Genomic DNA, 57,671 nt, shown 5'->3' with positions numbered 1-57,671 from the left:
TGGACGGCGTGATCGCCTCCTCGATGGCCTCCGACGCCCTCACCGCGATCCGCGGCGACGACCTGCCGCTCGTCATGCTCGACAGCGACCCGGCGGGCGGCACGGGCACCGCGACCGTCAACCTCGACATCCGCGACGGCGTACGACAGGTCGCGGAGCACCTGCTGGGTCTGGGACACCGCCGCTTCCTCCACCTGGCGGCGGACATCCCGTCCTGGACCTTCGAGGTACGCGCCCGTGAACTCGCCGAACGCGTGGCCGAGGTCCCCGGCACGGACCTGCGCACGACCCGGGCCCCGATCTCCATCGAGGACGCCCTGGCCGCCGCGGAGACCGCCCTCGCCGCCCCAGGGCCCCGGCCCACCGCACTCGTCTGCGACGACGACAAACTGGCGGCCGGCGCCTACAAGGCGGCCCGCCGGCTGGGCCTGCGCATCCCCGAGGACCTCTCCGTCACCGGCCTCGACGACCTGGCCCTCGCCACAGCCCTCGACCCGGAACTGACGACCGTACGCCTCGACGCCGAACTCTTCGGCGAACGCGGCATGGAAGCCCTCCTGGCCGTCATGGACGGCCGCGCACCCCTGCAGGGGGACATCCCGGTGGAACTGGTGGTCCGGGGCTCCACAGCGCCGCCGGGAGCCCTCTGAGCGCTCCGCTGACAGCAATGTGCCGAACCCGTGGGCCGGTGGGGGCTAATCGCGCAGTTCCCCGCGCCCCTTACAGGGCGCGACACCGCACGCGGGGCTGTGACGTCCTGCGGCTCCGCCGCGTGGGCGCGCTCAGCCCGCATCAACCCGCACCCTGCCCAGCTGGCTACACCCCCTCAGGGGCGCGGGGAACTGCGCGACCAGCCCCCACGACCCGCACACTCGCAACCGGCCCCAGCCACCCCAACGCCGAGCGCCCTGGCCAACGAACGGCCAGGGCGCTCAATAAACGGTGAGGCGAGGAGAACGAGGAGGTCACTCCTCGTCTTCGGGGCCTTCGGCCTCCGCGGCGGTCTCCGCACCGTCCGCCTCCAGCAGACGGCCGAGCTGACGACCGACGATGCGCTTGAACTTACGCTGCTGCGGCCGCGTACGGTCCAGGACCGCGACCTCCAGCCGCTCGGCGGGGATCTCCCGCTCACTGCCGTTCGTGTCGCGGGACAGGGCCTGAACGGCCAGCTTCAGCGCGCCGGCCAGCGACATGCCGTCCTCGTGGCGCTGGTCGAGGTACGTGCTGATCGTCTCGGCGTTGCCGCCGACCGCGACCGAGCCGTGCTCGTCCACGATCGACCCGTCGTGCGGCAGCCGGTAGATCTGATCGCCCTCGGGCGTCTCCCCCACCTCGGCGACGACCAACTCCACCTCGTACGGCTTCTCGGCCGCGCTGGAGAAGATCGTGCCCAGCGTCTGGGCGTAGACGTTGGCGAGACCGCGGGCGGTCACGTCGTCCCGGTCGTAGGTATAACCCCGGAGGTCGGCATAACGGACGCCGCCGATACGGAGATTCTCGTACTCGTTGTATTTGCCGGCGGCCGCGAAGCCGATCCGGTCATAGATCTCGCTGAACTTGTGCAGCGCACGGGACGGATTCTCGCCGACGAACACGATGCCGTCGGCAAACTGCAGCACAACCAGGCTGCGACCACGGGCAATGCCCTTGCGGGCATATTCCGCCCGGTCGGCCATCGCCTGCTGGGGTGAGACATAGAACGGCGTCGACACCGGCTATCCGTCCCTTTCTGTGGAAGTCACTGTGGTCACCTGTCAAGAAACCGCTGTCAGAGCAGCGCGGCCCGCGGGCCGTCGGGCTGCTCGAGGCGCCGCTCCAGGATCGCGCGGGCGATCTCGGAGGACTCCTCGTCGGTGAGACGGCGGAATCCGTCTTCGGTGATCACGGTGACGATCGGGTAGATCCGGCGGGCGACATCGGGACCACCGGTCGCCGAGTCGTCGTCTGCCGCGTCGTACAGCGCCTGTACGACAAGCGTCGTGGCCTGGTCTTCGGTCAGGTCCTTGCTGTAGAGCTTCTTCATGGCACCGCGGGCGAACAGCGAACCGGAGCCCGTGGCCGCGAAGCCGTGCTCCTCGGAACGGCCGCCCGTCACGTCGTACGAGAAGATGCGCCCCTTGCCGCGGTCCACGTCGAACCCCGCGAAGAGCGGCACCACGGCCAGGCCCTGCATGGCCATGCCGAGGTTGGACCGGATCATCGTGGAGAGCCGGTTGGCCTTGCCCTCCAGGGAGAGCGTGTCGCCCTCCACCTTCTCGAAGTGCTCCAACTCCAGCTGGAACAGCTTCACCATCTCGACGGCAAGACCCGCCGTACCCGCGATGCCCACCGCCGAGTACTCGTCGGCCGGGAAAACCTTCTCGATGTCACGCTGCGCGATGACGTTACCCATGGTGGCTCGCCGGTCACCGGCGAGCACGACCCCACCGGGGAACGCGACGGCCACGATCGTGGTGCCGTGCGGCGCCTCGATCACGCCCTTCATGGGCGGCAGCTGCCGGTTGCCCGGGAGGATCTCCGGCTGATGCTCGGACAGGAAGTCCATGAAGGAGGACGAGCCGGGCGTCAGGAAGGCAGCCGGCAGACGCCCGGTGCTACGAGGGTTGGCTTCCACGCGATTCCTTCCACGTAGGCGGCGGCCCGCCGGGGACGGCCGAGCCGATCATCAAATCTGTGCACGGACCATACCCGTACCTACGCCAGTCATCCGTCCCGGCGCCGACCCGCTGAAACAGGCCGACTCCGGGGCGGACAACCGGGGTTACTCTCCGCCCTTTTGGACGAAGGACCGCACGAAGTCCTCGGCGTTCTCCTCGAGGACGTCGTCGATCTCGTCCAGTACGGAGTCGACGTCGTCCGACAGCTTCTCCTGGCGCTCCTTGAGGTCTTCGGTCGACTGCGCGTCCTGCGCGGTCTCCTCGACCTCCTCGGTGTTGCGCGTCGCCTTCTGCTGTCCGCCGCCGGTGTCCTTGGTCGCCATAACCCTCACCCCGCTCGGTTCGACGTTCTTGATCAGACCCTACAAGCAGGGTCCGACATCGGCCCCGCACTTGCTACAACGTCCGGGGACCATCTCGATGATTCCCGGACGCCGCCCTTTTCCACCTCGTCCGGCCACTTCGGCCCGAAGGCCGCCGCGGCCAGGTCAACCGCCCGACAGGACCCTGACCAGGTCTTCCGCGGTGCGGCAGCGGTCGAGGAGTTCCTTGACGTGATTACGCGTTCCGCGAAGCGGCTCCAGGGTTGGAACCCGCTGGAGCGAGTCCCGGCCCGGCAGATCGAAGATCACCGAGTCCCAGGAGGCCGCCGCCACGTCGTCCGCGTACTGCTCCAGACAACGCCCACGGAAGTACGCGCGGGTGTCCTCGGGCGGCTTCGTGCGGGCCCGCTCCACGTCCGTCTCGTCCAGCAGCCGCTTGATCCTGCCTCGCTGTACGAGGCGGTTGTAGAGGCCCTTGTCGGGCCGTACGTCGGCGTACTGGAGGTCGACGAGGTGCAGTCGGGCCGCGTCCCATTCGAGGCTGTCACGGCGCCTGTAGCCCTCCATGAGCTCCCGTTTGGCAACCCAGTCCAGCTCCCCGGCCAGGCTCATCGGGTCGCTCTCCAGGCGGCCGAGGACGTCCTCCCAGCGGGCCAGCACGTCCTTGGTCTGGTCGTCCGCGTCCGCGCCGTACCGCTCCTCGACGTACTTGCGCGCCAGCTCGAAGTACTCCATCTGCAACTGGACAGCCGTGAGTGTCCGGCCGCTGCGGAGCGTGATCAGGCGCTTGAGGGTCGGGTCGTGCGAGACCTGGTGCAGGGTCCGCACCGGCTGGTCGACGGCGAGGTCCACGGCGATGAAGCCGTCCTCGATCATCGACAGGACGAGGGCTGTCGTGCCGAGCTTTAGGTAGGTGGAGATCTCCGAGAGGTTCGCGTCGCCGATGATCACGTGCAGGCGGCGGTACTTCTCGGCGTCCGCGTGCGGCTCGTCACGCGTGTTGATGATCGGGCGCTTCAGGGTGGTCTCCAGGCCCACCTCGACCTCGAAGTAGTCGGCGCGCTGGCTGAGCTGGAAGCCGTGCTCGTGTCCGTCCTGACCGATTCCGACGCGGCCCGCTCCGGTGACGACCTGGCGTGAGACGAAGAACGGCGTGAGGTGGCGCACGATGTCCGAGAAGGGGGTTTCCCGCTTCATCAGGTAGTTCTCGTGCGTGCCGTAGGAGGCGCCCTTGTTGTCGGTGTTGTTCTTGTAGAGGTGGATCGGCTGAGCGCCGGGGAGCTGGGCCGCCCGCTCGGCGGCCTCGGCCATGATGCGCTCGCCGGCCTTGTCCCAGAGGACGGCGTCCCACGGATTGGTGACCTCCGGGGAGCTGTACTCGGGGTGTGCGTGGTCGACATACAACCGCGCACCGTTGGTGAGGATGACATTGGCCAGGCCGATGTCCTCGTCGGTGAGCTGACTGGAGTCCGCGGCCTCGCGGGCGAGGTCGAAGCCCCGGGCGTCCCGCAGCGGGTTCTCCTCCTCGAAGTCCCATCGGGCCCGGCGGGCCCGGTGCATCGCCGCCGCGTAGGCGTTGACGATCTGGGACGAGGTGAGCATGGCATTGGCGTTCGGGTGGCCGGGGACGGAGATCCCGTACTCCGTCTCGATGCCCATTACTCGCCGTACGGTCATGCGGCCCTCCTTGCCCGGCGGCGCCCTCGGTCGGGGGCGCCGCTCAAGTACCGCTGGCGCTCCGGTGCGTGTGCGGTGCCCGTCCCCGCACTGCGCGACTCGGCGGTACCGAAGAGCCTAGAGCGCCTTTGCGCTGGTGGGGAGATCATTTGCGTCATTGCTCTGCTCCAGCTGTGCCCCGAAAAACAGTTGGCTGCGGGTACCCACTGAGGGGACCCGCAGCCACCCTGTCTTTTACAGGTACTGACCGGTGTTCGCCACCGTGTCGATGGAGCGTCCGGTGTCCGCGCCCTGCTTTCCGGTGATGAGCGTACGGATGTAAACGATCCGTTCGCCCTTCTTTCCGGAGATCCGGGCCCAGTCGTCCGGGTTCGTGGTGTTCGGCAGGTCCTCGTTCTCCTTGAACTCGTCCACGCAGGCCTGGAGCAGGTGGGAGACCCGCAGGCCCTTCTGCTTGTGCTCCAGGAAGTCCTTGATGGCCATCTTCTTGGCGCGGCCGACGATGTTCTCGATCATGGCGCCGGAGTTGAAGTCCTTGAAGTAGAGGACTTCCTTGTCGCCGTTGGCGTACGTGACCTCGAGGAAGCGGTTCTCCTCGGACTCGGTGTACATGTGCTCGACGGCGGTCTGGATCATGCTCTGGACGGTGGTCGACCTGCTGCCGCCGTGCTCGCCGAGGTCGTCGGAGTGCAGCGGGAGGCGCTCGGTGAGGTACTTGCCGAAGATGTCCTTCGCCGCTTCGGCGTCGGGGCGCTCGATCTTGATCTTCACGTCGAGGCGTCCGGGGCGCAGGATCGCGGGGTCGATCATGTCCTCGCGGTTCGAGGCGCCGATCACCACCACGTTCTGCAGGCCTTCCACGCCGTCGATCTCGGCGAGCAGCTGCGGGACGATGGTGTTCTCCACGTCCGAGCTGACGCCTGATCCACGGGTGCGGAAGAGGGATTCCATCTCGTCGAAGAAGACGATGACGGGGGTGCCCTCGCTGGCCTTCTCACGCGCACGCTGGAAGACCAGGCGGATCTGCCGCTCGGTCTCGCCGACGTACTTGTTGAGGAGCTCGGGGCCCTTGATGTTGAGGAAGAAGCTCTTGCCCGTGGCCTGTCCGGTCACCTCGGCGACCTTCTTGGCCAGCGAGTTGGCGACGGCCTTGGCGATGAGTGTCTTGCCGCATCCGGGGGGCCCGTACAGCAGCACGCCCTTGGGCGGCCGCAGTTCGTGCTCCTTGAACAGGTCGGGGTAGAGGTACGGAAGCTCGACCGCGTCGCGGATCGCCTCGATCTGGCCGCCCAGACCGCCGATCTGCTCGTAGCCGATGTCCGGGACCTCTTCGAGGACGAGTTCCTCGACCTCGCTCTTGGGGACGACCTCGTAGACGTAGCCGGAACGGGGTTCGAGGAGCAGGGCGTCCCCGGGACGGATGACTACGTCCAGCAGTGGCTCGGCGAGCCGTACCACCCGTTCCTCGTCGGTGTGCCCCTGCACGAGGGCGCGCTCGCCGTCCTCGAGGATCTCCTTGAGGGTGACGATGTCGCCGACGCTCTCGTACTCCATGGCCTCGACCACGTTGAGGGCTTCGTTGAGCATCAGCTCCTGGCCGCGCCTGAGCTCTTCGAGCTCCACACTCGGGCTGACGTTCACCCGGAGCTTGCGGCCCCCGGTGAAGATGTCCGCCGTGCCGTCCTCGTTCGCTTCGAGGAAGACGCCGAAGCCGGCCGGCGGCTGCGCGAGCCGGTCGACTTCCTCCTTGAGGGCCACGATCTGGTCGCGAGCCTCACGGAGTGTGTTGGCGAGCCGCTCGTTCTGGGCGGACACGCCTGCCAGGTTGGTCTGCAACTCGACGATCCGCTCTTCGAGAATCCTCGTGTGTCGCGGAGAGTCGGCGAGCTTGCGTCGCAGGACGGCGATCTCCTGCTCAAGGTATGCAACCTGCCCGGCAGGGTCCTCGGACCCTCGTCCCGGGCGGATGCCGCGGTTCATGTCGTCGTCGTGGGCTGCCACGGTCCTCACCTCCTCCAAGGGGAGCTGGACGCTTCCAGACCCTACCTGGGTGGGTGTCGATTGAAACCCCTAGATCACAAAGACTGTCGGGGTGTGTCCGATCTTCACCCTTGCGCTCTCCCTCACGTCAGAGGGATACCCACCCAACAAGATTGGGAAGCGGGCGGAGGTAGGGTCGAAGTGTTCAACACCCGTCAGAGCTGGCCCGACTTGCGGATGGATAGGGTCACCCGGCGTAGGAAACGGCAGGAGAAATGACCGTGGAGCAGCAGACCGGAGTCGACGGCGAAGCACTCGAGGTCTGGATCGACCAGGACCTTTGCACCGGCGACGGAATCTGCGCCCAGTACGCCCCTGAGGTCTTTGAGCTGGACATCGACGGTCTGGCCTATGTGAAGAGCTCCGAGGACGAACTCCTGCAGGCCCCGGGTGCCACAACGCCCGTGCCGCTGACGCTTCTGCGTGATGTCACCGACTCCGCGAAGGAGTGTCCGGGCGACTGCATCCACGTACGGCGGGTTTCGGACAGGGTCGAGGTGTACGGGCCCGACGCGGGCTGATCCGGCGGTCTCGCCCCGTCACTCCGCGTCTGTTTTCTCACGCCTGTCTGATTTCTCACACGCTCTGGGCGCCTGCGGGCGTCGAGCGGACGAATGTGCCGTTCTTCCACTGCCACTTGGCGCGCTCGTTCACGTCCGGGCAGCAACTGGGTACGTCGGGCGAGGAGTAGCCGAGCACTGTCGCGGTGATCGCCGCGTCGCGCAGAGTGAGGGTCTTGACGCTCAGGCGGTCCTTCGGGTCGACGAGGGTGGCGACCACTCGGGGCTTGGTGGCGCCCTCTGCCTGGGTCAGGACGTAGACGCCGTTGGGCGGGGTGCCGGAGCCGGCGTCGCAGCGGACCACGGCGACTGTTTCGGGGCGGCCGTCGCCGTCCAGGTCGCCGGAGGCCTGCTTCTGGATCTTGACCTTGATGGGGCCGCACTCGATCGGGAGGTCGGCTCGGGCGGGGTCGGGGGGTGCCGTGGCGGCCGGGACGGTCTTCGCCTCGGGGCCGTGCTGGGCGGCGGTGGCCTCGTCCGGCTGGAGGAAGGCGGAGGCCGCGACGACTCCGGCGAGGGCGGTGGCCGTGGCGACCCAGTGGATCGGACGGGTGTGCGTGTGTGCCAGTTCCGGGACGGCGGAGTGCTGCACTAGGAAGTGTCTCCCGTGGGGGCTGTGCCGGTGGGGTGGCCAGCATGGTGCCACACGTCACAGTCCGAGGGAACGGTGGGGTACGCGGTACTGGCGCGGCGTCAAGAGAAAAGCGCCGTGGCCGAGTTCCCGGAGGGTCCCGGGAACTCGGCCACGGCGCTTGCGCGTTGTATGCGGCACGGGGCCGCCTCAGCGGCCGGCGGCGCCTGCCTCGGCGTTCGGACCGGAGTAGTCCTCGCCGTAGGAGCCCTTGGACGGGCGGCGGCGGCGCATGGGCGGCTCGACGCCGTCCGCCAGGCGGCGGGCGGTGAGCAGGAAGCCGGTGTGGCCGATCATCCGGTGGTCGGGGCGGACGGCCAGGCCTTCGATGTGCCAGTTGCGGACCATCGACTCCCAGGCGGACGGCTCGTTGAAGCAGCCGATCTCGCGGATGGACTCGACGGTCCGCGCGAGCTGGGTGGTGGTCGCCACGTAGCAGCAGACGATGCCGCCGGGGACGAGTGCCTTGGAGACGGCCTCCAGGCACTCCCAGGGGGCGAGCATGTCGAGGATGACGCGGTCGACCTCGGTGTCGCTCAGGTTGTCCTGGAGGTCGCCGACGGTGAGCTGCCAGGCGGGGTGCGGGCCACCGAAGTAGCGCTCCACGTTCGCCTGGGCGATCTCGGCGAAGTCCTCGCGGCGCTCGTAGGAGTGCAGCATGCCCTGGTCGCCGATGGCGCGCAGCAGGAAGCTGCTGAGCGAGCCGGAGCCCACGCCGGCCTCCACGACGCGTGCGCCGGGGAAGATGTCTGCGAAGGCCAGGATCTGCCCCGCGTCCTTCGGGTAGACCACGGCGGCGCCGCGGGGCATGGACAGGACGTAGTCGGGGAGCAGGGGGCGCAGTGCCAGATAGGCGACGTTCCCCGTGGTGCGGACAACGCTGCCTTCGGGTGCGCCGATCAGCTCGTCGTGCGGGAAGGAACCCTTGTGGGTGTGGAAGTTCTTCCCCGCTTCGAGCGTGAACGTGTAGTGGCGGCCCTTGGGGTCGGTCAGCTGTACCTGGTCCCCGACCTTGAAGGGCCCGCGTCGGCGGGCGGCACCGGTCGGTTCGGACATGTGACCCAGCCTACCGGCGATTGTGGGGGCCGCCGACCAAGGTCTCGGGGTGCTCGGGAGCGTGGTGAACCGCGGGTCCGTCGTGGCTGGTCGCGCAGTTCCCCGCGCCCCTTTCGGGGGCGCCGTACACGGGCGCAGTTCTCAGTTGGGCCGGGCCATCGCCTTCACGAAGGCTCGTTCCACGTCTGCTGCCGAGAGGACTCCGTAGATCTCGCCGGAGTCCTCCACCACCAGGTACTCGGTCGCCGGGGTCGCGCGGAGGGTGTCGAGGAGGTCCTCGCCGGCCAGTTCGGCGGAGACCCGCATGCCGTCGGTCAGGTCCTGGGCGAGGCCGCTGACGGCGACCCAGGGCCGGCGGTGTTCCGGTACGCCGACGATGGCGGCCTCGCGGACCAGGGAGAGAGGCTCGCCGTCGGCGTCGACGACGACCAGGGCACGGGCGCCGGCGTCGTTGGCGCGGCGCAGGGCCTCCGAGAGCGGGGTGTCGGTCTCGACGGGGACCGCACGGCGGGTGAGGTTGCGGGCCCGCAGCTCGGGCAGGTGCTCGCGCAGTCGGGCCATGCGCAGGCTGTTTCCGGCGCCGGTCCAGATGATCGCGGCGAGGATCGCGGCGAGCAGGGCGTCCATGACGGTGTCCATGCCGCCGATGTCCTCGGCGTCCGCGCCGAGCGCGCCGGACTGGGTGAGCAGGGGCAGTCCGATCAGTACGGAGATCGCGAGGGCGCGGCCCACCCAGGCGGCGGCGACGGTGCCGGCCATCGGCCTGCCGGTGATCTTCCAGACGACGGCGCGGAGCATGCGGCCGCCGTCGAGCGGCAGGCCGGGGAGCAGGTTGAAGGCGGCGACGATCAGGTTGGAGATCATCAGGCCGGCCAGCAGGACGCCCGGGACGGTGCCCGGTTCGACGGTCTGCATGGCGAGGTAGAAGAGGCCGGAGAGGATGAGCGAGAGCAGCGGGCCGACGAAGGCGAGGACGAACTCCCGGCCGGGGGTCTCGGATTCCTTCTCGATCTCCGAGACGCCGCCGAAGAACTGCAGCTGGATGCGGCGTACGGGCAGCCCGAAGCGTAGGGCCGCGACCGTGTGGGCCAGCTCGTGGACGAGTACGGAGGCGTAGAAGGCGACCGCGAAGAAGAGCGAGACGAGATAGCGGGCCATGCCGAGTTCGGGCAGGACGCGGTCGAGCTGGCCGCCGAAGACCCAGGTGATGAGTGCGGCGACGAGGAACCAGCTGGGTGCGACGTACACGGGCACGCCGAAGGGGCGTCCCATGAGCAGGCCGCCGCCTGGTTCCTTGCCGCGCCGCGGGGCGGGGCCCTTCCTGAGGCGGGACTGCCTGCCGGTGGCGGGCTCGGGCCGGGATTCCGCCGGCGGCCGGGCGGTGTGGGCTTCGGACCGGTGGGAGTCGTGCGGAGGCTGGGCCACGGGGGCGTCGGATTCGGCGGCCGGGGTGGGCGGTGCGGTGGCGTCCTTGCTCGTGTCGACGCTCGTGCCGGACCGGGGCGCGACCGCCGGCTCCTCCTGGGCCGGGCCGTCCGCCGAACTCCCCGAGGGGTCAGCGCTCTTGTCGAGGCGGCCCGCTCCCGTGCCCGCTGCCTGCTGGGGTTCGGCCTGTTCGGGTTCGGCCGACTCCGCGGCTTGCGCCCGGGCGCCGACGGCGTGCGGTTCCTCGTCGGAGGGCGGCCGGGGCGTCGCGGTGGCCGGGTCGCCGGGGCGCGGCTGACCGGTGCGGCGCTCTTCCGCCTCGTCCGTGCCGGATCGCGGCTGCCCGCTCCCGCCGCTCTCGTCCACGATGTCCCCTCGTTCGACGCGTCTCCCGCTCGCGATCATGCACGGCGAGAGGTCCTGGGGTCGATGGTATGCGTCCGTCTCGGCGTGTTCGGCCCCGGCACCCCCTCTGTATCCGGTGCCGCGGGGTGTGGAGCGCAGGTCACCGTGTGTCGCGCTGTCAGTGGCGGGCCGTAAGGTCTGTCGTCATGGAAACCAGCACCGACGGCGTCGCGCAGGCCGGTCCCGAAGCCGGGTCGGCCGGGGTCGCGGCGGAGCCCGCCGGCACCGTGGCCGAGTCCGCCGACGCCGTGACCGCCCAGCCCGTGGGCGCCCCGGCTGAGCCCACCGGCATCGGGGCACAGCCGGTCGGCACCGCGGCCGAGTCGGCCCAGCCGGCCCGGTCGGCGAATGAGGTGGTCGCCGTCGCTCCGACGTCGTTGTCGCCCTCGCGTGCCGGGGACTTCATGCAGTGCCCGCTGCTGTACCGCTTCCGGGTGATCGACAAGCTCCCCGAGAAGCCGAGTGAGGCGGCCACCCGCGGCACGCTGGTGCACGCGGTCCTGGAGCGGCTCTTCGACGCACCGGCCGCCGAGCGGACCGCGCCGCGCGCGAAGTCGCTGATCCCGGGCCAGTGGGACCGGCTGCGCGAGGCGAAGCCGGAGCTGACCGAGCTGTTCGCGGACTCGGACGAGCAGGCCGCGGGCGAGCGGCTGGCCCGCTGGCTCACCGAGGCGGAGCAGTTGGTCGAGCGCTGGTTCACGCTGGAGGACCCGACCCGTCTCGAACCGGCCGAGCGCGAGCTGTTCGTGGAGGCCCGGCTCGACTCGGGTCTGAAGCTGCGCGGCATCATCGACCGGGTCGACGTGGCTCCGACCGGCGAGGTGCGGATCGTCGACTACAAGACGGGCAAGGCCCCGCGTCCGGAGTACGCGGAGGGCGCCCTGTTCCAGATGAAGTTCTACGCCCTCGTGGTGTGGCGGCTGAAGCAGGTCGTCCCGCGCCGGCTCCAGCTCGTCTATCTGGGCAGCGGCGACGTGCTCACGTACGACCCGGTCGTGGCCGATCTGGAGCGCGTCGAGCGCAAGCTGCACTCGCTGTGGGACGCGATCCGCCTCGCGACCGAGACCGGCGACTGGCGGCCGCGGCCCACGAAGCTCTGTGGCTGGTGCGACCACCAGGCGGTGTGTCCGGAATTCGGTGGGACTCCCCCGCCGTATCCGCTCCCGGTGAGGCCGCCCGAGTCCGGCGGCGGTGAGCAGGGCAGAATGGGGCCGGACTAGCGAAGGAGACTTACGTGGCCATCCGCGTCCTACTGGTCGACGACCAGCCGCTGCTGCGCACCGGCTTCCGGATGATCCTGGAGGCCGAGCAGGACATCGCGGTCGTCGGCGAGGCCGGCGACGGTCTCCAGGCACTCGATCAGGTACGTGCCCTGCAGCCCGATGTGGTTCTGATGGACATCCGTATGCCGCGGATGGACGGAGTCGAGGCGACCCGGCAGATCACCGGTCCGGGCCGGGACGGTCCGGCGAAGGTGCTGGTCCTGACCACCTTCGACCTCGACGAGTACGTGGTGGAGGCGTTGCGCGCCGGTGCCAGCGGCTTCCTCCTCAAGGACGCCCCGGCCAACGAGCTGGTGCAGGCCATCCGCGTGGTGGCGTCCGGTGAGGCGATGCTCGCACCCAGCATCACCCGCCGGCTTCTCGACAAGTACGCGAGCCATCTGCCGTCGGGCGACGAGCCCGTGCCTGACACCCTGCACACGCTCACCGAGCGCGAGGTGGAGGTGCTGAAGCTGGTGGCACGCGGTCTGTCGAACGCGGAGATCGCCGCCGACCTGTTCGTCAGCGAGACCACGGTCAAGACGCACGTGGGCCATGTCCTGACCAAGCTGGGTCTGCGCGACCGTGTACAGGCCGCGGTCTACGCGTACGAGAGCGGTCTGGTGCGCCCCGGCGCGCAGTGACCGGGCTGCAGGCACGAAGGGCCGCCCCCTCCAGCGAGGGGGCGGCCCTTCGTAGTCCGTACGAGAAATCGCACGGCCAGGCGGTCCGACGGTCAGTTCTTGCTGATCTCCCAGAACCGGAACACGGTCGAGGCGTCGAGGCAGTTCTCCAGCCCGTACACGCTCTCGCGGACGACCGCGTACTGCTTGGCCTGCCAGATCGGGATGACCGGGACCTGTTCGGCGACGATGTCCTGGAGTTCGCCGTACTGCTGGTCGGTCGTCGAGCGGTCGCTGCGGGCCGCGGTCTCGGGGATGAGCTCTCCGGTGACCGTGGTGTTCGCGTAGTTGTTGCCCAGCACGTTGCCCTCGCCGAAGAACGGGGCCGTGAAGTTGTCGGGGTCCGGGTAGTCCGGCACCCAGCCCTTCACGTACACGCCGTACTTGCCCGCCTCGATGTCCTTCTCGTACTGGTCGTAGGCGACGGACTCGACGGTCGCGTCGAACAGCCCGCTGGAGTTGAGCTGTTCGGCTATCGCCTTGAACTCCTGGTCGGTGGACGGGCCGTAGCGCGTCGGCGTCGACCAGAGGGTCAGCTTCACCTTGTCGGTGATGCCGTCGGCGAGCAGCGCGGCTTCGGCCTTGGCGCGTGAGGGGCGGGCTCCGTAGGTGTTGAAGAACGCCGTGTTGTGGCCCGTGATTCCGGCCGGGATGATCGAGTACAGCGGGGTCGCCGTGTTCTCGTAGACCTCGTTGACCAGGGAGTCGCGGTCGAGGAGGTAGGCGATGGCCTGGCGGACGCCCAGCTTGCCGGCCACCGGGTCCGTCATGTTGAAGACCAGGTGCTGGACCTCGGCGCTGGTGCCCTCGACGATGTCGATGTTCTGGCTGCCGGAGGCGTCCTTCTCGATCTCCGCGATGTCCTCGGCCGCGAGGCCTCGGTACGCGACGTCGACCTCGTCGGCGAGGACGGCCTTCTTCAGGCCTGACTGGTCGCCGTGGAAGAACTTGACGGTCACGCCGGAGTTCTGCGTCTCGGCGTTGCCCCGGTAGTTCTCGTTGACCGAGAAGACGGCCTCGTCCTTGCTGAACGAGTCCAGCTTGTACGGGCCGGAGCCGACGGCCTCGCCGTCCTCGCGCAGCGCGTCCGCCTCGTACTCCCGGTGGTTCACGATCGAGCCGGCGCCGGAGGCGATCTTGCTCGGGAACGTGGCGTCGGAGACCTTCAGCTTGAAGACGACCGTCCGCTCGTCCGGGGTCTCCACCTCGTCGAGCATCGGCAGCATGATCGCGGGCCCGGCCGCGTCGTCGATCTTCATCGTGCGGTCGAAGGAGTACTTGACGTCCTTCGAGGTCAGGTCGTCACCGTTGCTGAACGTCAGTCCGTCGCGCAGGGTGCACCGGTAGACCTTGGTCCGCGTGTCCGTGAAGGAGCACTTCTCGGCGGCTTCCGGCACCGGCTCGGTGCCGCCCTTGGGGAAGCTGAGCAGCGACTGGAAGACGTTGTTGAACAGGAGCCAGGAGCCCGGGTCGTAGCCGGAGGCGGGATCGGTGGCCAGAACGTCGTCGGTCATCCCTATGACGACGTCGGAGCCGTTCCCGCCGGAGCCACCGGTGTCGGAGCCGCATCCGGTCAGCAGGCCCGCTGACAGTCCCGCCACAACGGGCAGGACCGGCCACTTGCTGCACATGTTCACGTGGGTGTGCCTTGTCGTTGGTCTCGGGTCCGGTCGGTCGCGTCCAGCGTGGCGGTGAGCTCACACGCCGCGGCCGAGCTCCCACAGCTGGAGGGTGGCGGACGAGTTGAGCGCGTACTCGGCGCCGGTGATGTCGTCCCGTGCGGCGATGTACTGCTTGCCCTGCCACAACGGAAGGATCGGGACGTCCTCGGCGACGATGCTCTGGATCTGTTCGATGCTCCTGGACGCGGTGAGCCGGTCGGCCTCGCGGCGGGACTCCGGGATCAGGACGCTGCGGATCTCGGTGTTCGCGTAGGGCAGGTTGAGGGTGTTGTCCTTGTCGAGGAAGGGCGCGATGTAGTTGTCGGCGTCGGGGAAGTCCGGGAACCAGCCCATTCCGTAGACCTCGTAGTCGCCCTTCTGCTCGTTCGGGCGGAACGTGACCCACTTCTCGCCCTTGATGGCGACCTTGAACAGCCCGCTGGCGTTCAGCTGCTTCTGCAGCAGCTCGAACTCCTCCTTGGTGGCCGGGCCGTAGTGGTCGTCCGTGTAGTGCAGCGTCAGCTTCACCGGCGTGGTGATGTTCGCGTCGTTCAGCAGCGATTCGGCCTTGGCCTTGTCCGGGTCGCCGTACTTGTTGAAGAACGAGTTGGCGTGTCCCGTGAGGGTGGCCGGCACCACGGAGTACAGCGGGTCGGCGCCGGAGCCGTACACCTTGGAGGTGAGCTCGCCGCGGTTGATGACCTGCGCCATCGCCTGGCGGATCGCCTTGGACTTCACCGACGGGTCGTTGGTGTTGAAGCCGAGGTAGCGGATCTCCAGGCCGGGCTGCTCGATCAGGTTGATCTCGGTGGACGGTTTGTCCTGGAGCTTCTTGATCTGCCCGGGCGACATGGTGCGGCTCATCATGTCGATGTTGCCCTTGTCGAGCGCGGTGCCCATGGCGTCGGCGTCGGCGTAGGCGCGGAGCTCGACCTTGTCGTTCTTCACCTCCGAAGTCCCCTTGTAATTGGGGTTCTTGGTGAAGACGATCTTGGTCATCGCGTCTTTCTTGACCTCGGCCTTGAGGCTGTACGGGCCGGAGCCGTCCACCGAGTAGCCGTCGCGCAGCTTGTTCTTGTCGTAGTCGTCGGGGTTCACGATGCCCGCGACCGGCGTCGACAGCTTGAACGGGAAGGTGGCGTCGGCGGTGTTGAGGTGGAAGATCACCTCGCGGTCGCCCTGCGTCTCGACGGTGTCGATGGTGGACAGCAGCGCGAAGACGCCACTGTCGGCCTTGATCCGCAGCGCGCGCTCGATGGAGAACTTGACGTCCTCGGCGGTGACCGGGTCGCCGTTCGCGAACTTGAGGTCCTTGCGCAGGGTGCACGCGTACCGCTCGTTGCCCGAGTCGGTGAAGCCGCACTCCTCGGCGGCCTCGGGCCGGGGGTCGCCGCCGCCGTTGGGCATGGTCATCAGCGTCTGGACGGTCTGGCGCAGGATGTTCCAGGTGCCGACGTCGTACGCGTACGCCGGGTCCAGCGGAGCCGGCGCGTCTTTCGAGACGGTGAACCCGTCGGTGGTGCCGACGACGATGGCGTCGCCACTGTTGCCCTCGGCGTCGGCACCGCCGCAGGCGGCGAGAACCGGAGCGAGCAGACCGATTACGGCCGGCAGCACCAAAGTCTTACGGTTCATGCTCGAAGGTCTCCAGAGCTGTCGATCCCGCGAACCCGGCAAGCATGGGGGTGTTGCGGGCGGGTGGCGGGGGTTACGGCGATGTTCTCGCAATGAGATTAGTCCGCACCAGCAGGACGGCTTGCAGGAGCCGGAGTTGAGTTCCCATCACGCTGCGAAACCGGGTGTGGACGCACCGAAAACCCGACAGTGGAAGGATTGGCGCAGCGCTCCATGAAACGGGACAGAAGGGCACGCCGACCACCCCCGAACAGGGGTCCGACGCACACGTGAGCCCTCTTGTCGATCCCCGCCTGGGTGGTGAACGTCACAGATTCAACTCGGTTGAGGGGTACCGGAATTCAGCCATCCGGCACGATCGAATTACTCCGGTGCTGATGCCACGGAGTTTTTCAGCATTCGGTCATTCACCCTGGGTGAATGACTGGAGCTTTTCCGTCATCAGACCGCGCAGAAAAGACAGGTCGACTTGTTCCAGCGAGGTCACCACGGTGCGCCGGGCGGCCGGGGCGATCGGCGAGACGGAGGGTACGACGACCACATGGCAGCCCGCCGCCTCGGCGGCCGCTACGCCCGTGGCGGTGTCCTCGACGACCGCGCACCGGGCCGGATCCGCGCCGAGGCCGGCGGCGGCCAGCAGATACGGGTCGGGGTGCGGCTTGGTGCGTTCGACCTCGTCGCCCGCGACGGTCAGGGCGAAGTGCTGGGGGCCGAGCGACGTCAGGACGCGGTCGATGATGCGCCGGTGCGAGGCGGACACCAGGGCCGTGGGAATGCGGTGTGCGGCGAGCTCGGCGAGGAGTCTCGCGGCGCCCGGCATCAGCGGCAGGCTGCGCCCGATACGGTCCTCGAACCCGTCGTTCAGCAGCACCATGAGCTCGGCGAGCGGGATGTCCGCGCCGGTCGCCTCGATGAGGAAGCCCGCACTGCGGGTCATGGGACCGCCGACCACCACATGACGCCAGGAGTCGTCGAGCGTGTGCCCGAGGCGCGCGAACACCTCGACCTCGGCGTCCCACCAGAAGCCCTCGGTGTCCACCAGGGTGCCGTCCATGTCGAGGAGCACGGCCTGCAAGGCGGAGCCTTCGGCCGTACGGGTACCGAGTGCGGGGACCGTACTGGTCATCTAGGCACACCTCCGTGAGGGACGAGAAGGCCGGTTCCCAGTAGGGAACCGGCCTGCGCTGGACCGACCAGTGTACGACTCCCGCCGACGAAGTGCCTTGTTTAATCGGCGTGCGTGAGGGCACTCTCACATCCCGACGCCTGGGCGCCCTGGCCTGCACCGAATGCGTCGAGGCACGCCGGAATCGGTCCCGCGCCGAGCGTCGTCAGCGCGCGTTGAAGTACTTCGCCTCCGGGTGGTGGATGACGATGGCATCGGTGGACTGCTCCGGGTGGAGCTGGAACTCCTCGGAGAGGTGGACGCCGATCCGCTCCGGCTCCAGGAGCCGGGCGATCTTGGCGCGGTCCTCCAGGTCCGGGCAGGCCCCGTAGCCGAGCGAGAAGCGGGCACCGCGGTACTTCAGCGCGAACATGTCCTCGACTTCGGCCGGGTCCTCACCGGCGAAGCCGAGTTCCGAACGGACGCGTGCGTGCCAGTACTCCGCCAGCGCCTCGGCCAACTGCACGGACAGGCCGTGCAGTTCGAGGTAGTCGCGGTAGGAGTTGGACTCGAAGAGCTTGGCCGTCTCCTCGCCGATCCGGGAGCCGACGGTGACGACCTGGAGGCCCACCACGTCCGTCTCGCCGGACTCCTCGGGCCGGAAGAAGTCGGCCAGGCAGAGCCGGCGGCCGCGGCGCTGACGCGGGAAGGTGAAGCGGGTGCGCTCGTTGCCCTGGTCGTCCAGGAGGATCAGGTCGTCGTCCTTGGAGACGCAGGGGAAGTAGCCGTAGACGACGGCCGCTTCGAGCAGGTTCCCGGTCTGCAGCTGGTCCAGCAGGCCGCGCAGCCGGGGCCGGCCCTCGGTCTCCACCAGCTCCTCGTAGGTCGGCCCGTCGCCGGTGCGCGCCTGCTTGAGGCCCCACTGGCCCTTGAACAGCGCGCCCTCGTCCAGCCAGGAGGCGTACTCCTTGAGCTGGATGCCCTTGATGACGCGGGTGCCCCAGAACGGCGGGGTGGGCACGGGGTTGTCGACGGCGACGTCGGAGCGGACCGCACCCTCCTCCGGCGCGGGCTCCTCGACCTGTACGGCGGACGCCCGCACCCGGCGCTGCTTGAGTTCCGGGAGCACGGCGCCCGGCACTCCGCGCTTGACCCCGATCAGCGCGTCCATCAGGCGCAAGCCCTCGAACGCGTCGCGGGCGTAGCGGACTTCGCCGTCGTAGATCTCGTGCAGGTCCTGTTCGACGTACGCCCGGGTGAGGGCCGCGCCGCCGAGGATCACCGGATAGTCGGCGGCCATCTTGCGCTGGTTGAGCTCCTGCAGGTTCTCCTTCATGATCACCGTGGACTTGACCAGCAGGCCGGACATGCCGATGACGTCGGCCCGGTGCTCCTCGGCCGCCTCCAGGATCGCCGAGACGGGCTGCTTGATGCCGAGGTTGACGACGGTGTAGCCGTTGTTGGACAGGATGATGTCGACGAGGTTCTTGCCGATGTCGTGGACGTCGCCGCGGACGGTGGCCAGCACGATGGTGCCCTTGCCCTCGTCGTCGGTCTTCTCCATGTGCGGCTCCAGGTGGGCCACCGCGGTCTTCATGACCTCGGCGGACTGGAGCACGAACGGCAGCTGCATCTGGCCGGAGCCGAACAGTTCGCCGACGACCTTCATGCCGTCGAGGAGGGTGTCGTTGACGATGTCGAGGGCTGGACGGGTCTGGAGCGCCTCGGTCAGATCCTGTTCGAGGCCGTTCTTCTCGCCGTCGATGATGCGCCGCTTGAGCCGCTCGTCCAGCGGCAGCGCGGCCAGTTCCTCGGCCCGGCCGGCCTTCAGCGACTTGGTGGTGGCGCCCTCGAACAGCGCCATCAGCTTCTGCAGCGGGTCGTAACCTTCGGCCCGCCGGTCGTAGATCAGGTCGAGGGCGGTGGTGACCTGTTCGTCGTCGAAGCGGGCGATCGGCAGGATCTTGGACGCGTGCACGATCGCCGAGTCGAGGCCCGCCTTGACGCACTCGTCGAGGAAGACCGAGTTGAGCAGGACGCGGGCGGCCGGGTTGAGGCCGAAGGAGATGTTGGAGAGGCCCAGCGTGGTCTGCACGTCCGGGCGGCGGCGCTTGAGCTCGCGGATCGCGTCGATGGTGGCGATGCCGTCCTTGCGGGACTCCTCCTGGCCGGTGCAGATGGTGAAGGTCAGACAGTCGATGAGGATGTCCGACTCGTGGATGCCCCAGTTCCCCGTCAGGTCCTCGATCAGCCGCTCGGCGATGGCCACCTTGTGCTCGACGCTGCGGGCCTGGCCCTCCTCGTCGATGGTCAGGGCGATCAGCGCGGCGCCGTGCTCCTGAGCCAGCTTGGTGACCTTCGCGAAGCGGGACTCGGGGCCGTCGCCGTCCTCGTAGTTGACCGAGTTGATGACCGCGCGGCCGCCGAGCTTCTCAAGACCGGCCCGGATCACCTCGACCTCGGTGGAGTCCAGGACGATCGGCAGCGTGGAGGCGGTCGCGAAGCGTCCTGCCAGCTTCTCCATGTCGGCGACGCCGTCGCGGCCCACGTAGTCGACGCACAGGTCGAGCATGTGCGCGCCCTCGCGGATCTGGTCGCGGGCCATCTCCACACAGTCGTCCCAGCGGCCGTCCAGCATGGCCTCGCGGAACTTCTTCGAACCGTTGGCGTTCGTCCGCTCGCCGATCGCCATGTACGCGGTGTCCTGGCGGAACGGCACGGTCTGGTAGAGCGAGGCGGCGCCCGGCTCGGGCCGCGGGTGGCGCTCGGCCGGGGTCAGGTCCCGTACGCGCTCGACGACCTGGCGCAGGTGCTCGGGCGTCGTACCGCAGCAGCCGCCGACCAGGGACAGGCCGTACTCGCGTACGAAGGTCTCCTGGGCGTCGGCCAGCTCGGGAGCCGTCAGCGGGTAGTGGGCGCCGTTCTTGCCGAGGACGGGCAGGCCGGCGTTGGGCATGCAGGACAGCGGGATGCGCGAGTGGCGGGCCAGATAGCGCAGGTGCTCGCTCATCTCGGCGGGTCCGGTGGCGCAGTTCAGGCCGATCATGTCGATGCCGAGCGGCTCCAGCGCGGTGAGCGCGGCACCGATCTCCGAGCCCAGCAGCATGGTGCCGGTGGTCTCGACGGTCACCGAGACGATCAGCGGCAGATCGGCGCCGGTGGCCTCCAGGGCCCGGCGGGCGCCCAGCACCGACGCCTTGGTCTGCAGCAGGTCCTGGGTGGTCTCCACGAGCAGCGCGTCGGCGCCGCCGGCGATCATGCCCTCGGCGTTCTGCTGGTAGGCGTCGCGCAGCGTGGTGTACGGGGCGTGGCCGAGGGTGGGCAGCTTGGTGCCGGGGCCCATGGAGCCGAGGACCCAGCGCTGCTGCCCGGTCGACGCGGTGAACCGGTCGGCGACCTCGCGGGCGATGCGGGCGCCGGACTCGGAGAGCTCGTGGACGCGGTCCGCGATGTCGTACTCGGCGAGGGCCGCGAAGTTCGCGCCGAAGGTGTTGGTCTCGACGCAGTCGACCCCGACGGAGAAGTACTCCTCGTGCACCGAGCGCACGATGTCGGGCCGGGTCACGTTCAGGATCTCGTTGCAGCCCTCCAGCTGCTCGAAGTCCTCCAGCGTCGGGTCCTGCGCCTGCAGCATCGTGCCCATCGCGCCGTCGGCCACCACCACGCGGGTGGCGAGGGCTTCTCGCAGTGCGTCGGTTCGCGTCCGGCTCTCGGCGAGCTCGGAGGAAGGGGACGGATTCGGCAACGAGGCCATGAAGGTGCTCCCTGGAGTGCGACGGCTGTCGGCTTTGCGCTTCCCATGGAAGGCGCACGCCGTCAGGGTAGCCCGGAGCACGCCCGTACGGTCAGGGGCGTCCACGGGACGGACGGGCGTGGCGTACGTGACGGCGGTGCCGGCGGCGGTGCCCGGTCGGCCGGAACATGGGGCGACCACCCATTAGCGGGACCTCGCCAACGAACGGTACTGTTCGACAATGCCGAACGGCGGCAGTGAGTCGCCCGCCGACGGTCGAAGGGGACGGAGGCAGCACGGCGATGGCACGGAACATCCAGTCGCTCGAACGGGCGGCCGCGATGCTGCGCCTGCTCGCGGGCGGCGAGCGGCAGCTCGGCCTGTCCGACATCGCCTCCTCCCTTGGCCTGGCCAAGGGTACGGCCCACGGCATTCTGCGCACCCTCCAGCAGGAGGGTTTCGTCGAGCAGGAGCCGGTCTCCGGTCGGTACCAGCTGGGCGCCGAGCTGCTGCGCCTCGGGACCACGTATCTCGATGTGCACGAGCTGCGGGCGCGCGCCCTGGTGTGGACGGACGACCTGGCCCGCTCCAGCGGCGAGAGCGTCTACCTGGGCGTGCTGCACCAGCAGGGCGTGCTGATCGTGCACCACGTCTTCCGGCCGGACGACAGCCGTCAGGTGCTGGAGGTCGGGGCCATGCAGCCGCTGCACTCCACAGCGCTGGGCAAGGTCCTGTCGGCGTACGACCCGGTGGCGCACAGCGAGGTCCTGGAGGCCGAGCGCAAGCCGTTCACGGGCCGGACGATAAGCGAGCTGGACGAGTTCGAAGGCGTGCTCGACATGACCCGCGCGCGCGGGTACGCCGACGACGTCGAGGAGACCTGGACGGGTGTCGCGTCGGTCGCCGCCCCCATCCACAACCGGCGGCGCATGCCGGTCGGCGCGGTGGGCATCACCGGGGCCGTGGAGCGGGTCTGCAAGGACGGGGAGCTGCGTCCCGACCTGATCGCGGCGGTACGCGACTGCGCCCGCGCGGTGTCGCGGGACCTGGGCGCCGGGCGGTTCTGAGCGCACGCGTCGGATGGCCGGTTCGCGATCCGCGTACCGGCCGTCCGCATACCCGGCCCCGCCACGGGAAGTACCCGCTCACACGCGCTGCGCACCCGCCCCAAGATCCACAGCCCATGGCCGTCAGTAACGATCGTGTTTTGGACAACAGAACCCTTGACGAGCTGGTAACACCGGAGCAAGACTCCCGTCCATCGGTCGACATTGTCGAACACCTACCGGCAATACGCGTTAGAGTGTGACAACGCCAGGCCGAGACAGCTCTCATCGTTGAGAGCGCGGACCACCGGAGGGACCCGGGGTTCGGCTTCCCCTGGACGAAGGACAAAGGAGTCGCGGGTGTCCAGCTCCGACATCTTCATCGGCGAGACCATCGGTACCGCCGTGCTCATCCTGCTCGGCGGTGGCGTGTGTGCCGCCGTCACGCTGAAGGCCTCCAAGGCGCGTAACGCCGGGTGGCTCGCCATCAGCTTCGGCTGGGGCTTCGCGGTACTGACCGCGGTCTACATCTCGGCGCCTCTTTCCGGTGCCCACCTCAACCCGGCCGTGACGCTCGCGCTCGCGATCAAGGACGACGCCTGGGGCGACGTCCCCACCTACTGGGCGGGACAGCTGCTCGGCGCCATGATCGGTGCCGCTCTGGTCTGGCTCGCGTACTACGGGCAGTTCCTGGCGCACCTCACCGACCGCGAGATCGTCGGCGGTCCGGGCGCGCAGGACACCAAGTCCAAGTCCGTCGAGGCGCAGGAGTCCGGGGCCGGCCCCGTGCTCGGCATCTTCTCCACCGGCCCCGAGATCCGGAACGTGGTGCAGAACCTCGCCACCGAGATCATCGGCACCGTGGTGCTCGTGCTCGCGATCCTCACGCAGGGTCTCAACAACAACGGTGACGGCCTCGGCCCCGTCGGCGCCCTGATCACCGCCCTCGTGGTCGTCAGCATCGGTCTCTCCCTCGGTGGTCCGACCGGCTACGCGATCAACCCGGCCCGTGACCTCGGTCCGCGCATCGTGCACGCCCTGCTCCCCCTGCCCAACAAGGGCGGTTCCGACTGGAGCTACGCCTGGATCCCGGTCGCCGGTCCGCTCATCGGCGGCGCGATCGCCGCAGGCATATACGAGCTCGCCTTCGCGTAGAGCACCGCTCGGAGCAGCCGGCCGCTGAGCCGCACGCTTGCGAGCGGCCCGCTTCGAGGCCATCCGCCTCACAGCACCGCGCCGTAGCCAGAGCCCCTTTCATACGGAACTTTCAGGAGCAGACCGTGACCGACGCACACACCGCCGGCCCCTTCATCGCCGCGATCGACCAGGGCACCACGTCCAGCCGCTGCATCGTCTTCGACCGGGACGGCCGCATCGTCTCCGTCGACCAGAAGGAGCACGAGCAGATCTTCCCGAAGCCGGGCTGGGTCGAGCACAACGCCACCGAGATCTGGACCAACGTCGAGGAGGTCGTCGCGAGCGCCATCGCGAAGGCCGGCATCACCCGCGACGACATCAAGGCCATCGGCATCACCAACCAGCGCGAGACCACGCTGCTCTGGGACAAGAACACCGGCGAGCCCGTCCACAACGCCCTCGTCTGGCAGGACACCCGCACCGACGCCCTGTGCAAGGAGCTCGGCCGCAACGTCGGGCAGGATCGTTTCCGCCGCGAGACCGGCCTGCCGCTGGCCTCCTACTTCGCCGGGCCCAAGGCCCGCTGGCTCCTTGACAACGTCGAGGGCCTGCGCGAGCGCGCCGAGGCCGGCGACATCCTCTTCGGCACCATGGACTCCTGGGTCATCTGGAACCTGACGGGCGGTGTCAACGGCGGCCGGCACGTCACCGACGTCACCAACGCCTCCCGCACGATGCTGATGAACCTGCACACCATGCAGTGGGACGAGAAGATCGCCGAGTCCATCGGTGTCCCGCTGGCGATGCTGCCGGAGATCCGCTCCTCCGCCGAGGTGTACGGCGAGATCACCGGCGGCAAGCTCGGCGACCTGCTCGGCGGCATCCCCGTCGCCTCCGCGCTCGGCGACCAGCAGGCGGCCCTGTTCGGCCAGACCTGTTTCTCCGAGGGCGAGGCCAAGTCCACCTACGGCACCGGCACGTTCATGCTGATGAACACCGGTGACAAGGTCATCAACTCGTACAGCGGGCTACTGACCACCGTCGGCTACCAGATCGGCGACCAGAAGCCGGTCTACGCGCTCGAGGGTTCCATCGCCGTCACCGGCTCGCTCGTCCAGTGGATGCGCGACCAGATGGGCCTGATCAAGTCCGCCGCGGAGATCGAGACCCTGGCCCTGTCGGTGGAGGACAACGGCGGCGCGTACTTCGTCCCGGCGTTCTCCGGCCTGTTCGCCCCGTACTGGCGCCCGGACGCCCGCGGTGTGATCACCGGTCTGACCCGGTACGTCACCAAGGCGCACATCGCACGCGCCGTCCTGGAGGCCACCGCCTGGCAGACCCGTGAGATCAGCGACGCCATGACCAAGGACTCCGGCGTCGAGCTCGCGGCCCTCAAGGTCGACGGCGGCATGACCTCCAACAACCTGCTGATGCAGACCCTGGCCGACGTCCTGGACGCCCCCGTGGTGCGCCCGATGGTCGCCGAGACCACCTGCCTCGGCGCCGCCTACGCCGCCGGTCTCGCCGTCGGCTTCTGGACCAACACGGAGGACCTGCGCGCCAACTGGCGCCGGGCCGCCGAATGGACCCCGAACATGGACGCGGAGATCCGCGACCGTGAGTACAAGAGCTGGCTCAAGGCCGTCGAGCGGACCATGGGCTGGATCGAAGACGAGGAGTAAGACGCAATGACCACCCTGCAGAGTGTCCCGGCTCTTGGGACGCACCCGGCCAACGGCTCCGCCGCCTTCAACCTCAGGGCAGTGAGCCGCGCCGAAACCCGGGAGCAGCTGTCCAAGGCGACATACGACCTCCTGGTGATCGGTGGCGGGATTCTGGGCATCTCCACGGCCTGGCATGCCGCACAGTCGGGTCTGCGGGTGGCCCTGGTCGACGCCGGCGACTTCGCCGGCGCGACCTCCTCCGCCTCCTCCAAGCTGCTCCACGGCGGTCTGCGCTACCTGCAGACCGGCGCGGTGAAGCTGGTGGCGGAGAACCACTTCGAGCGCCGTGCGGTCTCCCGTCAGGTGGCCCCCCACCTGGCGAATCCGCTCACGTTCTACCTCCCCGTGTACAAGGGCGGGCCGCACGGCGCGGCGAAGCTGGGCGCGGGTGTCTTCGCGTACTCGGCCCTGTCGGCCTTCGGTGACGGCGTCGGGCATCTGCTCTCGCCTTCGAAGGCCGCGCAGGACGTTCCCGAGCTGCGTACGGAGAACCTGAAGGCCGTGGCCGTGTACGGCGACGACCAGATGAACGACTCCCGGATGGCGCTGATGACGGTCCGCGCGGCCGTCGAGTCGGGCGCCGCCGTACTGAACCACGCCGAGGTCACCGGTCTGCGCTTCACCAACGGCCGGGTGACCGGCGCGGACCTCAAGGACCGTACGGACGGCGAGGAGTTCGGCGTGAACGCGCGCCTCGTCCTCAACGCCACCGGTCCCTGGGTCGACCACCTGCGCAAGCTGGAGAACCCCGACGCGGCCCCGTCGATCCGCCTGTCGAAGGGCGCGCACCTGGTCCTCAAGCGCACCTCCCCCTGGAAGGCCGCGCTGGCGACCCCGATCGACAAGTACCGGATCACCTTCGCCCTCCCCTGGGAGGACATGCTGCTGCTCGGCACGACCGACGAGGCGTACGAGGGTGACCCGGCGGACGTCGCTGTCAACGAGAAGGACATAGCGCAGATCCTGGACGAGGCCGCGTTCTCGATCCGCGACCAGCAGCTGTCGCGTGACCTGATCACGTACTCCTTCGCGGGGCTGCGGGTGCTGCCCGGCGGACCTGGCGACACGTCAAAAGCCAAGCGGGAGACGGTCGTTACCGAGGGCCGGGGCGGCATGCTGTCCGTCGCGGGCGGCAAGTGGACCACTTTCCGGCACATCGGCCGTACGGTCATGAAGAAGCTGGAGGCGCTGCCGGGCCATCCGCTCGGCGAGGACTTCGAGCCCGTCTCCGCGCTGCCGAAGAAGCTGCCGCTGCCGGGTGTCGCCAACCCGCGCGCCGTCGCCCACCGCCTGCTGGTCGACGGTTCCGCGTCCGGCCCGAGTATGGGGGCCGACACCGCCCGGCACCTGGCCACGCACTACGGTTCGCTGGCCTTCGACATCGCTCGACTGGCCAACGACAACCCGGAGTTGGCCGAGCGCGTCCACCCGGACGCCCCGGAGATCTGGGCGCAGGTCGTCTACGCCCGGGACAACGAGTGGGCCGAGACGGCGGACGACGTCCTGCGCCGCCGTACGACCCTGACGATCCGCGGGCTCGCGACGGACGAGGTGCGGGGCAAGGTGCAGGACCTGCTCGACAAGAAGTAGGCGTCCGAGGTGAGTTGAGGGGCGGCCGCCATGGGGCGGCCGCCCTTTTGCGTACGATCTTCGGCGTGACACAGGACCTGTTGCCCCTCACCCGAATACCCCGCACGGGGCTCCCGCCGTACGCGCTGGTCGTCGGGGACCCGCTGCGTGCGGCACTCGTGGCCGCACGGCTGGACGGCGCCCAGGAGGTGTCGTACCACCGCGAATACCGTGTGTTCAGCGGGAGTTGGAAGGGCCTGCCGGTCACCGTGGCCTCGCACGGCGTCGGGGCGCCCGGCGCGATCCTGCTGTTCCAGGAGCTGGCGGACGCGGGGGTCCGCACGTTCCTGCGGTTCGGCACGGCGGGCGCGATGCGGCCCGGGATCGGCGACGGCGATCTCGTCATCGCGGAGGCGGCCGTACGGGACGACGGCGTGACCCAACAGCTGTTGCCGCCGGAGTACCCGGCGGTGGCGTCCCCCGAGGCGGTGTTCGCGCTCCAGCGCGCGGCCCGCGAGGCGGGCGCCCCGCACCACCGGGGGATCGTGTGGACGCGGGCCGCCTTCCAGCCCGGGCTCATCCCCCTCGACGCCTATGCCGGGGCCGGGCTCGCCGCCATCGAGATGGAACTCGCCGCACTGCTGGTGACGGCCTCGCTGCGCGGGCTCGTCGCGGGCGGGGTGCTCGTGGTCGACGGGGTGAACGCGGACGAACTCCGCGACCCGGACGTGCCGTTGTCGACCGGTGGGTACGACCCGCACCGGGAGGTCGTGGCGGCGGGTGTCGAGCGCGGCGCGCTGGTGTCCCTCGAAGCCCTGCGTCTGCTGGCGCTTGCCTGAGCTGAGCGTTTGTCTCCACGTTCAGCCTGCTGAACCCCCATAATGACCGAGACATCGGATGTCTGAGCACACAGGGAGGCGCCCATGGCAGTCACCGATGAGGCGATCGAAAAGATCAAGGGAATGATCGTCTCCGGCGCACTGCGCCCCGGCGACCGGCTTCCCAAGGAGAGCGAGCTGGCCGCCGACCTGGGCCTGTCCCGCAACTCCCTGCGGGAGGCCGTGCGGGCCCTGTCGCTCATCCGCATCCTGGACGTCCGGCAGGGCGACGGCACGTACGTCACGAGCCTGGACCCGCAGCTCCTCCTGGAGGCGCTGAGTTTCGTCGTCGACTTCCACCGCGACGACACCGTCCTGGAGTTCCTCGCGGTGCGCCGCATCCTGGAGCCGGCCGCGACGGCGATGGCCGCCCTGCGCATCAGCGAGCAGCAACTCGACGCGCTGACCGCCCAGTTGGACGCCCTCGGCGCGGCTCCCTCAGTGGAGGAACTCGTCGCCTGCGACCTGGAGTTCCACCGCGGCATCGTGCAGAGCTCCGGCAACTCGGTGCTCTGCTCCCTCCTCGACGGCCTCTCCGGGCCCACCACCCGGGCCCGCATCTGGCGCGGTCTGACCCAGGAGGACGCGGTCAGCCGCACCCTGCACGAGCACCGCGCGATCCTCAGCGCGCTGCGCGACCGGGACGCGGAGGCGGCCCGCTCGTGGGCGACGGTGCACATCGCGAGCGTGGAGCAGTGGCTGCGGTCGACACTGTGAACTGCCGTTCCGTGTCGGCTCCGGGGTGTTCCGGCGCGGCGAACGGGGCAGTCATCCGGTCACTCCCCCACCCGAGGGGGCTGCGGGCGCCCCCCCGCGGGGGCCGTAAGGTTGGGGCGTACGTGAGGGCACATCGGAAGGAGGCACTGGGTGATCGAGCTCGAGGGGGTTCCCGAGCTGGTCGACCCGGTCATGGTGGCCGCGTTCGAGGGCTGGAACGACGCCGGCGACGCCGCCTCCACCGCGGTCGCGCATCTGGACAAGGAGTGGAAGGGCGAGGTGTTCGCGGCGCTCGACGCCGAGGACTACTACGACTTCCAGGTCAACCGCCCCACCGTGTGGCTGGACGGCGGCGTACGCAAGATCACCTGGCCGACGACCCGCCTGTCGGTGGTCCGCGTCGGCGGGGAGAAGCCGCGGGACCTGGTGCTGGTCCGGGGCATCGAGCCGTCCATGCGGTGGCGCTCGTTCTGCAACGAGCTGCTGGGCTTCGCCCATGAGCTGGGCGTGGAGCTGGTGGTGATCCTGGGTGCCCTGCTGGGCGACACCCCGCACACCCGTCCGGTCCCGGTCAGCGGAGTCACCTCGGACGCGGACCTGGCCCGCACGATGGACCTGGAGGAGACCAAGTACGAGGGCCCCACGGGCATCGTCGGCATCCTCCAGGAGGCGTGCACGCACGCGGGCGTACCCGCGGTGTCACTGTGGGCGGCCGTACCGCACTACGTCTCCCAGCCGCCGAATCCGAAGGCGACGCTGGCCCTCCTGAACCGCCTGGAGGACCTCATCGACCTGCGGATCCCGCTGGGCGAGCTGCCCGAGGACGCGCGGGCCTGGCAGCTGGGCGTGGACCAGCTGGCGGCCGAGGACAGCGAGGTCGCCGAGTACGTGCAGTCGCTGGAGGAGGCCCGGGACACCGCCGAGCTGCCCGAGGCGTCCGGCGAGGCGATCGCCCGCGAGTTCGAGCGCTATCTGCGCAGACGGGACGGCGGCGGTCCGCCGACTCCGCCCGGCGGCCACGCCACGGAGAGCGGCGACCCGGCCACATACCTCCGGGACAACCCGGGCGGCCGCACCCGGCCGCCGAAGCCGTCGCTGCCGGATCCCGCCGACGCCGACACTGAAGCCGACGCCGATCCGACTCGGGACGACCCGTCGGAGGACTGAACCACGGCGTAGGACCGGCTACGTCGGAGGGCTGAGCCACCAGGGGCGGTGCGCACGCGGCGCACCGCCCCTCGCGGGTCACACCTGGCGTACCGCCACCGCGTCGTACTCCGTGTCGGGCGTCGGCTCGACATCGAAGCGCGCGTTCGGCAGATACAGCCGGTCGCCCCACGCCGCGGCCGTCGTCGGGATGCGGAAGCGCGGGTCGGTGATCCGGGCGATCGCGGTGCCCTTGGTGCCGGCCGCGTTCAGCCGGAACACGTCGATCGCGTTCTGCTGCTGCTGGACTACGTAGAGGATCCTGCCGAGGAGCAACATCCCGTCACCGTTGGGGAGTCGGGCCGCGCCGAGGTCGACGGTGGTGGCGACGCCGGTGCCCGGGTCGACGCGCAGCAGAGAGCCGCCGTCGGCAAATCCGTTCACCACCAGGAGCGCGCTGCCGTCGGGTGTGCGCTCGATGCCGTTGGCGGTGAAGTCCGGGCCCTGCTCCCACTCGCCGGTCAACGGCACGGTCCTGACGGCTCCGGGCTTCCCGTGCCGGTCGAGTGCGAGCCGGTAGAGCTGCGGCGCGAACGAGTCGGTGAACCAGGCGGCGCCCGGAGTGAGGATCACGTCGTTCACGAACGTGCCGCCGACGGCGTACTGCTTCTCGATCTTCCCCGTACGGGCGTCGACCGTACGCAGATCGCCGCCGCCCCCGCCGCTGACGAAGAGCCGGCCGTGCCGGTCGATCTTCAGGCCCACGCAGGGGTGTCCGGCGCCGGGGCCTTTGCTGATGACGGAGCCGCGCCCGGTGGCGAGGCTCGCCCGGTAGATGTCGCCGTTGGCCAGCGATCCGAAGTACGCGAACGGGGCCGAGCCGATGGCGATGCCCTCCGGCTGGAAGCCGTTGGGCAACGGGAACTGGGCGGGCCAGTTCTTCTTCGGCACTTCGGCCGCGTGCGCCGTACCACCCAGTAGTGCCGCGCCACCCAGGGTGGCTGCCGTGGTGAGAAGTCTTCGACGTGCGAAGGAACGATCCGCGAGTGCCACTGTGCGTCCTTCCGCGATGGGCCGGCGCGAGGCCGGCCGAACGGTCAACAGGCGCCTGTCATCTCATCACATGACAACCGTCTCCACAGCCTTTGGCCGGATTGTGCCGTGACATCGTTTTCCGGACGGATTGCACAGGGTTCCCAATTCAACTTGTTTTCAAACGCAGTTGACCAACTCGGGGGTGGACGAGTCGGCCCGGGAGTAGCAGGGTGTGCCCCGAGGGGACGACCGGGGGAAGACGAAACAGAGCAGAAACAGATCGGAAACAGTTAGAAACAGATCGGCACAACGCGACAGGCGGACAGCGGAGTTCGACAACTCCGGACCTTCACGGATCCAGATCTGCACGGACCGAAGGGAGCGGCACGCGATGACCGACCAGGTACAGCCGGCGCAAGGCCCGGGAGCGTCCGGGCCAGGGCCCGACGGAGCGGGATTCACCTACCGAGGAGCCGAGCAGGAGCTGATCGTCGTCGCACGGCCCGAGGCCCGGCTGCGCGCCGGGACCGAGGGGGTCCGTTCGGCGGCCGGCGCCGACGTGTCGGCACTCAACATGTTCCTCAGCGACGAACAGCTCGCCCTGGAACCCCTCTTCGGCAGTGAGGAGCGGCTGCAGTCCGCGGTGCAGTCCCAGGCCCCGGGCGCCGAGACGCTCCCGGACCTCGAACTCTTCTACCGGGTCCGCGGGACCGACACCCGGGCCCAGGAGCTGCGTTCGCGGATCGCCGCGCTGCCGGAGATCGACACCGCGTATGTGAAGCCGGGGGCCGTGCCGGCCTCGGTGGGGTCCGTCGGCCGGCGCACCGAGGACGACAAGAAGCGCAAGGAAGGTGCCCCCGTCACACCCGACTTCACCAGCCGCCAGGGCTACTTGCGGCCCGCGCCGGAGGGGGTCGACGCCCACTGGGCCTGGCAGCGGCCCGGCGGGTCCGGCCACGGCGTCACCGTGATCGACGTGGAGGGGGCCTGGCAGCTGGGGCACGAGGACCTGGCCGCGAAACTCGCGGGTGTCGTGGTCGGCACCCCGATCCAGGACCTGGCCTGGCGCAACCACGGCACCGCCGTCATCGGCGTGATCGGCGGCGACCGCAACGAGTACGGGATCACCGGCATCGTGCCGGACACCGTGACCGCGGCCGCGTCGTTCCAGGGCATCGGCACGGCGGCCGCGATCCACGCGGCGGCCGACCGGCTGAACGCTGGCGACATCATCCTGATCGAACTGCACCGTCCAGGACCGCGGTTCGACTACGAGCAGCGCGACGACCAGAAGGGGTACATCGCGATCGAGTGGTGGCCGGACGACTTCGCGGCCATCCGGTACGCGACCGCCAAGGGCGTCCTCGTGGTGGAGGCGGCGGGCAACGGCGCCGAGTCGCTCGACGACGCGGTGTACGAGCGCCGTCCGGACGAGTTCCCGGAGTGGTGGCGCAACCCCTTCAACCCGTCCAACCGGCCCTCCGGCGCGATCCTGGTCGGCGCGGGCGCTCCGCCGCCCGGCACCCACGGCCGCGACCACGGCCCGGACCGCTCCCGTCTCGCGTTCTCCAACTACGGGGCGCGCCTGGACGCGCAGGGCTGGGGCCGGGAGGTCACCACGACCGGCGGCTTCTGGGACAAGCCCGGTGATCTGCAGGGCGGCGCCGAGGAGATCGCCTGGTTCACGGACACGTTCTCCGGGACCTCCTCCGCCTCCCCGGTGGTGGTCGGCGCCCTGGCCGCGCTGCAGGGCATGCTCAAGGCGGCCGCCCAGGAGCCGATGTACCCGGAGCGGGCGCGCAAGGTGCTGCGGGCCACCGGTTCCCCGCAGCAGGACGCGCCGGGCAGGCCCGCGTCGCAGCGGATCGGCAACCGGCCCGACATCAAAGCGGCGATCGCCCATCTGCTGCCGGAGGCGGTCGGCTCGGGCCAGGCCGAACGGTACTGGGACGAGCTGCTGCCGTATCCGCGTGAACTTCCGCCGAGGCTCCGGCTGTTCGTGGCCGGCGACTGGCGGAGTCTGAACCACCCGTCGCCCGAGATCCGCCAGGCCGTGCACGCCGCCTTCGCGGGCGGACGGCCCGACGTTCGCGTCTGGTTCTCGGACGACGAGATCGTCGGCCTGGTCGTCACAGGCTGACGCGACCCATCACTGCTCAACCATTGAGGGAAGGTGGCACCCGCATGAGCACCACCCCGCAGATGAGCCAACTGGGACAGCAAGGACAGCAGGGCCAGCAAGGCCAGCAGTTCCCGGGCACTTCGCCGTACCAGCAGCAGCCCTTCGGGCAGCAGATGCAGCAGCCGTTCGGACAGCAGGGCCAGGGCCAGCAGCAGCAGCCGTTCGGACAGCAGATGCAGCAGCCCTTCGGCCAGCAACAGCAGCCGTTCGGTCAGCAGGGCATGTCCGGTTCGCTCGAACAGCTTCAGCAGCTCGGCCAGCAACAGCCCTATCAGCAGCTGCTCCAGCAGCTCGGCGGCCAGCAGCAACAGCAGTACGGCCAGCAACAGCAGCAGGACCAGCAGGCGCAGCAGGCCGAGCAGCAGGCTCAGCAGCAGCTGGCGCAGACCTCGACGGCCGCGCTCCAGCAGGTGATCCAGCAGGTCTCGGCGCAGGCGCTCGCCTCCGGTGTGGCGAACGGCTTCATCGACATCGTCCACCCGATCCAGGGGCAGCCGCGTCAGATCTTCCTGCGCATCAACAACCAGTTCCGGGTCCTCAACAACCCGACCCCGCAGGCCCACGACGAGATCCAGGAGGCCTTCGCGTTCGGCCACCAGGTGGTGGGCGTCTGGGACACCCAGTCCCCGAACGTACTGCGGAGCGTCCGGGTCCAGAAGCTCTGACCCGCAAGTGAACGGCCGCGAGTGAACGGCCGCAGGTGAACGCGAGGGGCGCTTCCTCCACCCGGAGGAAGCGCCCCGTGCTGTGTGTTCCGGGTGTTCCGTTCTGTGCGGTCCCGCTAGCCCACACGGCTCACAGGGCCACGCCCAACAGGGCGTCCACGGCACGCGACACGACGCCGGGCGCGCCCTCGTCCGTACCGCCCTCGGTGTGCTGCCGCGCGGCCCAGCGGTCGACCGCGACGAGCGCGGCCGGGGCGTCCAGGTCGTTCGCGAGTGCCTCTCGGACCTCGTCGACGAGCGCGTCGGCGGACGGGCCGTCGGGCCGCGACACGGCGGCCCGCCAGCGCTCCAGCCGGGCGAGCGCGTCCTGGAGCACCTGGTCGGTCCACTCCCAGTCGGCCCGGTAGTGGTGCGAGAGCAGAGCGAGCCGGATGGCCGCCGGGTCGACTCCGTCGTGCCGCAGCTTCGACACGAAGACCAGGTTGCCCTTGGACTTGGACATCTTCTCGCCGTCGAGGGCGACCATGCCGGCGTGCACGTACGCCTTGGCCATGGGGAACTCGCCGGTCAGCGCCTGCGCGTGGGAGGCACCCATCTCATGGTGCGGGAAGGCGAGGTCCGAGCCGCCGCCCTGCACGTCGAAACCCATACCCAGGTGGTCGAGCGCGATCGCGACGCACTCGATGTGCCAGCCGGGCCGGCCGCGCCCGAGCGAGGCACCGTCCCAGCTCGGCTCGCCCTCGCGGGCGGCCATCCACAGCATCGGGTCGAGCGGGTTCTTCTTGCCCGGCCGCTCCGGGTCGCCGCCGCGCTCGGCGGACAGCAGCCGCATCGCGGCGGCGTCCAGATGGGACACCTGACCGAAGTGCGGGTCCGCCTCCACGGAGAAGTAGACGTCGCCCTCGAGTTCGTACGCGGCCCCGGCGTCCCGCAGCCGCTCGACCAGCGGGACGATCCCGGGTATCGCCTCGACGGCGCCGATGTACTGCTGCGGGGGCAGCATCCGCAGGGCGGTCATGTCCTCGCGGAAGAGGGCGGTCTCCTTCTCGGCGAGGGCGACCCAGTCGATGTTGTCCCGGGCGGCCCGCTCCAGGAGCGGGTCGTCGACGTCCGTCACGTTCTGGACGTAATGAACCTGCCGCTTGGTGTCGAGCCACACGCGCTGCACGAGGTCGAACGCGTTGTAGGTCGCCGCGTGACCGATGTGGGTCGCGTCGTACGGAGTGATACCGCAGACGTAGATACGGGCGACGGGACCGGGGTCGAGGGAGACAAGACCCCTGGTCGCGGTGGAGTGGATCCGGAGGTCGCGGCCCTCACCGGGCAGGGCGGGGACCTCAGAAGCGGGCCAGGCATACATGTCTTGAGCCTAACCGGACGGACCTTCCGTATACGAACCGGACCAGGCCCGATGACCGGGAAGGCGCTCTTGCGTACAGGACCAGAATGTGCGTGGCCGACTTCGGGAGAGTATCTCGCCGGTCATACGGGCGGCCAGGGGATGGCGGGCCAGTCCCCCGAGGGCTCCGGGTGCCGTCCGGAGGTGAGCAGGACGGCCACACGCGCGCGCGTGGCGTCCAGTTCGGCCTCGGTGATGAGCTCCGCCAGCCGCAGGCCCAGCGTCCCGTCCAGGGCGTCTCTGAGGCCCTCCAGGACCCCGATGGCCTCAGCGGTGAGCTTCTCCCCCGCCCAGCCCCACAGCAGCGTCCGCAACTTGTTCTCGGCGTTGAAGGAGACCCCGTGGTCGACGCCGTACAGCCGGCCCTCGGGCGCGGGCAGCAGATGGCCGCCCTTGCGGTCCGCGTTGTTGATCACCGCGTCGAGCACCGCGAGCCTGCGCAGCCGCTCGTCGTCGGCGTGCACCAACAGCGCCGTACGCCCCTCACCGACCTCGGCGAACGCGACGGCCTTCCAGCCGTCGCCCGGCTCCTCGCCGTCGACCAGCGCGAGCAGCTCCGTGCCCTCGGTCATCGGCTCGATCCACAGCTGGCACATGCCCTCGCCGTGCGGCCCGTCGCGCAGGACCGTCGTCGGGACGAGCCCCCAGCCGGTGGCCTCGGACACCTCGTACGCCGCGACCTCCCGCTGGGCCAGCGTGCCGTCGGGGAAGTCCCACAGCGGGCGCTCGCCGATGACCGGCTTGTAGACACAGGACGCCTGCCGACCCTGGTACGACACGTCGCACAGCAGCACCGCGTTGGAGGCCTCACGAATGCGGCCGCGCACCGTCAGCTCGCCCTCGGCGAGCAGCTCGGCCGTGGTCACGCTTCGCGGCGGTATCCGTTCTGGCGCGGACATACGTGTCCTTCCGGGTCTAGCGGGAGACTGCACAGCGGGCAGGGCGGTCGGCCGGCGTTGACGACGTCGAGGGCGCGCTTGGTGAAGGCGCGGGCCTGCGCGCCGGTGAGGCGGACCCGCAGCATCGGCGGACCGTTCTCCTCGTCCTGCAGGAGCCTTTCCTCGGCTTCCGCGAGGTCTTCCTCGGAGTCGGCGTCCAGCTCGACGAGCGCCTGCGCCTCGACGATCATGCGCTGCTCGTCACCGTCCCAGGCGAGCGCCATGGTGCCGACCCGGAACTCCTCCTCGACGGGAGTGTCGAGCGGGGCGGTGTCGGAGACCTCGGTCGGGGCCACCGCCGGGACGGGGGCGCTGCCCCCGGTACGCCGGACGACCTCGTCGAGCAGCTCTTCCATCCGCTCGGCGAGCGCCGCCACCTGGGTCTTCTCCAGGGCCACGCTGGTCACCCGGGGTCCGGCGGTGGCCTGCAGGAAGAAGGTCCGGCGCCCGGGCAGCCCGACCGTACCGGCCACGAAACGGTCCGGTGGGTCGTAGAGGTACACCTGACGGGACACGTCCTGTCTCCATTGGATCGATTGCATCCGCCATGACGTGCGTCTGCTGCTGACAACTACTGCGCTTCTTCGACCGCTTCACCCTACTGCGGCCGACGATCACGGTGCGCCCGCACCGCCCCCGACCGCGGCGTCGCCGCCCGGAGGTTCCTCGCGCGGCGCGAGAGACGTGAAATCGCCGGTGTCCCCGAGGCGGACGAGGAACGGCCGCAGCCGGGTGTAACGGATCGCGGTGATGGAACACGGTTCTACGGAAATCCGCTGGAAGAGGTCCAGATGAAGTCCGAGTGCGTCCGCGACAAGGGACTTGATGATGTCGCCGTGCGAGCACATGAGGTACACGGCGTCGCCGCCGTGATCGCGCTCCACGCGCGCGTTCCACTCGCGTACCGCCTCGGCCGCCCGCGTCTGCATGGACCGCATCGACTCGCCACCCGGGAACGCGGCGGCGGACGGATGCGTCTGTACGACCTCCATCAGCGGCTCGTCCATCAGCTCGGCGAGCTTGCGGCCGGACCAGTCGCCGTAGTGGCACTCCCCGATGCGCTCCTCGGTGTGCGCCCGCAGCTCGGGCCGGGCGTCGAGGAGCGGCTGAATCGTTTCCTGACAGCGCTGGAGGGGGCTGGTGACGACTTCGGAGATCGGCAGCTCCGCGAGGCGCCCGGGCAGCGCTGCGGCCTGCGCGGCGCCGCGCTCGTCGAGGGCGACACCGGGCGTCCACCCGGCGAGCAGTCCCGCGGTATTGGCGGTGGAACGTCCGTGCCGGACGAGGATCAAGGTGGGCATGCGGCCCAGCCTAGGGCCCTTCTGATGGATCTCCGTGGGAGAAGGAGCGACGTTCGGTGCGTGCGAGCGGTGTGCGGCGTGGAGGGTCATGTGGCGGAGCCACCTGTCCCTTCGCGCCGTGCGGCGATCGGGCGTGCCGGGCGTCGCGACGCCGCGGAGATCCATCAGAAGGGCCCTGAGCTGAGCCAGGAGTGCGCTACGGATCGAGCGGCGGGAGAATACGCTCCGTGATCGTCGACTGTGCCATCTACCGTGACGGGCACCGGACGGAGGGGCCGACCGACCTCTCCGACGCCCTGGACGAAGCGCGCGCCTCGGGGGACGCGTTCCTGTGGATCGGGCTGCACGAACCGACCGAGCAGGAGTTCGACCTCGTCACCGAGGAGTTCGGGCTGCATCCGCTGGCGGTCGAGGACGCCCTGAAGGCGCACCAGCGGCCCAAGCTGGAGGTGTACGACGACTCGCTGTTCATGGTCCTCAAGCCGGTGACGTACGAGCCGGACAGCGACGTCGTCTCCTCCGGGGAGCTCATGATCTTTCTCGGGGACTCCTTCGTGGTGACCGTGCGGCACGGCGAGGGCTCGCCCCTCAAGGCCGTTCGGCGGCGCCTGGAGGAGGACCCGCAGATGCTGCGGCTCGGCCCGACGGCGGTGCTCCACTCGATCGCCGACACCACCGTCGACCACTACCTGGACGTGGCGACCGAGCTGCAGACCGACCTGGAGGAGCTGGAGGCGGAGGTGTTCTCGCCGAGCGACGGCGGTTCCCGGCACACGGCGTCCCGGATCTACACCTTCAAGCGGCAGGTCCTGGAGTTCCGCCGGGCCACGGGCCCGCTCGCCCCGCCGCTGACACGGCTCGCGGGCAGCGGCCGGTTCAGCACGGACGTGCCGTTCGTCCACGACAGGGCGCAGCCCTTCTTCCGTGACGTGAACGACCACCTGAGCCGGGTGAACGAGTCCGTGGAGGGCCTGGACCGGCTGGTGTCGGACATCCTGTCGGCGCATCTCGCGCAGATGAGCGTGCGGCAGAACGACGACATGCGGAAGATCTCCGCATGGGCGGCCATGGCCGCGGTGCCCACGATGATCGCCGGAATCTACGGCATGAACTTCGACCACATGCCGGAGCTGCACTGGGTCTGGGCCTACCCGGCGGTCATCCTGCTGATGGCCGCGCTCGAGGTGTTCCTGTTCCGCCTCTTCAAGCGGCGCGGCTGGCTGTAGCCCGTTCCCTCCTCCCCTTCTCCGGGCTCCACGCGCGCGTGCCTCGTACGAAGCAGCACGCGCGCGTGGGCCACGGTCACGCGAACTCGGGTGCAGCCGCTGACGGTCCGCCCAGCGCGTCGCGCCGCTCCGGCATCGTCAGCGAGACCATCCGCCGCCAGCCGAAGGAACGCTCGTAGGCGTACATGGCGCGGATGCCCGCGGCGAGCACCGCCGACTTGGCCTTTGGCCAGTGGAGGATGCGCCCCATGTGGTCCATCACCGCGAGGCTGACGTCCCGGTAGATCCCGATCTCGGCGAGTGCGCACTCGCGCAGCGTCCGCTGGATGGCCCGGCCGTGTCCCGCGTACGCGAAGCGCAGCAGTTCCTCGTGGCAGTAGGCGAGGTGGTTGTCCTCGTCGTTGGAGATCATCCGCACGGCCTTGCCGATCTCCGGGTGGTCCCCGAAGTCCTTGCGCAGCATGACCATCTGGTCCGCGGCACGCTGCTCCGTGACCCTGCTGTGCGAGAGGTACGTGACGATGTCCTGCACGGTGAGCGGCTCGTCGCCCTTGAGCTTGTCGTGCGCGAGACCGATGCCGTGCCGCTCCAGGAGCAACGTGTAGTCGGTCTCGGGCGGGACCTCGACGGGTTCAAGGCCGCGCTTCCTGAGCAGCGCGTTGAAGATCCGCCCGTGCTTGTCCTCGTCCGCGCCGTGCCGGGTGATCTTGGGTGCGAGCGCGCGTTCGCTCGCCGGGACGAGAGCCGCGATCCGCGCGTTCTCCCAGCCCCCTTGCGACTCCCCGCTCGCAGCGATGGAACAGAAGAGACGGAACGACTCGTCGTTGTCGACGATCTCCTGGAAAAGACTCTTGGCCGAAAGCATGACTGCCACCCTCCTGCGTGACTCCGCAAAGAACGAGTCAAATGCGGTATCAGGGGTGCGGCAACATCTGTGTCGGACAAATCCGCCGAACGGCGGATGCGAAGGCAATGACGGGCGCGTAACCAAGCGGGGTCGTGGCGCGTTGTTCCCCGTGACGGCCGTGGCGGGGAGACCCCCCGAGCCCCCACCACGGCCGCAGAACTCCTCGGTCCACCGAACCGGCCCCGTCGGCGGTGCTACGCGAGTCCGGCCCGCTCCAGGGCGTCGGAACCGGCCCGGAGCGAGGCGATCCGCTCGTCCAGCGTGAAGCCCGCGGGGGCCAGCGTGAGCGTGGTGACCCCGGCGGACGCGTAGGCCGTCATCCGGTCCGCGATGCGGTCGACGGAGCCGAGCAGCGTGGTCTGGTCGATGAGCTGCTGTGGAATGGCGGCTGCCGCACCCGTCTTGTCGCCTGCCAGGTACTTGTCCTGGATCTCGGCGGCCTCTTTCTCGTATCCCATGCGCTGGGCCAGCTGGTTGTAGAAGTTCTGCTTGCGGCTGCCCATGCCGCCCACGTAGAGCGCGGTGTACGGGCGGAACGTGTCGGCCAGGGTCGCCACGTCCTTGTCCTCACCGAGCGCCAACGGCACCGTCGGGCAGACGTCGAAGCCGTCCATCGTCTTGCCGGCCTTCTCGCGGCCCGCCCGCAGGTACTTGATCGCGGTGTCCTCCAGGTGGTCGGCCGAGGGGAAGATCAGCAGGGCGCCGTCGGCGATCTCGCCGGTCTGCTCCAGGTTCTTCGGGCCGATCGCGGCGACGTAGAGCGGGATGTGCTCGCGTTCCGGGTGCACGGTCAGCTTGAGCGGCTTGCCCGGGCCGCCGGGCAGGGGCAGCGTCCAGTGCTCGCCCTCGTACGACAGGCGCTCGCGGGTCATCGCCTTGCGGACGATCTCGACGTACTCGCGGGTGCGGGCCAGCGGCTTGTCGAACTTGACGCCGTACCAGCCCTCCGAGACCTGCGGCCCGGAGACACCGAGACCGAGGCGGAAACGGCCGCCGGAGAGCGAGTCGAGCGTCGCGGCGGTCATCGCGGTCATCGCGGGCTGCCGGGCCGGGATCTGGAAGATCGCCGAGCCGACATCGATCCGCTCGGTCTTGGCGGCGACCCAGCTGAGCACGGTGGCCGCGTCCGAGCCGTACGCCTCGGCGGCCCAGCAGACCGCGTAGCCCAGCCGGTCCGCCTCCTTGGCCACGGCCAGATTGTCCGCGTCCATTCCGGCACCCCAGTAACCGAGGTTGATCCCGAGCTGCATGGCCCATTCCCCTTACCGATCAGTAACGTCCCTTGTCCGGCACCCTAGCGCGCTGATGGGCGCCGCGGCAGGGACGGGTTGGGGCTCACGTGATCCCGGTTGTCCACAGGGCCCCCACGCACCGACTTCCGGCCAGTAATCTCAGCCCACATGGAGCAGAGGCATCTCGGCCGTACCGGCCTGCGTGTGTCCCGCATCGGACTCGGCACCCTCACATGGGGGCGGGACACCGACGAGCACGACGCCGCGGACCTGTTGAAGGCGTTCTGGGAGGCGGGCGGCACGCTCGTCGACACGGCCGATGTGTACGGGGACGGGGAGGCCGAGTATCTGCTCGGGCAGCTCATGGAGGGGCTGGTGCCGCGCCGGGATCTGGTGATCTCGACCAAGGCGGGGAGCGTGCCGGATCCGTACCGGCGCTTCGACGGTTCGCGCGGGCATCTGCTGTCCGCGCTCGACGCCTCGCTGGCACGGCTCGGCACGGACTACGTGGACCTGTGGCAGATCCACGCCTTCGATCCCGACGCGCCGCTGGAGGAGACCCTCCAGGCCCTCGACATCGCTGTCAGCAGCGGCCGCGCGCGGTATGCGGGGGTCTCCAACTTCTGCGGCTGGCAGCTCGCCAAGGCGGCCACCTGGCAGCTCGCGGCGCCTGGGATACGCACCCGGCTGTCGAGTACGCAGATGGAGTACTCGCTGCTGCAGCGCGGTGTCGAACGCGAGGTGCTGCCCGCGGCGCTGGACCTGGGCATCGGTCTGCTCCCGTCCTCTCCCCTGGGCCGCGGTGTGCTGACGGGCAAGTACCGGCATGCGACGCCTTCGGACTCCCGTGGCGCGTCGGAACACCTGGCGCCGTTCGTCGAGCCGTACCTGGACGACGCGGCGAGCCGCATCGTGGACGCGGTGGCGACGGCGGCGGACGGGCTCGCGGTGACCCCGCTGCAGATCGCCCTCGCCTGGGTCCGCGACCGGCCCGGAGTGGCCGCCCCCATCATCGGCGCGCGCAACGCGCTGCAGCTCACGGCCGCGTTGTCAGTGGAGACCCTTAGTCTTCCTGAGGAGATCTGCCGAGCGCTCGACGATGTGTCAGCGCCCGTGCACCGCTATCCCGATCACGACTGGAGCACGCTGTGACCACGGAGCCCGCTGCCGCGGAGGAAGCCGAGCCGGGGACGCCGGGTACCGGCCCCGCATCCGGAGAGCCCGGGCCCGGGGTCCGGCCCGGAGCCGAGCGCGAGAAGGCCGGCCCTGGCGACGGGGACGAGGGACGGGCCGAGGACGAGACCGAGGGACCGGCCGAGGGCTCCACCGCGACGGGTGACGTGGCCTCCCGGGACGAGGCCGACCACGAGCCTCGGTCCGGTGAGGACGGAGACACGGCAGGCGGCGGCGAGGACACGCGCGCCTCCGGTCCGGCTGGAGGAGACCCGGACAGCGAGGACGGCCGGGCCGAGGACGTCTCCGTCGTGGGCGAGGTGCATGCGGACGGCGGGGAAGCCCCGGCACCGGACACCGACAGCACCGACAGCACCGACAGCACCGGGGACAGCGACGCGGCGGACGATGGAGTCGTTGCCGAGGGCTCGGACACGGGAGAGGCGGCCGAAGGGGTCAAAGGCGTCGGTGAGTTGTCCGAGGCCGAAGCCGAGTTGGCCGCGCAGCGTGAGTTGCGGGAGCGGATCGAGCGGCGGAAGGCCGAGAAGGCGGGGCCGGTCCAGGCCGGGACGCGGCTGAGCGGAAAGGCGGCCGATCTGCTCGCGGCCGTCCGGGCGGTGGAGAGCGGGGAGAAGCCCCCGGCGAGCGTCTTCAGCGAGCCGGAGCCCGCGCCGCGCAGAGCCGCGCCGGAGCCGGTGCGGCGGCCGCAGCCGGTGCCCGCCGGCGCCGCCGCGTCAGTGGTTCCGGAAGCCGTCGACGCCGTACGGGCCGTGCTCGTCGAGGGCGGCGCCCCCGACACGCTCGCGCCCCAGGCCACCGCGGCCCTCGGCGAGGGAGCGGACGCACAACTCCGCGAAGACCCCTGGCAGTTGCTGCGGGTGGCAGGGGTGCGGCCCGAACAGGCCGACGGGTTCGCCCGGGCGCTGCTCGGCGCGGAGTGCGGGCCGGACGACGAGCGACGCGGCCGGGCGGTCACCGTGTGGCTCCTGGAGCAGGCGGCCCTGGCCGGGCACACCGCGCTGGAGGCTCAGGCGCTGCACGCGGCACTCGCCCAGCGGTCGGTGCCGGACCCGGATGCCGCCGTGCAGAGCGCCCTCGCCGAGGGCGATGCCCTGGTCTTCCAGGACGCGCTCGACGAACCCGGCGCGCCCCCGGCCGCCGCCCCCCGGCAGTCCGAGGACGACAGCGAGGGTGAGGAAGACGCGCAGGAGCGCCCGGTCCGCGTCCTCATCGGCCTGGAGCGGTACGCACTCGCCGAGGAGAGCCTGGCCGACGGGCTCGCCCGGGTCGCCAACGCGCTGCCCAAGGACGACGGTTCGACCACCGGCTGGGAGTCGGCGGCGACCGGCTCAGCCGCCGAGCTGATCCGCGCCGTCGCCGGCCACGGCCTCGTCCTGCACACCGGCGGCGAGGCATCCCGTGCGGAACCGGCGGCCCTGGCCGCCGCGGCCCGGGCGCTCGGCCTGCGGGTGTGCGTCGCCGCGCACGGTCCGGACGGCCGCCGCCGCTTCGCCGCGCTGCTCACCGCCGCGGAGGGAGGCCGGTCCGGCGCCACGGGCTCCGGCCTGTCGTCGACGCCCGGCGACGGAGACCCGGGCGAGGAGCCGGCCGACGGTTCCGCCGTGGCCCCCCAGGCGACCCCCCAAGCCCACGAAGCCGTGGCCACGGTCGCCGGACTGCTCGCCGGATCCGAAGGGCCGGGACGAGACAGCGACGGCATGCTCAGGACCGACCTGCTGGTCGTGCTCGACGCGCCGCAGCTGGATGTGGAGAGCGCGGCGATGCTGGCCGAGTCGCTGCCCGACGGGGCCCGGCTCGTGCTGAGCGGGGACCCCGGTGTGCTGTGGTCGGCGGGGCCCGGGCGGGTCTTCGCGGATCTGCTCGCCGCGCGGGTGTGCCCGCAGATCGCCTCGCGGACGCCGGATCCCGGTCCCGTCGGCGAACTGGTCTCGGGCATCGGCGTGGGCGAGCTGAACCAGGTCGCCGCCCCCGGCAAGGAGGTCGTGATCGTCCCGGTGCGCGACGCCGGGGAGGCGGTCCACCGCACCGTGCAGCTGGTCGCCGACTCCGTCCCGCGGGCGATCGGGATCCCGGCCGAGCGAACCCAGGTGATCACTCCGGGCCACGGCGGCGCGGCGGGCACCCGCACACTCAACGCCGCCCTGAAGGAGCGGCTCAACCCCGGCCCGGGCCGCTTCGGCGGCTTCGACCCGGGCGACCGGATCGCCTACACGCCGGAACCGGGCCGGACGGTGCCGGGCCACGTCGTGAAGGCCGACGCCGAGGGACTGCACCTGGAGTGCGCGGGCGCCCCCGTCGTCGTACCGAAGGAGCGGGTGGAGCAGACCGTGCGGCACGGCTGGGCGCTCACCGCGCACCAGGCGGTCGGCACCCGCTGGGCCGCCGCCGTCGTGGTGCTGCCCGGTGACGCCGCCCAGGCCCTCACCAGGCCCTGGATCTACACGGCCTTCGGCCGCGCCGAGCAGCACCTCTCCGTGGTCCACGGCGTGGATCAGGCGCTGCCGCACGCGGTGGCGGAGGTCGCCGCGAAGCCCCGTACCACCCGTCTGCCGGCCCTGCTCACGGCCCAGGTACCGGCGGCCGGCTGAGCCCCGGCGACACCGCCCCGCGGACGCACCGCCGCCGACGTCCGAACGCACCGGTGGCGGTCACCGGGCTCACCCGCCCGGTGACCGCCACCAGTACGAAGCGTCAGCGGTCCGCGTCCAACGGCTCCAAGTCCTCGTCCTCGTCCAGTTCAGCGACGCGAACGGGCCCGGGGCCGTCCTCCAGCTCGTCCTCGGCCTCGTCGTCGATGTCGTCCTCGGTCTCGTCGTCGAAGACGGCGCTGACGTCGAAGCGGCACACGATCCGGTGGGTGTCGGCCTGGTCGAACGGGGACTCCAGCCACTCGCCGGGGTCGGCCGGTTCGTCCGCGGCGGTGACCCACAGCGTGGAGTCACCCTCCTCCAGGCCGAACTCCTTGTGCCGGGAGGCGATCTCGTCCGGTTCGAACTCGCCGAACAGGACTCCCAGCGCGCCGTGCACGGTGCCGGACGCCGCGTCGAACCCCGCGGCCGCGGCCCCGGACTCCTCGACGGCCTCCACCCGCTGGGCCTGCGCCAGCAACCGCTGCGGCTCCACCACCGCGTAGTCCCGGCGGATCAGCACGCTCAGCGCGTTGGGCTCCTCCGGCCCCGTGTACGGCGGCAACGTGTCGTCCGTACCGGGGATCTCGAAGGGAGTGACCTCGTCGTAGCGGTCGTAGAGAAGCTCGTCGTACTCCTCGGCGGCCGCGGCCAGCTCGTTGAACGCCTCGTAGACGGCCGGGTCGTCCTCACCCGACCTGCGCTCGACCGCCGCCAGGTGACGGTCGAGCGCGGCCTTGACCGCCTCGGCGGCGGCGCGTACCTCGGCAGCGGTGGGCTGCGCAGCATCAGACATAGTGCAGACGCTATCCGTACACGGCCTCCGCACGCACAATAGATGCGATGCCGGAATACGAATTTGTCGACGTCTACGTACCGCGCGGGGTCTCCCGCAAGGAGACCACACGCCTGCTGACGGACCATGCGGAGTACGGACACTGGGAGTTGGACCGCCTCAGCCTGCACCCCGACGGCAGCCGCAGGGTGCGGCTGCGCCGGCGGATCATCCGCCAGCTGCGAGCCACGTGGTGACTCAGGACGGCTGAAACGGAGCGGGCCCCGCAGTGGCGGGGCCCGCTCCGTTTCGCCTGCCTATGAGGCATTTGTCGTGCCATGACGCTGTTCATGGCGTCACGGCGCCGTTTCACGCCGAGGCGCGCGCCTTGCGGTAGAGCACGGTGCCCATCAGCAGTGCGCCCGCGCCCACCGGCAGCATGACGCCGAGCGGCAGGTCACCGCCGGTCTGCGCGAGCTGAGCGCTGCCCTTGGGCTGCGTGACGGTCTGGGCGCCCGGGTGATTCGGGTCCGACGAGCCCGGGTTCCCTCCGCCCGAGGACGGCGGCTGTCCAGGCTGCCCCGGCTCACCCGGCTGTCCCGGCTGTCCCGGGTTACCGGGCTCCCCCGGCCTGCCCGGCTCCTCGGGGTCACCGGGCTGACCGGGGTTGCCCGGAGTGTTCGGCTCCCCGTACCCAGGAGGCGTCGTCCCGTGCCCGCCCGACGTGTTCCCGCAGTCGTTGCCCGTGGCCGCGTTGCCGACACCGCCGACGGAGACGCTGTTGCCGCAGACGTTGACCGGCACGTCCACCGGGACCTGTACATGGTTGCCCGAGCCCACGCCCGGCGAGTTACTGGTGTGCCCCCCGGCCTGCGATCCGCCACCGGACGACGGCTTGCCGGAGCCACCGCCGCCCTGGTTGGCGCAGCTGTTGCCCATCGCCGGGTTGAGCAGCCCGACCACGTTCACGGTGTTGCCGCAGACGTTCACCGGCGCGTGCACCGGCGCCTGCACCGAGTTCCCCGAGAGCACGCCCGGGGAGTCCGAGGCGGTGCCGTGCGCCCCCGAGTCGGCGTGCGCGTAACCGCCGGTGGCGGCCAGGACGCCGGTCGCGGCCGCCACGGTCATCAGGCCCTTGCGGGTGACCTGTCGCATAGCTTTTCCCTGCCTTGTAGCTTCGTGGCTCCAGGAACGCGCACGCGCTCGAAATGCGCGTGCGCGTGCACGGAATCGTGGAATGCGGAAAGTCGGCGGCCCCGGAGCGCATGGCGTGCACTCCGGGGCCGCGGACTCAGACCCTGAGGGGGTCCAGCCCCATAGGGAGGTTCAGATCCTCATGGGGCGAGGCACAACGTCAGTGGTTGACGCAGGTGTTGCCGAAGGCGGGGTTCAGCAGACCGATCACGGAGACCGTGTTGCCGCAGACGTTCACCGGCACGTGAATCGGCGCCTGGATGACGTTGCCGGAAAGCACGCCGGGCGAGTGCACGGCAGCACCCTGCGCACCGGCGTCAGCGGCGGCGATGCCCGCACCCGCGAGAACGAGGCCACCCGTGGCGGCAGCAGCGGCGACGATCTTCTTGATCATTATTCCTCCTGGTTGGCAAATGCGATCCCAGCTGCGGATCACATCAGCAGTAACGAGGAGGGAGTAATAGGGCTACGAGCTTATGAGCGCATTCACTCTTCTCAGTCGACTCCGTACGCGCTGGCGATTATTGGAGTGTCGTTTCAGCGGGTTAATTCCGGACGCTTCGCCGTGCGAATACCCCAGGACGCCTCGGGACGACGTCCCGGAACCCCTCAGGACGCCTCGATGAAGCGGTCGAGGACCCGCACCCCGAACTTCAGGGCGTCGACCGGCACCCGCTCGTCGACACCGTGGAACATCCCGGCGAAGTCCAGCTCCGGCGGCAGCTTCAGCGGCGCGAAGCCGAAGCAGCGGATGCCGAGGTCGTCGAAGGACTTGGCGTCGGTGCCGGCCGAGAGCATGTACGGCACGGCCCGGGCGATCGGGTCCTCGGCCACCAACGCGGTCTGCATGGCGTCCACGAGGGCTCCGTCGAAGGTGGTCTCCAGGGCCTTGTCGGCGTGCACGTCCTCGCGCTTCACGTTCGGGCCGAGGATCCGGTCCAGGTCGGCGAGGAACTCCTCCTCGTAACCCGGCAGGTACCGGGCGTCGACGTGCGCGGTCGCCTGGCCCGGGATGACGTTGACCTTGTAGCCGGCGCCCAGCTGGGTCGGGTTGGCGGTGTTCTGCAGCGAGGCGCCGATGAGCTTGGCGATGCCGCCGAGCCTGGCGAGCGTCTCGTCCATGTTCTCCGGGTCGAGCTCGGTGCCGAGCGCGTCGCCGAGCTCGTCGAGGAAGTGCCGCAGCGTCTTGGTCACGCGCACCGGGAACTTGTGCCGCCCGAGGCGGCCGACGGCCTCGGACAGCTCGGTGATCGCGTTGTCCCGGTGGATCATCGAACCGTGCCCGGCGGTGCCGTCCACGGTCAGCTTCATCCAGTGCATGCCCTTCTGGGCGGTCTCGACGAGATACAGCCGCAGCTGCTCGTTGACCGTGAAGGAGAACCCGCCGACCTCGCCGATCGCCTCGGTCACGCCCTCGAAGAGGTCGGGGTGCTTGTCGACGAGGTGCTTGGCGCCGAACTTGCCGCCCGCCTCCTCGTCGGCCAGGAAGGCCAGCACGATGTCCCGGGGAGGCTTGCGTCCGCTGCGCACCCGGTCGCGTACGACCGCGAGGGTCATCGCGTCCATGTCCTTCATGTCGACCGCGCCACGGCCCCACACACAGCCGTCGGCGATCTCGCCGGAGAAGGGGTGGTGCGTCCAGTCCGCGGCGTTGGCCGGTACGACGTCGGTGTGGCCGTGGATGAGCAGCCCGGGCCGCGAGCGGTCCTCTCCCTCGATCCGGACCACCGTGGAGGCACGGCCCTGGTGCGACTCGAAGATCCGCGGTTCGAGTCCCACCTCGGCGAGCTTCTCGGCGACGTACTCGGCGGCCTTGCGCTCTCCCGGCCCCGAGTGGTCGCCGTAGTTGCTGGTGTCGATCTGGATCAGCTCGCGGCAGAGGTCGACGACCTCGTCCTCACCCGTGATGCTCCTGGTCGTGTCCGGCTCGCTCACGCTGCTTCCTCCCACGGTCACTGCTGGTGTTCCCCCCTCATCCTCTCTCTCCGAGCCCTCCTCCCCAAGGGCGGCCCCGCGTCGTCACACGCGGTTCACACCCCGTCGGCCCGTGATCGGGGGCCCTCGAAAGCCTGGTAATGTTTCCTCCGTCGCCGCGAGGGGAACCCCGCGCGACAGACACCTGGTCCGGGTGGCGGAATGGCAGACGCGCTAGCTTGAGGTGCTAGTGCCCTTTATCGGGCGTGGGGGTTCAAGTCCCCCCTCGGACACTTGCACCACATACATCCGGTGCCGACCAGATCCTGGTCGGCACCGTTCGCGTTTCCGGCCGTATGCGCCGATACGGCGTATCGGCGCATACGGCGGAGTCAGTTCTTCTCCTGGTAGGTCACCGGCAGGTCGCCCTTCAGTTCGGTGAAGAGCTGCTTCGCCCGCGGTTCGTCCCACTGCACGGCGCTGCCCTTGGAGGTGACGAGGCCGGGGTTGGACACGGGGACATTGATCTGTCGGCCGTTGCCGGCCGTGACGGCCCGCATCGCCTGGAACAGGGACATGAGATCGCGTAGGCCCGTGTCCTTGTCGACGGTCAGTGTGCCGAGGCCCGCGCTGAGGGTCGGGTAGGCCTTGGCCGGGTTGAGTGCGACATCCGTGGTGGCGGCCTTGGCGGCGAGTGCGGCCAGGAACTTCTGCTGGTTGCGGGTGCGGCCGAGGTCGCCCTGCGCCTCCTGTTTGCGCTGCCGGACGAAGGCGAGTGCCTCGGTTCCGTCGAGGGTCTGGCAGCCCTTCGGCAGGTCCGCGCCCGAGCTCTTGTCCTTGACGGCCCGGTCCAGGCAGATGTCCACGCCGCCGACCGCGTTCACGATCCCGACGAAGCCCGCGAAACCGATCTCCGCGTAGTGGTCGATGCGCAGCCCGGTGTTGGCCTCCACGGTCCGTACGAGGAGGTTGGGGCCGCCCAGCGAGAACGCGGCGTTCAGCTTGTTCTTCTCGGCGCGGAAGGTCCTGCCGGTGTCGGTCCGCAGGAAGGGCGGGACGGTCACATAGGAGTCCCTCGGCAGGCTCATCATCGTGGTGCCGTTGGCGCCGGTGTGCAGCAGGATCATCGAGTCGGTGCGGCGGCCCTCGGCCGAGCCGGTGCTCAGGTCCTTGCGCTCCTGGTCGGAGAGTCCCTCTCGGCTGTCGGAACCCACGATCAGGTAGTTGGTGCCCTTGCCCGGCGCCGGGCGGTCGGGGAACGCGTCGAGGTCGACCTCGCGGTTGAGCCGGGTGTCGGCCCAGACGTACGTACCGACGGAGGACAGGAGCCCGAGGGAGAGCAGGAGGATCAGCGCCCGGGTGATCCGGCGGCGTCGGCTGGGGCGGGGCTTGGGGAACCTGCCACCGGGGCCTGAGCGGATCGAGCGGGCGGAGCGGCCGCCGCGTCCGATGCCACCGCCTCCGGTGCCGGTGCCGGTGCCGGTGCCGCCGACGCCGTCGCCCGGTCGGCGCGCGGACCCAGGGAGGTCCGTGATGTCCGGGGCGACGGCGAGCGGGGCCGTGTCGAGCAGGTGGATGTCGGGCACGGGCCCGCCGGGCAGGACCTCGGTCGGCGGGGCCTTGCCGGGGTCGGGAGGGACCATCACGCGCCAGGCCGGCATCTCCGGTGAGACCCCCGCCTGGGGCGGTGGAGCCGGCGCCGGGGGCGGAGAGACGGGCTCGCGCCACATCTGCCCCGTGACGAGGCGCGGCTCCTCCTGCCTCCGGCGGTTCCGGTCGGCTGTGGGGCTGTGGTCGCTCCAGTCGCTCATGGGTCTGTCCAGTCAGCTCATCGGGTCAGCTCATCCGGTCACCTCGTCGGCAGACTCTTGTACGTGGGCGGCCCACCGATCTGTTCAGCGGCCGTGCCGGAGCGTTGCATCCGGTGCCACTTGAGCCGGTTGCCGAGCAGGGCGGCGACCACGGACTGGATGACGACCAGATACATCAGCTGCCGGTAGACGAAGAGCTGGAAGGGCATCGACCACAGGGCCCGCACCCGCTCGCCGTCCAGTCTCAACGCGTAACCGGCGCAGACCAGTTGGACGAGGAGGAAGGAGAGCCACACCCACGCCGACAGCCGTGAGTCGGAGAAGAGCAGGCCGTACAGGGCGAAGATGTCGATGATCGGCGCGAACAGCGGAAGCGCGACCTGGAAGAGCGCGAGATAGGTCAGTCCGCGTCGGCCGAAGCGCCCGGCGGGGCCCAGTTCGACGAGGGCGCGGCGGTGCTTCCACATGGCCTGGATCGTGCCGTAGCACCAGCGGTAGCGCTGCCGCCAGAGCTGGCGCAGTGACTGCGGCACCTCGGTCCAGGCGACGGCGGTCTCCTCGTAGACCACGCGCCAGCCGGCCCGCCACAGGGCCATCGTGAGGTCGGTGTCCTCGGCGAGGGTGTCCTCGCTGACGCCGCCGACGCCCATCAGCGCGTCCCGGCGGAAGGCGCCGATGGCTCCGGGGACGGTGGTCATGCACTCCAGGACCTCGAACATCCGGCGGTCGAGGTTGAAGCCGAAGCAGTACTCCAGGTGCTGCCACTTCCCCAGCAGATGGCGCCGGTTGCCGACCTTGGTGTTGCCGCTGACGGCGCCGACGGCCGGGTGCGCGAGGGGCTGGACGAGCTGGTGGATGGCGTCGGGTTCGAAGACGGTGTCGGCGTCGACCATGACCACGATGTCGTGCCGTGCCCGGCCGAGGCCGGTGTTGAGGGCGGCGGCCTTGCCCGCGTTCGGCTGCCGGACCACTTCCACGCGGGGATCGCCGATTCTCTCGGCGAGGTCCGCCGTGCGGTCCGTCGAGCCGTCGTCGATCACGATGATCTGCAGGTTCGCGTGGGTGGAGGCGAGCAGGGAGCGGACGGTGGACTCGATGCCCGCCTCTTCGTTGTACGCGGGGACGAGCACCGTGACCGGCGCGGTGATCTCCCGCAGCCGGGGCGAACCGGGGCGGAACCGTTCGAGACGCCGGACATGGGCGCGGGCGAAGAGGGCGAGCAGCACCAGCCGCAGCACCCCGAGGCCGCCGGCGATGCCGAGCGCCCAGGTCATGGCCCTCGAAAAGGTCTGCCCGACGGTGGTGACCCAGATCAGGGCCGTGCCGTACCACTGGTCGGCGCTGGACGCCGGGAAGTTGGGCTTGGGCAGCCGGAGCCCGTCCGAGACGGTGATGAACCGGTCGACGCTGCGGTCCCGGAGCAGCCTCCGGGTCTCCTGGTACGCGGTCGGCGTCTGGCTGAACTGCCGCACCAGGCCCTGTGCGGGCTTCCTGGACCCCGGATCGGCGGCGACCACGAGGTAGTCCTCCGAGGCGGCGCGCCTGGCCGCCTTCCACTCGGGGCCGCACAGGGTGGCCACCGAGGTGGTCTGCGGCATCCGGAGCAGATGGGTGTCCACTCCCGCGGCGCCCTTCAGCGCGGCCTGCGTGAGGGACAGTTCCATTCTGAAGCGGGCAGACGAGGTCTCGCCCAGCGCGGCGCCGGTGTAGGTGTTCGAGCCGATGTCGTGTCCCTCGGCGCGGATGCGCCGCACCAGTTCCGGATAGCGGGCCGCCCGGGACCCGTAGAGGAAGAAGGTGGCGTGGGCGCGGTTCTCGCGCAGCAGGTCGAGCAGGCGGGGCGTCCACACGGGGTCGGGTCCGCCGTCGAAGGTGAGGGCGACGGTGCGGGCGGGCATCGAGGCGGAGTCCACCCGGTCGCCGGTGAAGCGGAGTACGGGCCCGCCGCCGGCGACGGAGGCCGGTACGGGTGTGGTGCAGGCGCGGCGCGAAATCGCGGCGTCGACCTCGTGGTTGGTCCAGCCCTCGAAGAGCAGCGCCCCGAACATCGCGGGGAGGACGAGTATCAGCAGCAGCCAGTGGCCGCGCGGGTCCCGGGACTGCTTGTGCCGGCCCTTCATCGGACACCGCCCCCTTCGGCAGGCCAAGTGGCATGAATCACAAGGGGGTTGAGGTGCCCGCGGGCACTCGGAGTCTGCCTGCTCCGGCATAACTCCGCGATGTCCGGCAGCCTTCGGCGGCGCTCGCCGACGGACGCCCAGCGGTGGGCGTGCCCGGCCGCAACGGCCCCGTACTGCACGGTCTTTCTGAACCGGGCGGAAGTGTCGGCACCTGACAGGTGGCTGTCTGTTTCGTTCCGCCGCATGATCGGACTGGCCTGACGCATGGGGCGCGAGTGTAGTCATGTGACTGTGGGGAGATGGCCCTAATGCCGAGCCTCACAGGGACGGCCGGCACCCCCTGACCCACGTGCACCACCTCGCGCACCGCCTCGCGCGCGGGCAAGTGTGTGGGATCTCTCGTCGGACGGCTCCCGACCGGACAGAACCCCACGTCAGAGCACGTGGGCCCGTCGAGTCCGACCCCTTCGCGGGGCCCTCCGGAGGCCGGTCCGTGTGGCCGACACAGTCGCCCAAAGTTAACGTCGTACTACGATATGACGCTTGATCGGAGCTGGAGCGGAACAACCCCAGGCAGACCTGCGGGACCCCCAGCAGCCCGGATGTCCGGGTTGAGACGCGAGGATCCGATGGCCGCCGTATACGAGAGTCCCGCCCTGCACGAGGATCTCCCCCTGCTCGACGGTGAGTTGGGCGAGGGTTTCGGCGACCACGCACGGTTCTCCGGCGGATCGGCGTCCGCGCCGCGCACCCTTGTCGACATCTTCGAGGCGTCCGTCCGCTCGTACCCCGACGAGCCCGCCCTTGACGACGGAAACGTCGCCCTCACCTACCGTGCGCTGGCCGTCGAGGTGGAGGCGCTGCGGCGGCGGCTCGCCGACGCGGGCGTCGGGCTCGGTGACCGGGTCGGTGTGCGCGTCCCCTCCGGGACCAACGAGCTGTACGTCGCCGTTCTCGCCGTACTGGCCGCCGGCGCCGCCTATGTGCCGGTGGACGCCGAGGACCCGGACGAGCGGGCCGAGCTGGTCTTCGGGGAGGCCCAGGTGCGCGCGGTCGTCGGGGCGGGGCACGAGCTGACCGTCGACGGCCGGAGCGAGGTTCCCGCCGCGCGTCCCGGCACCGAGCACGACGCGTGGATCATCTTCACCTCAGGATCGACCGGCAAGCCCAAGGGCGTGGCCGTCAGCCACCGCAGCGCCGCCGCCTTCGTGGACGCGGAGGCCGGGCTGTTCCTCACCGAGGACCCGATCGGGCCCGGTGACCGTGTCATGGCCGGTCTGTCCGTCGCCTTCGACGCCTCCTGCGAGGAGATGTGGCTGGCCTGGCGGTACGGGGCCTGTCTGGTGCCCGTGCCGCGCTCCCAGGTGCGCAGCGGCGCCGATCTGGGTCCCTGGCTGGTGGAGCAGGAGATCAGCGTGGTCTCCACGGTGCCGACGCTGGCCTCCCTGTGGGAGTCGGAGGCCCTCAACGAGGTCCGGCTGCTGATCTTCGGCGGTGAGGCCTGCCCGCCCGAGCTGGTCCAGCGGCTCGTGACGGAGGGCCGCGAGGTCTGGAACACGTACGGCCCGACCGAGGCCACCGTCGTCGCCTGCGCCTCCCTGATGACCGGCGAGGAGCCGATCAGGATCGGGCTGCCGCTGAACGGCTGGGAGCTGGCCGTGGTCGACGAGGCCGGCGAGCCGGTGCCGATGGGCGGCAGCGGCCAGCTCGTGATCGGCGGAGTGGGACTCGCCCGCTACCTCGACCCCGAGAAGGACGCGGAGAAGTACGCGCCCCTGGAGTCCCTCGGCTGGGAGCGCGCCTACCGCAGCGGTGACCTGGTCAAGGCCGAGCCGGAAGGTCTTGTCTTCCTCGGGCGGGCCGACGAGCAGGTCAAGCTCGGCGGCCGCCGGATCGAGCTGGGCGAGGTGGACACCGCGCTCCAGGGACTGCCCGGGGTGGCGGGCGCCGCGGCGGCCGTACGCACCGCACGCAGCGGCAACCAGCTGCTCGTCGGCTATGTGGTCACCCAGGACGGCTGGGACCACGCGACGGCCGTGGAGAAACTGCGGGCGGAACTGCCCGCGGCCCTCGTCCCGCTGCTCGCGCCCGTCGACGACCTGCCGACCCGCACGTCCGGCAAGGTCGACCGCAACGCGCTGCCCTGGCCGCTGCCCGAGCTGGAGACGAGCGGTCCCGCCGAGCAGCTGTACGGGACCGAGGCCTGGCTCGCCGAGCAGTGGAGCGAGGTGCTCGGCATCCCCGTGTCCGGCGCGCGGGACGACTTCTTCGCGATCGGCGGCGGCAGCCTCGCCGCCGCCCAGCTCACTACCAAGCTGCGCACCCGCTACCCGAGCGCCGCCGTGCTCGACATCTACCAGCAGCCGGTCCTGCGCAAGCTGGCCCGGCACCTGGAGAAGTCCGCGCAGGGCGACGGCCCGGAGCGGGTGATCGCGCCGGTTCCGCTGCGGGCCAAGGTGATCCAACTGCTCGTGCTCGTCCCGCTGTTCACACTGCTGGGGCTGCGCTGGACCGTGGCGCTGGCCGCGCTCGGCAACGTACTGCACTGGTTCGGACCGTACGCGTGGGCGCCGACCGCCTCCTGGTGGCTCGTCGCCGCCGGGGCCGGCCTGCTCTTCAGCCCGCCGGGCCGGCTCGCGATCGCCGCCGGTGGTGCGCGACTGCTGCTGCGTGATGTGAAGCCCGGGCGGTATCCCCGGGGCGGCAGCGTGCATCTGCGGCTGTGGACGGCCGAGCGGCTCGCCGAGTTCAGCGGGGCGGCCTCGCTGACCGGGTCCTGGCTGGAGCGGTACGCGCGGGCGCTCGGCGCCAAGGTCGGTCCCGACGTGGACCTGCACTCGCTGCCGCCGGTGACCGGCATGCTCAAGCTCGGCCGGGGTGCCGCCGTGGAGTCCGAGGTGGACCTGTCGGGCCACTGGCTGGACGGCGACCGGCTTGAGATCGGCGCGGTCAAGGTGGGCGCGCACGCCGTGGTCGGCACCCGCAGCATGCTCTTCCCGGGTGCCCGTGTGGGCAAGCGGGCCGAGGTGGCCCCCGGTTCGGCCGTGGCGGGGCATGTGCCCACCGGCCAGCGGTGGGCCGGCGCGCCCGCGGTGAAGCTCGGCAAGGCGAAGCGGGACTGGCCCAAGGAGCGCCCGGAGAAGGGCACGTACTGGGGTCTGATGTACGGGGCGACCGGGTTCGCTCTGACCGCGCTGCCGCTGGTCGCGGCCCTTGCCGCGCTGCTCGTGGCGAGCGTCTTCGTCACGCCGGACGCCGGGCTGGGCGAGGCGCTGCGGGGTGCCGCGATCGCGCTGGTGCCCGCCACGCTGGCCTTCGGCCTCGCGTACGCGCTGCTCCTGCTGGTCGCCGTACGGCTGCTCAGTCTCCGGCTGCGACCGGGTACGCATCCGACGCACAGCCGCATCGGCTGGCAGGCCTGGACGGTCACCCAGCTGATGGACCGGTCCCGGGAGACGCTGTTCCCGCTGTACGCCGGACTGATCACGCCCGTGTGGCTGCGGCTGCTGGGGATGCGGATCGGGCGGGGTGCCGAGGTGTCGACCGTGCTGGCGCTGCCGAGCCTCACCACGGTCGGCGAGGGCGCGTTCCTGGCCGACGACACGCTGACCGCCCCGTACGAGCTCGGCGGCGGCTGGATGCGGATCGGGCGGGCGGAGATCGGGCGCCGGGCCTTCCTGGGCAACTCCGGGATGACCGCGCCGGGCCGCTCGGTGCCGGACGGCGGACTGGTCGGGGTGCTGTCCGCGACGCCGAAGAAGGCCAAGAAGGGCAGCTCGTACCTGGGGCTGCCGCCCGTGAAGCTGCCGCGTTCCACGCAGGGCGGGGACCAGAGCCGTACGTACGACCCGCCCGCCCGGCTGCTGTGGGCGCGCGGTCTTGTCGAGCTGTGCCGGATCGTGCCCGTCTTCTGCTCGGCCGCGCTGGCCGTGCTGACGGTGGCCGCGCTGAGCGTGCTCGGGGCATGGGCCTGGCTGCTCGGCGGGGTGGTGCTGCTGGCCGCCGGGGCCGCCGCGGGTCTGCTGTCCGTGGCCGCGAAGTGGCTGCTCGTGGGCCGGCACAAGGCCGGTGAGCACCCGCTGTGGAGCGGCTTCGTGTGGCGCAACGAGCTGGCCGACACCTTCGTCGAGGTGGTGGCCGTGCCATGGCTGGCCGGCTCCGTGCCCGGTACGCCGGTGATGAACCTGTGGCTGCGCGGCCTCGGCGCCCGGATCGGCAAGGGCGTGTGGGTGGAGAGCTACTGGCTGCCCGAGACGGACCTGGTGACCCTCGGGGACGCCGCCACCGTGAACCGCGGCTGCGTCCTGCAGACCCACCTCTTCCACGACCGGATCTTGCGGACGGATACTGTGGTCCTCCGTGAGGGCGCGACGCTGGGTCCTGGCGGAATCGTCCTTCCCGGCAGCACGGTCGGTGCCCGCAGCACACTGGGTCCCGCCTCGCTCGTCATGGCTGCGGAATCCGTTCCCGACGGCACCCGCTGGCTGGGCAATCCGATCGAGGCATGGCGCTCCTAGGCGCGGCTCGTACGGAGCCGGGAGACGGAATACCGGCATGCCGTACGAGCACAGCGCAGGGAGCAGACACTTCAGTGCCTCAGCAGACAGCGGGAGCGGACCCGTACTTCCCGGCGAACGGTGATGCCCGTTATCGGGTGCACCGGTACGAACTCGCCGTGGACTACCGTCCGGGGCCCAACCGCCTGTCCGGCACCGCGCGGCTCAACGCCATAGCGGGCCGTGCGCCGCTCGCCGAATTCCAGCTGAACCTGGCCGACTTCAGGATCGGCCGGATCCGGGTCGACGGCCGCACGCCGCACTACACGCACCGGGGCGGCAGGCTGCGGATCCGGCCGGCGAAGCCGATCCGCGCCGGGGCCGCGTTCACGGTCGAGGTGCACTGGTCGGGCAACCCCAAGCCGGTGCGCAGCCCTTGGGGCGGGCTCGGCTGGGAGGAACTGGAGGACGGGGCGCTGGTGGCCAGCCAGCCGGTGGGCGCGCCGTCCTGGTACCCGTGCAACGACCGCCCGGCGGACAAGGCCTCGTACCAGATCTCGGTCACCACGCCGTCGGCGTACTCGGTGGTGGCGGGCGGTCGGCTGCTGACCCGTACGACGAAGGCGTCCACGACGACCTGGGTGTACGAGCAGTCGGCGCCGACGTCCAGCTATCTGGTCGGGCTGTCCGTCGGGAAGTACCAGACGCTGCTGCTCGGCGATCCCGGCCTGGGCGGGGTGCCGCAGGCCGGGCACATTCCGGCGGAGCTGCTGACCGACTTCTCGCGGGACTTCGCCCGGCAGCCCGCGATGATGGAGCTGTTCGAGGAGCTGTTCGGGCCGTATCCGTTCGGCGAGTACGCGGTGGTCGTCACCGAGGAGGAGCTGGACGTCCCGGTGGAGGCGCAGGGACTTTCCCTGTTCGGCGCCAACCACGTGGACGGGGCGCGGGGTTCGGAGCGCCTCGTCGCGCACGAGCTGGCCCACCAGTGGTTCGGCAACAGTGTGAGCATCGCCGACTGGCGGCACATCTGGCTGAACGAGGGGTTCGCGAAGTACGCGGAGTGGTTGTGGTCGGAGCGGTCGGGCGGGCGCGGTGCGCAGGCCCTCGCGGGTGTGGCGCATCGGAAGCTGGCCTCGTTGCCGCAGGACCTGCGGTTGGCTGACCCGGGGCGGAAGTTGATGTTCGACGACCGCCTTTATGAGCGGGGTGGGTTGGTGTTGCACGCGGTGCGGTGTGTGTTGGGGGACGCGGCGTTCTTTCGGATGTTGCGGGGGTGGGCTGCGCTGCATCGGGGTGGGACGGTGACATCGGCGGCCTTCACCGCGCATGTGGCCCGGTACTCGGCCGAGCCGTTGGATGACCTGTTTGCGGCCTGGCTGTATGAGACTGCGTTGCCGCCGTTGCCCTCTCCCAGTGCGGCGATTCCGGCGCGGCCGCCGTATCCGCCCACCAGTGCCTGAGCGCACCACTGGGTTGTACGACGGCCGCGGGCCAGATGTGGCTGGTCGCGCCCACGCGGCGGAGCCGCATATCGACACAGCCCCGCGCCCCTAAAGGGGCGGGGCGCGGGGGCCCATTCAAC

The 57,671-nt window shown here is 70.2% G+C and carries 44 protein-coding genes, 1 tRNA gene and 1 pseudogene (1 of these 46 running past the window's edge); 20 read left to right on the top strand and 26 right to left on the bottom strand.

Annotation, left to right across the window (positions count from 1 at the left end):
• Window positions 1-650, top strand: the 3' portion of a protein-coding gene (locus AB0I18_RS18525; protein ID WP_363106562.1) for a LacI family DNA-binding transcriptional regulator. 367 nt of this gene lie to the left of the window's left edge; the window shows 650 of its 1,017 coding nt (coding positions 368-1,017); the start codon falls outside the window, past its left edge; its stop codon occupies window positions 648-650.
• A 315-nt stretch (window positions 651-965) separates the two neighbouring features.
• On the opposite strand, the gene prcA is transcribed toward AB0I18_RS18525, so the two are convergent.
• The 6 genes and pseudogenes from prcA to arc all read right to left on the bottom strand — a co-directional run bounded on the left by prcA (window position 966) and on the right by arc (window position 6,658).
• Complete coding sequence (gene prcA / locus AB0I18_RS18520) at window positions 966-1,712, bottom strand: proteasome subunit alpha (RefSeq protein ID WP_363106561.1); 747 nt, start codon at window positions 1,710-1,712, stop codon at window positions 966-968.
• 56 nt (window positions 1,713-1,768) lie between these two features.
• Window positions 1,769-2,584: a proteasome subunit beta gene (gene prcB / locus AB0I18_RS18515; protein WP_363106607.1), complete on the bottom strand. Its 816-nt coding sequence runs from the start codon at window positions 2,582-2,584 to the stop codon at window positions 1,769-1,771.
• Window positions 2,566-2,646, bottom strand: a pseudogene (locus tag AB0I18_RS18510) (recombination endonuclease VII); the annotation flags it as partial. The gene prcB and the pseudogene AB0I18_RS18510, both read right to left, overlap by 19 nt.
• Window positions 2,647-2,761: 115 nt before the next feature.
• Entirely contained in the window at window positions 2,762-2,980 is a 219-nt protein-coding gene (locus AB0I18_RS18505; protein ID WP_363106560.1) for a ubiquitin-like protein Pup, read from the bottom strand.
• 165 nt (window positions 2,981-3,145) lie between these two features.
• Window positions 3,146-4,657 (bottom strand): depupylase/deamidase Dop, encoded by a 1,512-nt coding sequence (gene dop, locus AB0I18_RS18500; RefSeq protein WP_363106559.1) that lies wholly within the window; start codon window positions 4,655-4,657, stop codon window positions 3,146-3,148.
• 234 nt (window positions 4,658-4,891) lie between these two features.
• Window positions 4,892-6,658: a proteasome ATPase gene (arc, locus tag AB0I18_RS18495; protein WP_363106558.1), complete on the bottom strand. Its 1,767-nt coding sequence runs from the start codon at window positions 6,656-6,658 to the stop codon at window positions 4,892-4,894.
• Window positions 6,659-6,912: 254 nt separating this feature from the next.
• Between arc and AB0I18_RS18490 the strand changes: the two genes are divergently transcribed.
• Window positions 6,913-7,218: a ferredoxin gene (locus tag AB0I18_RS18490; protein ID WP_363106557.1), complete on the top strand. Its 306-nt coding sequence runs from the start codon at window positions 6,913-6,915 to the stop codon at window positions 7,216-7,218.
• 55 nt (window positions 7,219-7,273) lie between these two features.
• On the opposite strand, the gene AB0I18_RS18485 is transcribed toward AB0I18_RS18490, so the two are convergent.
• The 3 genes from AB0I18_RS18485 to AB0I18_RS18475 form a co-directional block, all read right to left on the bottom strand.
• A complete protein-coding gene (locus tag AB0I18_RS18485) occupies window positions 7,274-7,849 on the bottom strand; it encodes a hypothetical protein (RefSeq protein WP_363106556.1) in 576 nt (191 codons plus the stop codon).
• Between the two features lie 189 nt (window positions 7,850-8,038).
• Window positions 8,039-8,944 (bottom strand): tRNA (adenine-N1)-methyltransferase, encoded by a 906-nt coding sequence (locus AB0I18_RS18480; RefSeq protein WP_363106555.1) that lies wholly within the window; start codon window positions 8,942-8,944, stop codon window positions 8,039-8,041.
• A gap of 141 nt (window positions 8,945-9,085) precedes the next feature.
• Window positions 9,086-10,735, bottom strand: a complete 1,650-nt coding sequence (locus AB0I18_RS18475) for a site-2 protease family protein (RefSeq protein WP_363106554.1) — start codon at window positions 10,733-10,735, stop codon at window positions 9,086-9,088.
• Window positions 10,736-11,178: 443 nt separating this feature from the next.
• Between AB0I18_RS18475 and AB0I18_RS18470 the strand changes: the two genes are divergently transcribed.
• Together AB0I18_RS18470 and AB0I18_RS18465 are read left to right on the top strand one after the other, a co-directional pair.
• The gene (locus AB0I18_RS18470; protein WP_363106606.1) at window positions 11,179-11,994 is read left to right on the top strand and encodes a PD-(D/E)XK nuclease family protein; all 816 of its coding nucleotides are present in this window, start codon (window positions 11,179-11,181) and stop codon (window positions 11,992-11,994) included.
• 14 nt (window positions 11,995-12,008) lie between these two features.
• Window positions 12,009-12,680, top strand: coding sequence for a response regulator transcription factor (locus AB0I18_RS18465; RefSeq protein WP_055613352.1), 672 nt, complete (start codon window positions 12,009-12,011; stop codon window positions 12,678-12,680).
• A 92-nt stretch (window positions 12,681-12,772) separates the two neighbouring features.
• On the opposite strand, the gene AB0I18_RS18460 is transcribed toward AB0I18_RS18465, so the two are convergent.
• The 4 genes from AB0I18_RS18460 to metH form a co-directional block, all read right to left on the bottom strand.
• A complete protein-coding gene (locus AB0I18_RS18460; RefSeq protein ID WP_363106553.1) occupies window positions 12,773-14,356 on the bottom strand; it encodes an ABC transporter substrate-binding protein in 1,584 nt (527 codons plus the stop codon).
• A gap of 60 nt (window positions 14,357-14,416) precedes the next feature.
• On the bottom strand, window positions 14,417-16,015 hold the full coding sequence (locus AB0I18_RS18455; RefSeq protein ID WP_363106551.1) for an ABC transporter substrate-binding protein: 1,599 nt from the start codon (window positions 16,013-16,015) through the stop codon (window positions 14,417-14,419).
• A 403-nt stretch (window positions 16,016-16,418) separates the two neighbouring features.
• Entirely contained in the window at window positions 16,419-17,141 is a 723-nt protein-coding gene (locus AB0I18_RS18450; protein ID WP_363106550.1) for an HAD family phosphatase, read from the bottom strand.
• 205 nt (window positions 17,142-17,346) lie between these two features.
• Window positions 17,347-20,874 carry a methionine synthase gene (metH, locus tag AB0I18_RS18445; RefSeq protein WP_363106549.1) on the bottom strand — a complete coding sequence of 1,176 codons (3,528 nt, stop codon included), beginning with the start codon at window positions 20,872-20,874 and terminating at the stop codon, window positions 17,347-17,349.
• A gap of 281 nt (window positions 20,875-21,155) precedes the next feature.
• On the opposite strand from metH, the gene AB0I18_RS18440 reads away from it, so the two are divergent.
• The 7 genes from AB0I18_RS18440 to AB0I18_RS18410 all read left to right on the top strand — a co-directional run bounded on the left by AB0I18_RS18440 (window position 21,156) and on the right by AB0I18_RS18410 (window position 29,091).
• Entirely contained in the window at window positions 21,156-21,920 is a 765-nt protein-coding gene (locus AB0I18_RS18440) for an IclR family transcriptional regulator (RefSeq protein ID WP_363106548.1), read from the top strand.
• A 339-nt stretch (window positions 21,921-22,259) separates the two neighbouring features.
• The gene (locus AB0I18_RS18435; RefSeq protein WP_363106547.1) at window positions 22,260-23,054 is read left to right on the top strand and encodes an MIP/aquaporin family protein; all 795 of its coding nucleotides are present in this window, start codon (window positions 22,260-22,262) and stop codon (window positions 23,052-23,054) included.
• Between the two features lie 125 nt (window positions 23,055-23,179).
• Window positions 23,180-24,718, top strand: coding sequence for a glycerol kinase GlpK (gene glpK, locus AB0I18_RS18430; RefSeq protein ID WP_363106546.1), 1,539 nt, complete (start codon window positions 23,180-23,182; stop codon window positions 24,716-24,718).
• A gap of 6 nt (window positions 24,719-24,724) precedes the next feature.
• Window positions 24,725-26,350 (top strand): glycerol-3-phosphate dehydrogenase/oxidase, encoded by a 1,626-nt coding sequence (locus tag AB0I18_RS18425; RefSeq protein ID WP_363106545.1) that lies wholly within the window; start codon window positions 24,725-24,727, stop codon window positions 26,348-26,350.
• Between the two features lie 65 nt (window positions 26,351-26,415).
• The gene (locus AB0I18_RS18420) at window positions 26,416-27,168 is read left to right on the top strand and encodes a nucleoside phosphorylase (RefSeq protein ID WP_363106544.1); all 753 of its coding nucleotides are present in this window, start codon (window positions 26,416-26,418) and stop codon (window positions 27,166-27,168) included.
• 84 nt (window positions 27,169-27,252) lie between these two features.
• On the top strand, window positions 27,253-27,924 hold the full coding sequence (locus tag AB0I18_RS18415; protein WP_363106543.1) for a FadR/GntR family transcriptional regulator: 672 nt from the start codon (window positions 27,253-27,255) through the stop codon (window positions 27,922-27,924).
• Between the two features lie 150 nt (window positions 27,925-28,074).
• The gene (locus tag AB0I18_RS18410) at window positions 28,075-29,091 is read left to right on the top strand and encodes a PAC2 family protein (RefSeq protein ID WP_363106542.1); all 1,017 of its coding nucleotides are present in this window, start codon (window positions 28,075-28,077) and stop codon (window positions 29,089-29,091) included.
• Window positions 29,092-29,169: 78 nt separating this feature from the next.
• Here AB0I18_RS18410 and AB0I18_RS18405 read toward each other — a convergent pair whose 3' ends face one another.
• On the bottom strand, window positions 29,170-30,123 hold the full coding sequence (locus tag AB0I18_RS18405) for a superoxide dismutase (RefSeq protein WP_363106541.1): 954 nt from the start codon (window positions 30,121-30,123) through the stop codon (window positions 29,170-29,172).
• A 373-nt stretch (window positions 30,124-30,496) separates the two neighbouring features.
• Between AB0I18_RS18405 and AB0I18_RS18400 the strand changes: the two genes are divergently transcribed.
• Together AB0I18_RS18400 and AB0I18_RS18395 are read left to right on the top strand one after the other, a co-directional pair.
• Entirely contained in the window at window positions 30,497-32,245 is a 1,749-nt protein-coding gene (locus AB0I18_RS18400) for a S8 family peptidase (protein ID WP_363106540.1), read from the top strand.
• Window positions 32,246-32,289: 44 nt separating this feature from the next.
• Window positions 32,290-32,952 (top strand): hypothetical protein, encoded by a 663-nt coding sequence (locus AB0I18_RS18395; protein ID WP_363106539.1) that lies wholly within the window; start codon window positions 32,290-32,292, stop codon window positions 32,950-32,952.
• Window positions 32,953-33,082: 130 nt separating this feature from the next.
• Here the strand turns inward: AB0I18_RS18395 and mshC are convergent, their stop codons facing one another.
• The 4 genes from mshC to AB0I18_RS18375 all read right to left on the bottom strand — a co-directional run bounded on the left by mshC (window position 33,083) and on the right by AB0I18_RS18375 (window position 36,590).
• Window positions 33,083-34,312, bottom strand: coding sequence for a cysteine--1-D-myo-inosityl 2-amino-2-deoxy-alpha-D-glucopyranoside ligase (gene mshC, locus AB0I18_RS18390; RefSeq protein ID WP_363106538.1), 1,230 nt, complete (start codon window positions 34,310-34,312; stop codon window positions 33,083-33,085).
• Window positions 34,313-34,434: 122 nt separating this feature from the next.
• A complete protein-coding gene (locus AB0I18_RS18385) occupies window positions 34,435-35,250 on the bottom strand; it encodes an SCO1664 family protein (protein WP_363106537.1) in 816 nt (271 codons plus the stop codon).
• Window positions 35,214-35,804, bottom strand: coding sequence for a DUF3090 domain-containing protein (locus AB0I18_RS18380; RefSeq protein WP_363106536.1), 591 nt, complete (start codon window positions 35,802-35,804; stop codon window positions 35,214-35,216). Before AB0I18_RS18380 ends, AB0I18_RS18385 begins: the two co-directional genes overlap by 37 nt.
• Before the next feature lie 99 nt (window positions 35,805-35,903).
• Window positions 35,904-36,590, bottom strand: coding sequence for a histidine phosphatase family protein (locus AB0I18_RS18375; protein ID WP_363106535.1), 687 nt, complete (start codon window positions 36,588-36,590; stop codon window positions 35,904-35,906).
• A 227-nt stretch (window positions 36,591-36,817) separates the two neighbouring features.
• On the opposite strand from AB0I18_RS18375, the gene corA reads away from it, so the two are divergent.
• Window positions 36,818-37,816, top strand: a complete 999-nt coding sequence (corA, locus tag AB0I18_RS18370; protein WP_363106534.1) for a magnesium/cobalt transporter CorA — start codon at window positions 36,818-36,820, stop codon at window positions 37,814-37,816.
• A 76-nt stretch (window positions 37,817-37,892) separates the two neighbouring features.
• On the opposite strand, the gene AB0I18_RS18365 is transcribed toward corA, so the two are convergent.
• Both AB0I18_RS18365 and AB0I18_RS18360 read right to left on the bottom strand, forming a co-directional pair.
• Window positions 37,893-38,681, bottom strand: coding sequence for a ferritin-like domain-containing protein (locus AB0I18_RS18365; protein WP_363106533.1), 789 nt, complete (start codon window positions 38,679-38,681; stop codon window positions 37,893-37,895).
• A 236-nt stretch (window positions 38,682-38,917) separates the two neighbouring features.
• Window positions 38,918-39,973, bottom strand: a complete 1,056-nt coding sequence (locus AB0I18_RS18360) for an LLM class F420-dependent oxidoreductase (RefSeq protein WP_363106532.1) — start codon at window positions 39,971-39,973, stop codon at window positions 38,918-38,920.
• A 150-nt stretch (window positions 39,974-40,123) separates the two neighbouring features.
• Between AB0I18_RS18360 and AB0I18_RS18355 the strand changes: the two genes are divergently transcribed.
• The gene (locus AB0I18_RS18355) at window positions 40,124-41,107 is read left to right on the top strand and encodes an aldo/keto reductase (RefSeq protein ID WP_363106531.1); all 984 of its coding nucleotides are present in this window, start codon (window positions 40,124-40,126) and stop codon (window positions 41,105-41,107) included.
• Window positions 41,104-43,737 (top strand): helix-hairpin-helix domain-containing protein, encoded by a 2,634-nt coding sequence (locus AB0I18_RS18350; protein ID WP_363106530.1) that lies wholly within the window; start codon window positions 41,104-41,106, stop codon window positions 43,735-43,737. Before AB0I18_RS18355 ends, AB0I18_RS18350 begins: the two co-directional genes overlap by 4 nt.
• Before the next feature lie 103 nt (window positions 43,738-43,840).
• Here AB0I18_RS18350 and AB0I18_RS18345 read toward each other — a convergent pair whose 3' ends face one another.
• Window positions 43,841-44,572, bottom strand: coding sequence for a hypothetical protein (locus tag AB0I18_RS18345; RefSeq protein WP_363106529.1), 732 nt, complete (start codon window positions 44,570-44,572; stop codon window positions 43,841-43,843).
• A gap of 47 nt (window positions 44,573-44,619) precedes the next feature.
• On the opposite strand from AB0I18_RS18345, the gene AB0I18_RS18340 reads away from it, so the two are divergent.
• Window positions 44,620-44,808, top strand: a complete 189-nt coding sequence (locus AB0I18_RS18340) for a DUF5703 family protein (RefSeq protein ID WP_363106528.1) — start codon at window positions 44,620-44,622, stop codon at window positions 44,806-44,808.
• 112 nt (window positions 44,809-44,920) lie between these two features.
• On the opposite strand, the gene AB0I18_RS18335 is transcribed toward AB0I18_RS18340, so the two are convergent.
• The 3 genes from AB0I18_RS18335 to AB0I18_RS18325 all read right to left on the bottom strand — a co-directional run bounded on the left by AB0I18_RS18335 (window position 44,921) and on the right by AB0I18_RS18325 (window position 47,680).
• Window positions 44,921-45,706 carry a chaplin family protein gene (locus AB0I18_RS18335; RefSeq protein WP_363106527.1) on the bottom strand — a complete coding sequence of 262 codons (786 nt, stop codon included), beginning with the start codon at window positions 45,704-45,706 and terminating at the stop codon, window positions 44,921-44,923.
• Between the two features lie 199 nt (window positions 45,707-45,905).
• Entirely contained in the window at window positions 45,906-46,139 is a 234-nt protein-coding gene (gene chpH, locus AB0I18_RS18330) for a chaplin ChpH (protein WP_363106526.1), read from the bottom strand.
• 215 nt (window positions 46,140-46,354) lie between these two features.
• Entirely contained in the window at window positions 46,355-47,680 is a 1,326-nt protein-coding gene (locus tag AB0I18_RS18325; protein WP_363106525.1) for a M20/M25/M40 family metallo-hydrolase, read from the bottom strand.
• A 187-nt stretch (window positions 47,681-47,867) separates the two neighbouring features.
• Between AB0I18_RS18325 and AB0I18_RS18320 the strand changes: the two genes are divergently transcribed.
• Window positions 47,868-47,952, top strand: a tRNA-Leu gene (locus tag AB0I18_RS18320).
• Between the two features lie 99 nt (window positions 47,953-48,051).
• On the opposite strand, the gene AB0I18_RS18315 is transcribed toward AB0I18_RS18320, so the two are convergent.
• Window positions 48,052-49,470: an LCP family protein gene (locus AB0I18_RS18315; RefSeq protein WP_363106524.1), complete on the bottom strand. Its 1,419-nt coding sequence runs from the start codon at window positions 49,468-49,470 to the stop codon at window positions 48,052-48,054.
• A 38-nt stretch (window positions 49,471-49,508) separates the two neighbouring features.
• Window positions 49,509-51,590, bottom strand: a complete 2,082-nt coding sequence (locus AB0I18_RS18310) for a bifunctional polysaccharide deacetylase/glycosyltransferase family 2 protein (RefSeq protein ID WP_363106523.1) — start codon at window positions 51,588-51,590, stop codon at window positions 49,509-49,511.
• 629 nt (window positions 51,591-52,219) lie between these two features.
• Here AB0I18_RS18310 and AB0I18_RS18305 point away from each other — a divergent pair.
• The gene (locus AB0I18_RS18305; RefSeq protein ID WP_363106522.1) at window positions 52,220-56,107 is read left to right on the top strand and encodes a Pls/PosA family non-ribosomal peptide synthetase; all 3,888 of its coding nucleotides are present in this window, start codon (window positions 52,220-52,222) and stop codon (window positions 56,105-56,107) included.
• Window positions 56,095-57,549 carry a M1 family metallopeptidase gene (locus AB0I18_RS18300; protein WP_363106521.1) on the top strand — a complete coding sequence of 485 codons (1,455 nt, stop codon included), beginning with the start codon at window positions 56,095-56,097 and terminating at the stop codon, window positions 57,547-57,549. Before AB0I18_RS18305 ends, AB0I18_RS18300 begins: the two co-directional genes overlap by 13 nt.
• Window positions 57,550-57,671: the final 122 nt, after the last annotated feature.

Source organism: Streptomyces sp. NPDC050704, assembly GCF_040654355.1.
In the GTDB taxonomy this organism is placed as follows: Bacteria; Actinomycetota; Actinomycetes; order Streptomycetales; family Streptomycetaceae; genus Streptomyces.
This window is presented reverse-complemented; position numbering and strand designations above follow the sequence as displayed.

Coding starts and splice junctions, on each gene's coding strand:
- chpH (WP_363106526.1), bottom strand. CDS start 46,139: ATGATCAAGAAGATCGTCGCCGCTGCTGCCGCCACGGGTGGCCTCGTT.
- AB0I18_RS18470 (WP_363106606.1), top strand. CDS start 11,179: ATGCAGTGCCCGCTGCTGTACCGCTTCCGGGTGATCGACAAGCTCCCC.
- AB0I18_RS18415 (WP_363106543.1), top strand. CDS start 27,253: ATGGCAGTCACCGATGAGGCGATCGAAAAGATCAAGGGAATGATCGTC.
- AB0I18_RS18340 (WP_363106528.1), top strand. CDS start 44,620: ATGCCGGAATACGAATTTGTCGACGTCTACGTACCGCGCGGGGTCTCC.
- AB0I18_RS18440 (WP_363106548.1), top strand. CDS start 21,156: ATGGCACGGAACATCCAGTCGCTCGAACGGGCGGCCGCGATGCTGCGC.
- AB0I18_RS18375 (WP_363106535.1), bottom strand. CDS start 36,590: ATGCCCACCTTGATCCTCGTCCGGCACGGACGTTCCACCGCCAATACC.
- AB0I18_RS18400 (WP_363106540.1), top strand. CDS start 30,497: ATGACCGACCAGGTACAGCCGGCGCAAGGCCCGGGAGCGTCCGGGCCA.
- AB0I18_RS18360 (WP_363106532.1), bottom strand. CDS start 39,973: ATGCAGCTCGGGATCAACCTCGGTTACTGGGGTGCCGGAATGGACGCG.
- mshC (WP_363106538.1), bottom strand. CDS start 34,312: ATGTATGCCTGGCCCGCTTCTGAGGTCCCCGCCCTGCCCGGTGAGGGC.
- AB0I18_RS18395 (WP_363106539.1), top strand. CDS start 32,290: ATGAGCACCACCCCGCAGATGAGCCAACTGGGACAGCAAGGACAGCAG.
- metH (WP_363106549.1), bottom strand. CDS start 20,874: ATGGCCTCGTTGCCGAATCCGTCCCCTTCCTCCGAGCTCGCCGAGAGC.
- AB0I18_RS18385 (WP_363106537.1), bottom strand. CDS start 35,250: ATGTCCGCGCCAGAACGGATACCGCCGCGAAGCGTGACCACGGCCGAG.
- AB0I18_RS18490 (WP_363106557.1), top strand. CDS start 6,913: ATGACCGTGGAGCAGCAGACCGGAGTCGACGGCGAAGCACTCGAGGTC.
- AB0I18_RS18355 (WP_363106531.1), top strand. CDS start 40,124: ATGGAGCAGAGGCATCTCGGCCGTACCGGCCTGCGTGTGTCCCGCATC.
- AB0I18_RS18300 (WP_363106521.1), top strand. CDS start 56,095: ATGGCGCTCCTAGGCGCGGCTCGTACGGAGCCGGGAGACGGAATACCG.
- AB0I18_RS18425 (WP_363106545.1), top strand. CDS start 24,725: ATGACCACCCTGCAGAGTGTCCCGGCTCTTGGGACGCACCCGGCCAAC.
- AB0I18_RS18450 (WP_363106550.1), bottom strand. CDS start 17,141: ATGACCAGTACGGTCCCCGCACTCGGTACCCGTACGGCCGAAGGCTCC.
- AB0I18_RS18345 (WP_363106529.1), bottom strand. CDS start 44,572: ATGTCTGATGCTGCGCAGCCCACCGCTGCCGAGGTACGCGCCGCCGCC.
- AB0I18_RS18310 (WP_363106523.1), bottom strand. CDS start 51,590: ATGAAGGGCCGGCACAAGCAGTCCCGGGACCCGCGCGGCCACTGGCTG.
- AB0I18_RS18335 (WP_363106527.1), bottom strand. CDS start 45,706: ATGCGACAGGTCACCCGCAAGGGCCTGATGACCGTGGCGGCCGCGACC.
- AB0I18_RS18305 (WP_363106522.1), top strand. CDS start 52,220: ATGGCCGCCGTATACGAGAGTCCCGCCCTGCACGAGGATCTCCCCCTG.
- dop (WP_363106559.1), bottom strand. CDS start 4,657: ATGACCGTACGGCGAGTAATGGGCATCGAGACGGAGTACGGGATCTCC.
- AB0I18_RS18315 (WP_363106524.1), bottom strand. CDS start 49,470: ATGAGCGACTGGAGCGACCACAGCCCCACAGCCGACCGGAACCGCCGG.
- AB0I18_RS18505 (WP_363106560.1), bottom strand. CDS start 2,980: ATGGCGACCAAGGACACCGGCGGCGGACAGCAGAAGGCGACGCGCAAC.
- AB0I18_RS18455 (WP_363106551.1), bottom strand. CDS start 16,015: ATGAACCGTAAGACTTTGGTGCTGCCGGCCGTAATCGGTCTGCTCGCT.
- AB0I18_RS18365 (WP_363106533.1), bottom strand. CDS start 38,681: ATGCTTTCGGCCAAGAGTCTTTTCCAGGAGATCGTCGACAACGACGAG.
- AB0I18_RS18480 (WP_363106555.1), bottom strand. CDS start 8,944: ATGTCCGAACCGACCGGTGCCGCCCGCCGACGCGGGCCCTTCAAGGTC.